The sequence below is a fragment of the Pseudoalteromonas sp. SG44-17 genome (assembly GCF_014164235.1).
GTDB classification, from domain to species: Bacteria; Pseudomonadota; Gammaproteobacteria; order Enterobacterales; family Alteromonadaceae; genus Pseudoalteromonas; species Pseudoalteromonas rhizosphaerae.
The window spans coordinates 1-53659 of record NZ_JACJEV010000022.1; the positions used below are offsets into that span (position 1 = coordinate 1).

46 protein-coding genes are annotated in these 53659 nt (G+C 40.3%); 18 read left to right on the forward strand and 28 right to left on the reverse strand.

The genetic code is table 11. The features are described from left to right. Nucleotides 1-403: 403 nt before the first annotated feature. From H5182_RS15050 to H5182_RS15065, 4 genes are read right to left on the reverse strand one after another with little or no spacing between them, the layout of a single operon-like run. Nucleotides 404-2806, reverse strand: a complete 2403-nt coding sequence (locus H5182_RS15050) for a GNAT family N-acetyltransferase (RefSeq protein ID WP_182760251.1) — start codon at nucleotides 2804-2806, stop codon at nucleotides 404-406. Beyond that, nucleotides 2806-4002 (reverse strand): MFS transporter, encoded by a 1197-nt coding sequence (locus tag H5182_RS15055; RefSeq protein ID WP_182760252.1) that lies wholly within the window; start codon nucleotides 4000-4002, stop codon nucleotides 2806-2808. Before H5182_RS15055 ends, H5182_RS15050 begins: the two co-directional genes overlap by 1 nt. Next, nucleotides 3999-5315 carry a lysine N(6)-hydroxylase/L-ornithine N(5)-oxygenase family protein gene (locus H5182_RS15060; RefSeq protein ID WP_182760253.1) on the reverse strand — a complete coding sequence of 439 codons (1317 nt, stop codon included), beginning with the start codon at nucleotides 5313-5315 and terminating at the stop codon, nucleotides 3999-4001. Before H5182_RS15060 ends, H5182_RS15055 begins: the two co-directional genes overlap by 4 nt. Then, nucleotides 5308-6894, reverse strand: coding sequence for an aspartate aminotransferase family protein (locus tag H5182_RS15065; RefSeq protein WP_259398316.1), 1587 nt, complete (start codon nucleotides 6892-6894; stop codon nucleotides 5308-5310). Before H5182_RS15065 ends, H5182_RS15060 begins: the two co-directional genes overlap by 8 nt. Before the next feature lie 129 nt (nucleotides 6895-7023). Between H5182_RS15065 and H5182_RS15070 the strand changes: the two genes are divergently transcribed. Both H5182_RS15070 and H5182_RS15075 read left to right on the forward strand, forming a co-directional pair. Further along, nucleotides 7024-9111 (forward strand): TonB-dependent siderophore receptor, encoded by a 2088-nt coding sequence (locus H5182_RS15070; RefSeq protein WP_182760265.1) that lies wholly within the window; start codon nucleotides 7024-7026, stop codon nucleotides 9109-9111. A gap of 15 nt (nucleotides 9112-9126) precedes the next feature. Beyond that, nucleotides 9127-9870 carry a siderophore ferric iron reductase gene (locus H5182_RS15075; protein ID WP_182760254.1) on the forward strand — a complete coding sequence of 248 codons (744 nt, stop codon included), beginning with the start codon at nucleotides 9127-9129 and terminating at the stop codon, nucleotides 9868-9870. A gap of 59 nt (nucleotides 9871-9929) precedes the next feature. Here H5182_RS15075 and glmU read toward each other — a convergent pair whose 3' ends face one another. The 21 genes from glmU to rpmH form a co-directional block, all read right to left on the reverse strand. Then, on the reverse strand, nucleotides 9930-11288 hold the full coding sequence (gene glmU / locus H5182_RS15080; RefSeq protein WP_182760255.1) for a bifunctional UDP-N-acetylglucosamine diphosphorylase/glucosamine-1-phosphate N-acetyltransferase GlmU: 1359 nt from the start codon (nucleotides 11286-11288) through the stop codon (nucleotides 9930-9932). Nucleotides 11289-11605: 317 nt separating this feature from the next. Continuing rightward, on the reverse strand, nucleotides 11606-12028 hold the full coding sequence (locus tag H5182_RS15085) for a F0F1 ATP synthase subunit epsilon (RefSeq protein ID WP_145241679.1): 423 nt from the start codon (nucleotides 12026-12028) through the stop codon (nucleotides 11606-11608). A 13-nt stretch (nucleotides 12029-12041) separates the two neighbouring features. Then, the gene (atpD, locus tag H5182_RS15090; protein WP_145241681.1) at nucleotides 12042-13427 is read right to left on the reverse strand and encodes a F0F1 ATP synthase subunit beta; all 1386 of its coding nucleotides are present in this window, start codon (nucleotides 13425-13427) and stop codon (nucleotides 12042-12044) included. Nucleotides 13428-13460: 33 nt separating this feature from the next. After that, the gene (atpG, locus tag H5182_RS15095) at nucleotides 13461-14321 is read right to left on the reverse strand and encodes a F0F1 ATP synthase subunit gamma (RefSeq protein ID WP_145241683.1); all 861 of its coding nucleotides are present in this window, start codon (nucleotides 14319-14321) and stop codon (nucleotides 13461-13463) included. A gap of 60 nt (nucleotides 14322-14381) precedes the next feature. Further along, the gene (atpA, locus tag H5182_RS15100) at nucleotides 14382-15923 is read right to left on the reverse strand and encodes a F0F1 ATP synthase subunit alpha (protein ID WP_145241685.1); all 1542 of its coding nucleotides are present in this window, start codon (nucleotides 15921-15923) and stop codon (nucleotides 14382-14384) included. A 14-nt stretch (nucleotides 15924-15937) separates the two neighbouring features. Continuing rightward, nucleotides 15938-16471, reverse strand: a complete 534-nt coding sequence (gene atpH, locus H5182_RS15105; RefSeq protein WP_145241687.1) for a F0F1 ATP synthase subunit delta — start codon at nucleotides 16469-16471, stop codon at nucleotides 15938-15940. Between the two features lie 15 nt (nucleotides 16472-16486). Then, entirely contained in the window at nucleotides 16487-16957 is a 471-nt protein-coding gene (gene atpF / locus H5182_RS15110; RefSeq protein ID WP_145241689.1) for a F0F1 ATP synthase subunit B, read from the reverse strand. Nucleotides 16958-17009: 52 nt separating this feature from the next. Beyond that, entirely contained in the window at nucleotides 17010-17243 is a 234-nt protein-coding gene (gene atpE / locus H5182_RS15115) for a F0F1 ATP synthase subunit C (protein ID WP_009838908.1), read from the reverse strand. A gap of 68 nt (nucleotides 17244-17311) precedes the next feature. Beyond that, nucleotides 17312-18154, reverse strand: a complete 843-nt coding sequence (gene atpB, locus H5182_RS15120; protein ID WP_145241691.1) for a F0F1 ATP synthase subunit A — start codon at nucleotides 18152-18154, stop codon at nucleotides 17312-17314. A 15-nt stretch (nucleotides 18155-18169) separates the two neighbouring features. Continuing rightward, entirely contained in the window at nucleotides 18170-18550 is a 381-nt protein-coding gene (locus H5182_RS15125) for an ATP synthase subunit I (protein WP_145241693.1), read from the reverse strand. A 142-nt stretch (nucleotides 18551-18692) separates the two neighbouring features. Then, nucleotides 18693-19610, reverse strand: a complete 918-nt coding sequence (locus H5182_RS15130; RefSeq protein WP_182731923.1) for a ParB/RepB/Spo0J family partition protein — start codon at nucleotides 19608-19610, stop codon at nucleotides 18693-18695. Between the two features lie 17 nt (nucleotides 19611-19627). Beyond that, nucleotides 19628-20413, reverse strand: a complete 786-nt coding sequence (locus H5182_RS15135) for a ParA family protein (protein WP_145241697.1) — start codon at nucleotides 20411-20413, stop codon at nucleotides 19628-19630. Nucleotides 20414-20427: 14 nt separating this feature from the next. Then, on the reverse strand, nucleotides 20428-21048 hold the full coding sequence (gene rsmG, locus H5182_RS15140; RefSeq protein WP_182718517.1) for a 16S rRNA (guanine(527)-N(7))-methyltransferase RsmG: 621 nt from the start codon (nucleotides 21046-21048) through the stop codon (nucleotides 20428-20430). Nucleotides 21049-21063: 15 nt separating this feature from the next. Continuing rightward, nucleotides 21064-22953, reverse strand: a complete 1890-nt coding sequence (gene mnmG, locus H5182_RS15145) for a tRNA uridine-5-carboxymethylaminomethyl(34) synthesis enzyme MnmG (RefSeq protein WP_145241701.1) — start codon at nucleotides 22951-22953, stop codon at nucleotides 21064-21066. 428 nt (nucleotides 22954-23381) lie between these two features. Further along, nucleotides 23382-23831 (reverse strand): flavodoxin domain-containing protein, encoded by a 450-nt coding sequence (locus tag H5182_RS15150; RefSeq protein WP_145241703.1) that lies wholly within the window; start codon nucleotides 23829-23831, stop codon nucleotides 23382-23384. Between the two features lie 637 nt (nucleotides 23832-24468). Further along, on the reverse strand, nucleotides 24469-25257 hold the full coding sequence (locus tag H5182_RS15155) for an isocitrate lyase/phosphoenolpyruvate mutase family protein (RefSeq protein ID WP_182759106.1): 789 nt from the start codon (nucleotides 25255-25257) through the stop codon (nucleotides 24469-24471). Between the two features lie 416 nt (nucleotides 25258-25673). Then, a complete protein-coding gene (mnmE, locus tag H5182_RS15160; RefSeq protein WP_182760256.1) occupies nucleotides 25674-27038 on the reverse strand; it encodes a tRNA uridine-5-carboxymethylaminomethyl(34) synthesis GTPase MnmE in 1365 nt (454 codons plus the stop codon). Nucleotides 27039-27164: 126 nt separating this feature from the next. Continuing rightward, entirely contained in the window at nucleotides 27165-28799 is a 1635-nt protein-coding gene (yidC, locus tag H5182_RS15165) for a membrane protein insertase YidC (protein WP_145241709.1), read from the reverse strand. Between the two features lie 8 nt (nucleotides 28800-28807). Continuing rightward, nucleotides 28808-29083, reverse strand: a complete 276-nt coding sequence (gene yidD / locus H5182_RS15170; RefSeq protein WP_064668255.1) for a membrane protein insertion efficiency factor YidD — start codon at nucleotides 29081-29083, stop codon at nucleotides 28808-28810. 126 nt (nucleotides 29084-29209) lie between these two features. Beyond that, nucleotides 29210-29635, reverse strand: coding sequence for a ribonuclease P protein component (gene rnpA / locus H5182_RS15175; protein WP_145241711.1), 426 nt, complete (start codon nucleotides 29633-29635; stop codon nucleotides 29210-29212). Between the two features lie 7 nt (nucleotides 29636-29642). Beyond that, nucleotides 29643-29777, reverse strand: coding sequence for a 50S ribosomal protein L34 (gene rpmH / locus H5182_RS15180; protein ID WP_004335215.1), 135 nt, complete (start codon nucleotides 29775-29777; stop codon nucleotides 29643-29645). 507 nt (nucleotides 29778-30284) lie between these two features. Here rpmH and dnaA point away from each other — a divergent pair. From dnaA to H5182_RS15225, 9 genes are all read left to right on the forward strand, one after another. Then, entirely contained in the window at nucleotides 30285-31676 is a 1392-nt protein-coding gene (dnaA, locus tag H5182_RS15185) for a chromosomal replication initiator protein DnaA (RefSeq protein ID WP_145241713.1), read from the forward strand. Between the two features lie 13 nt (nucleotides 31677-31689). Continuing rightward, nucleotides 31690-32793 (forward strand): DNA polymerase III subunit beta, encoded by a 1104-nt coding sequence (dnaN, locus tag H5182_RS15190; RefSeq protein WP_145241715.1) that lies wholly within the window; start codon nucleotides 31690-31692, stop codon nucleotides 32791-32793. 6 nt (nucleotides 32794-32799) lie between these two features. Beyond that, on the forward strand, nucleotides 32800-33894 hold the full coding sequence (gene recF / locus H5182_RS15195; protein ID WP_145241717.1) for a DNA replication/repair protein RecF: 1095 nt from the start codon (nucleotides 32800-32802) through the stop codon (nucleotides 33892-33894). A gap of 12 nt (nucleotides 33895-33906) precedes the next feature. Next, the gene (gyrB, locus tag H5182_RS15200; protein WP_145241719.1) at nucleotides 33907-36333 is read left to right on the forward strand and encodes a DNA topoisomerase (ATP-hydrolyzing) subunit B; all 2427 of its coding nucleotides are present in this window, start codon (nucleotides 33907-33909) and stop codon (nucleotides 36331-36333) included. Nucleotides 36334-36476: 143 nt separating this feature from the next. After that, nucleotides 36477-37379: a glycine--tRNA ligase subunit alpha gene (gene glyQ / locus H5182_RS15205; RefSeq protein WP_145241722.1), complete on the forward strand. Its 903-nt coding sequence runs from the start codon at nucleotides 36477-36479 to the stop codon at nucleotides 37377-37379. Between the two features lie 2 nt (nucleotides 37380-37381). Continuing rightward, on the forward strand, nucleotides 37382-39451 hold the full coding sequence (gene glyS, locus H5182_RS15210) for a glycine--tRNA ligase subunit beta (RefSeq protein WP_182760257.1): 2070 nt from the start codon (nucleotides 37382-37384) through the stop codon (nucleotides 39449-39451). A 61-nt stretch (nucleotides 39452-39512) separates the two neighbouring features. Continuing rightward, on the forward strand, nucleotides 39513-39962 hold the full coding sequence (locus H5182_RS15215; RefSeq protein ID WP_182735381.1) for a hypothetical protein: 450 nt from the start codon (nucleotides 39513-39515) through the stop codon (nucleotides 39960-39962). Nucleotides 39963-40175: 213 nt separating this feature from the next. Continuing rightward, the gene (locus tag H5182_RS15220; protein ID WP_182731929.1) at nucleotides 40176-40643 is read left to right on the forward strand and encodes a DUF3015 family protein; all 468 of its coding nucleotides are present in this window, start codon (nucleotides 40176-40178) and stop codon (nucleotides 40641-40643) included. Nucleotides 40644-40680: 37 nt separating this feature from the next. After that, nucleotides 40681-42492, forward strand: coding sequence for a DUF4105 domain-containing protein (locus H5182_RS15225; protein WP_182731930.1), 1812 nt, complete (start codon nucleotides 40681-40683; stop codon nucleotides 42490-42492). 30 nt (nucleotides 42493-42522) lie between these two features. Here H5182_RS15225 and tusA read toward each other — a convergent pair whose 3' ends face one another. The 3 genes from tusA to fadB form a co-directional block, all read right to left on the reverse strand. Next, nucleotides 42523-42762 carry a sulfurtransferase TusA gene (gene tusA / locus H5182_RS15230; RefSeq protein ID WP_182735380.1) on the reverse strand — a complete coding sequence of 80 codons (240 nt, stop codon included), beginning with the start codon at nucleotides 42760-42762 and terminating at the stop codon, nucleotides 42523-42525. A 200-nt stretch (nucleotides 42763-42962) separates the two neighbouring features. Continuing rightward, nucleotides 42963-44132 carry an acetyl-CoA C-acyltransferase FadA gene (gene fadA / locus H5182_RS15235; protein WP_145241734.1) on the reverse strand — a complete coding sequence of 390 codons (1170 nt, stop codon included), beginning with the start codon at nucleotides 44130-44132 and terminating at the stop codon, nucleotides 42963-42965. Nucleotides 44133-44136: 4 nt separating this feature from the next. Next, on the reverse strand, nucleotides 44137-46296 hold the full coding sequence (fadB, locus tag H5182_RS15240; RefSeq protein ID WP_145241736.1) for a fatty acid oxidation complex subunit alpha FadB: 2160 nt from the start codon (nucleotides 46294-46296) through the stop codon (nucleotides 44137-44139). A 194-nt stretch (nucleotides 46297-46490) separates the two neighbouring features. Here fadB and H5182_RS15245 point away from each other — a divergent pair, with 194 nt between their 5' ends. The 7 genes from H5182_RS15245 to H5182_RS15275 form a co-directional block, all read left to right on the forward strand. Beyond that, nucleotides 46491-48377, forward strand: coding sequence for a transglycosylase SLT domain-containing protein (locus H5182_RS15245; RefSeq protein WP_182760258.1), 1887 nt, complete (start codon nucleotides 46491-46493; stop codon nucleotides 48375-48377). Between the two features lie 88 nt (nucleotides 48378-48465). Next, the gene (gene pepQ / locus H5182_RS15250; protein WP_145241740.1) at nucleotides 48466-49788 is read left to right on the forward strand and encodes a Xaa-Pro dipeptidase; all 1323 of its coding nucleotides are present in this window, start codon (nucleotides 48466-48468) and stop codon (nucleotides 49786-49788) included. Between the two features lie 68 nt (nucleotides 49789-49856). Beyond that, nucleotides 49857-50471, forward strand: a complete 615-nt coding sequence (locus H5182_RS15255; protein WP_149983180.1) for a YigZ family protein — start codon at nucleotides 49857-49859, stop codon at nucleotides 50469-50471. 51 nt (nucleotides 50472-50522) lie between these two features. Beyond that, nucleotides 50523-51974, forward strand: coding sequence for a TrkH family potassium uptake protein (locus H5182_RS15260; RefSeq protein ID WP_145241744.1), 1452 nt, complete (start codon nucleotides 50523-50525; stop codon nucleotides 51972-51974). Between the two features lie 50 nt (nucleotides 51975-52024). Next, a complete protein-coding gene (locus H5182_RS15265; protein WP_149983181.1) occupies nucleotides 52025-52705 on the forward strand; it encodes a flagellar brake protein in 681 nt (226 codons plus the stop codon). A 452-nt stretch (nucleotides 52706-53157) separates the two neighbouring features. Beyond that, nucleotides 53158-53370 carry a calmodulin gene (locus H5182_RS15270; protein ID WP_145241748.1) on the forward strand — a complete coding sequence of 71 codons (213 nt, stop codon included), beginning with the start codon at nucleotides 53158-53160 and terminating at the stop codon, nucleotides 53368-53370. A gap of 77 nt (nucleotides 53371-53447) precedes the next feature. Then, nucleotides 53448-53659, forward strand: a 212-nt coding sequence (locus tag H5182_RS15275) for a calmodulin (protein ID WP_182760259.1), incomplete at its 3' end; no start/stop codon positions are given.

Consider the following 53659-nt stretch of genomic DNA (forward strand, 5'->3'; position numbering starts at 1 on the left):
CTGTACGAGTGCCCACACAGATGATTGCTTTATATTGTTAAAGAACGTTGCGGTTAAAGTTAAACTTTATCTCGCTAGGGCTGCGCATATTACGCTTTCCTATTTTTTTGTCAACACTTAATTTTTAGTTTCTTTTAAAAGATTTTAAAGCTAAGTTTTACTCGACTTACTTACCGTTTGTTCAGCGCTTTTCATTGCTGCCTGCCGGGTCAGTGGATGCGCATTATAGGGATATTCTTGAGGCCGTCAACGCTTTATTTCAGTTTTATTAAATTAATTAACTATTTGCTCAAAAGGCATACAAACAAGGCGTTACAGCGTTATTTTCGCTTAAATTTTCAGCTATGAGAGCAACCAAGCTGCGCATACAGACCTGATCCATCTCATAGCTAAATAGCAATTATTAAACTGTTGCACTGTTATCTTTTTTAATTGGATTAAATGCGGCTATCGGATTGATTAATTTTCCTTCAAATTTAAGGTTTTTTGCCGGATCTGCCAAATCTATCATTTGCTGATTATTACTTAACTGTAATCGGTTTAAACACGACAAGGTAAAATCAGCACTAAATAGATCGTACTTGATAAACTTATCTTTTAGTTCTGGGTGTGATTGTTGATAGCTAATTACACACTCTGCAACTTGTTGCCAAAAGTCTCGTTCTGAATAGTCGTTTTGCTGTTCAAGGATATCAGCCACGAACCTAAAGAAACAATCAAACACATCTGTAAAAATTGACAACACTTTTAACTCATCGGGCACATCCACAGTTAAGCGTTGAATATTATCCGCCAGTACTAAATCTTTATTAAGAATAGCTATCTCCTCGGCAATATCTTTCATTATTGCTTTGGCTGGAATGTTGTTCTCAAGTAACAGGATCAAGTTTTCACCATGAGGCATAAAGACTAAGTCATGGGAGTAGAAACAATGAAGGAGTGGATCTAAGTATGCTTTTAGATATTTAGCAATCCATATATGAGTACCTATCTTGGCTGATTTTATCAAAGCAGGTAATAACGCTTGTCCTTGATTATCTATATGCAGCAGCGACGCCATGGTCATTAAGCGCTGATTACTCTTTATCTTTGGCATTGGGCTTTCACGCCAAAGTCCAGAAAGCATTTTTCGATATGGACTGTATTGATCGGTTGCGGCTTCTAGAGCGTGATTATAATAACCAATTGCTGCAACCTCACGCAGAATTGTAAAACCGGATTCAGCTAAGTACGGATCCTGTGATACTACTTGTGCTACCCAATCGTTAATTGCGGGAGTTGCACTCATATAATAAGGCGATAAACCACGCATGAATCCCATATTCAAAATTGACAGTGCGGTCTTTACATAGCGTTTATGCGGATGTGTTTTATTGAAAAAAGTACGAATAGACTGCTGCGGCTGATATTCATCTTCACTGTATCCTAAGCAAACCAAATGCTGATCAGCAATATCGTTAGAGAATAACGACGCGAGTTTATTAAACCACTGCCAAGGATGAACGGGGAAAAAAAAGTAATCGTCACTATTTACTCCACGCGCTAATAGCTTTTGCTTAAATGACTCTATGGTGTGCGTTGATAGCTCTTGCGTTATGAGTGTTTGATAATCTAAATCATCGGTGGTCGAAAACACCACTCTATCTTTATGCGCACCTAGCCAAACCAGCTGTAAGTGCGCGCCAGTCTCTGGTGCGTATTGGCGATAATCATTGGTATCAAACCCTATTCGACCATTGTTTGCTATAAAGCAAGGATGACCTTCCGTCATCGCACTCTCTACCTGTTGAAAATCCGCAGTGGTGAGTTGCTCAGCAGTCAATGCTGGCAGCTGATGCTTATAAGCACTGCCATATAAAGTACTGGCTATTTCTTCTAAATAAGTAGGCAGCATAGCTTGGCTGATACCTAAACTATGTTTTAACTCACAAATAAAGGCGATTGAATCGAGCTCGGCTACTTGGTTATCTATTTGTTTTTCAATTGAGTCTGCTGCTATATGCCAGTGATTCAAATACCCCAGCTTGGCTTTAAAGCGATAAACAATGCTTTCTTTGTCTGTACTGAGCTCAAAATATTGCCAATCTGCATCTTCATTGGTCAATTGCGGTTTTATCAGCCGCTCATGAGCAAACTCACTCAAAGCTTTGCGAACATGTAACCTATTTACATGCCGCCATAGCTGTGGCGTTAAATGACTGACGGCTTGCTCTGGGCTCAGGGGAATGTGCTTCATAGTATTATCCTTATTTAATGCGTGATAAAAGTTATCACGCGTGCAAAATGCGAGATGTGCGGTTTTATGAGTTAACCTAACCGCAGATTGATAACGAAAGCCGGCTTTAGTATTCAAACAATGAATTTTGTTATTGCGAATATCGGGTTCAACAATAACGCGCTGATTTTTGTCATTAGCAAAAATGAAATTCATCACCAGTTGAAACACCGACCAAGTAAAGCCATGCACCTTGTTATTGCTTTGGGCAATCAGAATGTGCATGCCAATATCACCTGCTTTGACGGGGTAATGATTACCTATTTCATCTAATAGAGGGTCATATAACTCAACTAAAAAACACGCGCTATTGTTTGCGTAGCCGATATAAATATCACTATGTGCTAACAGGCTTAGATATTCTTGCTGTAACTGCTCAATGGTAAATTCCTGCATGCCCCAAAACTGCGCATGAGGCTGAGTAACCCACTGGTGAATTAACGCGAGATCTTGTGCTAGGCTAAATGGCCTTAAGCTAAGCTCTGCGATATTAGTAAACTGCTGACAAAAAACAGCTGCTGTAATGGACATTATTGAGCCCTCGTGGTCGATGCCAGATTGGCGCAAGGAGTATGGCGTCGACTTTGCTTGCTCAGTAGCCATAAACAACAAGCAGATATAGCGAGCCCACCAGCGGCGACCCAAAAAGGTATTACTAAACCAGAGCTTTTAACCAGCAAACCCGCGCAGTAAGAAGCTAAAAGTACACCTAAGCTTTGGCAAAAACTGACTTTACTAAAATCTTCAGCGTACTTGTCTGGCGTACTCACTTGGTAAAGCAGCAGATCAAGACGCACAATAATAATGAATAGCGATAGACCGAACAGGCAGCGTCCTGCGATCACTACTAAGTAAAGAGGGCTGGCTTGTAATGCAACGCCTGTAATGATCAACATAAAGACAACTAATAAGTTGATGGGGTTGCGATTTGTGTGCTGCCGCCAATGATTAAAGCACAGCGCAAGCAATGCCATAAAAGCAGGGATAGAAAACACAACACTCGCTAGGACGATACTGGAGGTGTCGCTAATACTTTGCCAATATGCCGCAAAAAAAGGCCGGATCAAAAAAGCACTAAAGTAAAAGCACAACATAACAATGCCAAGTTGATATACAGGCCAACGACTTGATGAAGTGATTGATGTTTTTGCTACTGGAGGCGACTGATTTTTACTAGGCGCTAATCTTATGAGATAGGCGCACACAAAAACCTGAGTAAAATCGCTTAGAGCCATTATTAAAAATGCGGCTTTGCCAGGAAGAGCCGATAACACAAAGCCACCAGCAAGTGCGCCAAGTATGGCGCCAAAGTGCACCACAACACTGAGCGTTGCAATCGTGGTAACGTGATTTGTTTTCGCTTCCAAGCTCATTAAGTATGGATAAACCAGTAAATAGCTGGCTTTAAAAGCAAACATAGCCATGGAGGAAAACCAAAACCAATTTAAGTCGCTAGCAAAAAAGCTACTGACACTAAATACACCCGCAGCAATTTGGCTATAAACCAATAAAGGTAGCACATTAATGTATTTACTAATGAAGGCCCAAATAGGAAAACATACCATGACAACAAAGCAGCTGGCAGCAATGTAAGTGCCAACATAGGCAGGGTCACTCATATTAAATACCGCACTAAAGAAAGTAGGATAAAACGGCAATAACATTGAATCACTGAGCACTGCAAATACCGTTATCGCGATCAACAAAACTTTAAACTGCTTACTCATGCGCGAAACTGCTCTACTTCGTCGCTTAACTCATAATTGGGCGCAGTAAACTCCTGAAAAGCTATTTTACGTTCTATTGGATAATGTTCATGTCCGGTGATCGCACGAATAATACAAGAGTTGCGATAACATGCCATGCCTAAATCAGGTGTCACAAAACCATGGGTGTGTTGCTCTGTATTTTGTACAAAAATACGTTGATGCTGCTTGTCTATTGAGTAATTACGAGCAACTTGATAAAGCCCCGCGTCGTCACTATCAATGCAATGACTGATCCCTGCTAAAAAGCTCGGTTGGTAAGACTGATAACCCGTTGCAAAAATAACGCTTTGGGTGTTTAGTGAATAACCTTGCTGCTGTTCAGTTTGCTCTAAGCTAAGTTCAAAACCCTGCTGGTGGCTCAGGTAGGTCATATCAATCAATGCCGAGTTTGTGTGCAAGCTTACTGGCAATTTAGCTGTTAGCCGTTTGCTATAAAGCAAATCAAAAATATTGTTGATCAATTCGCTATTAATACCTTTATAGAGATTATGCTGACGACGATTTAACTGCTGGCGTTTTTGTTCTGGTAATTGATAAAAATAATCAACGTATTCTGGTGAGGTCATTTCTAACGTTAATTTAGTGTATTCGAGCGGATAAAACCGTGAAGAACGAGTAAGCCAATTTAGTTGATAATTATGCTGATCAATCTCTTGTAATAAATCATAAAAAATCTCAGCGGCACTTTGCCCGCTACCAATAATGCTGATCGACTGTTTTTGCTGTAATTGACTTTTATTGGCTAAGTAGTTGCTAGAATGAATAACCCCCTCTTGTAACTTAAATGCTTGAGCACATTGAGGATGACGTGGCACTGGCCCGGTGCCTAACACTAAATGTTTAGCTAGATACACTTGCTCTGCTGTTTGTACTATATAAATATCTTCGTCTTGGCTGTACTCAACATGCTGAACCTCTGAATTAAAACGTATATTAGGCAGCTGCTTTGTTGCCCACTGGCAATACTGATTATATTCTTGGCGAAGTAAGAAAAAGTTTTCTCTAATATAAAAAGAATACAGTCGACCTTGCTGCTTTATATAGTTTAAAAAGCTATAAGGGCTAGTTGGGTCAGCAAGCGTTACCAAGTCAGACATAAAGGGGGTTTGTAAACTTACCTCAGGAAGCATCATGCCTGGATGCCAATTAAACTCAGCTTTTTTATCTAAAAAGAGACTGCTGACTCCATCAAGTGGCGCAGTTAAACATGCCAGACTTAAATTAAATGGCCCTAAACCAATACCAATAACATCATAAATGGACTTATCCATAGCTAACTTCCTCCAGTGCAAGACTTAAAGGAGCATGTTCGTTCGCTAAATCACTTGCTAAGTATTGATAACCATATTGCTTTATAAGCCTTACAACTTGCTGGATATCATTGATAGTGGTGGCACAGTTCAGTAAGGTGAACTTTAAATATTGTTTATCTGCTACCTTAGTTGCCGCGATCAACGCCTCACCTTGGCGAGATAACTGTTTACGAATATATTTATTTACGGCGTCCAATTCACTATCTGTAGCACCGCTATCGCCAACAAAACGAAATACCAGTGTACTTAACTGCGGCTGATGAATAATTTCAATATCTGCTTCAGAGGCTAATAACAAATAACCTTGTCGTGCTAAATGCATCACTTGTTCAAATGCTACACCTAAGTTTTGAGCTCCTACCGTACGCAGTGAAAACCACAACTTTAACGCATCAAAACGTCGTGTGGTTTGAATGCTCTTATTGCATAGATCTGGCGTTCCCGCTTGTTGCTGACTTAATGGGTTTAAATATTCGGCATGATAAGTAACAACTGATAGATGTTGCTTATCTTTTACAAAAAAAGCACTGCAGCTAACAGGCTGAAAAAATGACTTATGGTAATCAATAGTGACCGAATCTGCGCATTCAATACCCGCTAACTTGTGTTTATTATTGGGCGTTATTAATAAGCCCCCGCCATAAGCAGCATCAACATGAAGCCACGCACCACAGCGCTTAGCTATTTCAGCTATCTGCGTTAATGGGTCGATACTACCAAAATCAGTTGTTCCAGCTGTTGCAACGATGGCCATAACGATATCGCCTTGTTGCTGACAGTGTTCGATTGACTGATTTAAAGCGGTCATATCCATTCTAAAATATTCATCACACGGAACGCTTACAACAGCATCGTAACCAAGTCCTAAAATTGCGGCGGCTTTTTGAATACTAAAATGGCTAACTTTTGAGGTGAAAATTTTTAGTCGCCTAAAGTCGTATGGTAAACCTTGCTGTTTATTAGTATGCCCTGCATATAAATGGCACTGAAAATCACGAGCTAACAACATCGCCATCAAATTAGATTGCGTACCACCACTGGTAAATACGCCATCAGCCTGCTCACCAAGCGCCAGTTTTGAGAGTGTCCAATCTACGATACTTTGTTCAATAAAAGTGGCACCACCACTTTGATCCCAGGTCTCTACAGCAGTATTAATCGAAGTAGCGAGCAATTCAGCAAGGATACTTTGATAAACAATCGGACAATTTAAATGCGCGAGATAGCGTGGATTATTAAAATAAACAGCATCTTTAAGATAAAGCTGAGCAACTTCTTCTAGTGCGTCCGGTATATCAAACAGCGGTTGATTAAGGTCAATACCAATAAATTTTTTAGCTAGCTCCTGCGGTAATATTCCGCTAAATGGTTTTTGTTGTGTTGCGATTGTTTGCTCCAACAATTGCATAACCTGCTCAAGACCTATTTTAAAATTATCTATATTTTCCTTATTAAACATTGAATTAAGCATTGAACTTGCTTCATTAGTTGAAGCTTGCTGCTGTGAATCCGCCAGTAACACATTTAACTGAACCATGAGCACGATCACCTTTAATTGAAAACAATTGATAAATCTAAATGAGAATGTATACTAATCGCGTTTCCAATAAAGTGTCAATGGTTTAATTCTAGTAAAATTTAAGGAGTGATTGTGTTAAAAAAATCAATGTTTGGACTATCTGCAATATCATTATGTTTAATGAGTAACTATGGGTTTGCTGCAGAAAAGCCAGCCGCAGACGACATAGAAAGTATTGAAGTATATGGAAAAAGTTATCGTTCAACAGGGACCAAATCGAGTTTGACACCGATTGAATCGCCTATGAGTTTTGAGGTTTACGACAATAAATTACTAGAGTTACGCCAAGTAGATACCGTTAATGAAGCATTGCGCTATGTTTCTGGGATCACACCTGAAAATCGCAGTACAGTAACGATTTTTGACCAATATACGATTCGTGGTTTTGAAAGTTACCGTAATTTTTACGATGGTTTACCGCTGCAATACAACCTAGCTTATAACTTAGCTCCACAAGTAGATGCGTATGCAACACAAAGTGTCGAAATTTTAAAAGGCCCAGCATCGGTTTTATACGGATCGGCACCTCCAGGTGGCATGGTTAACCAAACAGCAAAAACGCCACAAACATCCTCTGAGCACAATATTAGAGCCCGAATTGGTAGCAATAGCTTGGCTGAATTAGCTTTAGATAGCACAGGCGCTATTACCGACGGCGTTAATTATCGCTTTATTGCACTTGCCCGTAGCCGCGACGGCCAACAGCAAACAACCGAAGAAGAAAGAATCACCATTGCGCCCTCAGTAACTTTTGAGATAAGTGAGCAAACAAGCTTAAACCTTAACTTATACTATCAAGACGATCCTAAAATGGTGCCATCAACGCCATTACCCGCGAAAGGCACACTTTACGAAGCCAGTTACGGTAAGTTAGATGCTGATGCGTATGCTGGCGATGAAAACTGGGCTGAGTTTGCTCGTGAAGTCACTATGATCGGGTATAAATTAAATCATGAATTTTCAGATTCAATTTCGTTTTTGCAAAACTTTCGTTATACCAATGCCGATGCCACGCAACAAAATAGCTATGACTTCGGCTTAGCGGATGCAGATAAAATTTTAACTCGTACTGCCTATAAAACCATTGAAGACGCTGAAGGCTTCGTAATTGATAACCAACTCGCTATGCAATTTGGTTTAGCGAAGACTAATCATCAGCTATTATTTGGCTTTGAATATCAAACCCTTGATTCTACATTTGACTATGCCGATACTTTTGGTGCAAATACGCCAACACTTGATTTATCAAATCCAGATCACAGCCAGTTTAATGCAGCTACTACAGCCGCTTTAGATAGCTATCGTCAATTTAGCCGTTTAGAGCAATCTCAACGTGGTTTTTATCTTCAAGATGAGATAAAGCTCGATGCGCTGACAGTGATTGCTGGCCTTCGTTATGATAATTACTACAGTGTTACAGATGATACGAAAAGCGGTATATCTAGTAGTCAAGAAATCGATCAAAGCGATACCACTTTTCGTATGGCAGCAATTTATACCTTTGATAATAACATTGCTCCTTATGCCAGTTACTCAGAATCATTCGAGCCCACTTCGGGGGTAGATACCTTAACTGGCAAAGCATTTAAACCAACGACCGCAGATCAAATTGAAGTCGGGATGAAATATCACAACAATGATGCAACAACTAAAATAACCGCGGCCTTTTTTGATTTGCGCAAACAAGATGTGGTGGTTAACACTCCAGACTTTATGAAATACACACAAAATGGTGAAGTACAATCGAAGGGTTTTGAGATCAGTGTTTATCAGCAACTCACTGACACTCTTGATGTTACTGTAAATCTAACAGATATGGATGTTGAGGTAATAGATAATCCACAAAACCCGGCATTGGAAGGTAAAACACCAATTTGGGTAGCAGAGCAACAAGCCTCAATGTGGTTAAATTACTTCTTTAACGATGCACTGGAATTTAATGGCGGTGTACGTTATGTCGGTGAAAGTCAGTTAGATGCCTTAAATTCCGATACAGTACCGGGTTATACCTTGCTTGATGCTGCCGCTAGCTATCGTTTTAACGACAGCTATAAAATCGGTTTAGCCGTGAGTAACTTAACAGACAAACGTTATGTGGGTGCTTGTTTTGATATAAATGGCTGTTGGATGGGCGCTGAGCGCAGTGTTGAGCTTAGTTTAAACGCCTCATTTTAAGTATCTAAACTCGTTATGAACGCTGAACACCTCGCCCTTAGTAAGCTGTTAAAGCTTGCTAAGGGCTACCACAGTGCTTTAAAAGTACCAGAACAATCAACAGATTGGCTCGATATACAATCGAGTTCATTGCTGGTTGCAAGGTTACACCAGTATTGGCAGCAGCAATACCCCGCTGCTGGGCGCAGTTATTGGGCAATCAAAAGCTGGGGCATGCTGTATTGGCAACCTGTCTATTTAGCGCTTATCAGCGTTCATGAACTTAATATGAGTTTTTCTTTGCAAAACTTTAAGCAACACTATCAGCAAGGTGTTATTGCAGGGCTGCAACTATCCACTATAAAAGCGCAGTACCATCAAAACCAGCAACAGGCAGTAACGGATATGGCTGCCCATTTGAAACGCTATGTTGTTAAGTTACTCACAGATTTAAACCTCGTTGCAAGGCTTAATGAGCGTTTGGCGATGTCCTTATTAGCTGACACGCTATTAGCAATACTACTACTTCATGCAAAGCGAAAGCCGCAGTTTAATATTCATGTAATGGCAGCGCACTGGTTGCATGCTCTCGATATATCAGAGGCGGGGGAGTTTATTATGCTTACAGCTTGCTCAGACTCATTAGCATTAACGCGAAAAACATGTTGTTTGCATTACCAAATAGGTAATGTTGCAAAGTGCGCTAATTGCCCAAAACAACCTCAGCAAATTAAAGTTCAACGGATGCAACAGGAGTTAATAGCAGTATGTTACAGCTAAATAAAAAGCAAAAAGCGAGTATAAACTCGCTTTTCTAGCTAAGGTAAACACTACTGCACTTACTTTTTAACTGGGCGTTTCCAACCGGTTAAGTTGCGCTGTTTTGAACGCGCGATTGCTAGCTGTTCATTTTCAACTGTGCTGGTGATCACAGAACCTGCACCAACTGTTGCTGTTGCGCCAATGTTTACCGGTGCAACAAGCGATGAGTTAGAGCCAATAAAGGCATTATCACCAATAATGGTTTTGGCTTTATTTACGCCATCATAGTTACAGGTAATAGTACCGGCACCAATATTTACTTTTTCGCCAATTTCAGCATCGCCTAAGTAAGAAAGATGGTTTGCTTTAGAGCCTTTGCCTAAACGGGTTTTTTTCATCTCAACAAAGTTACCAATATGCGAGTCTTCTTCCATAATGGCACCTGGGCGCAGGCGAGCATAAGGACCTAAAGTACACTTGTCGGCTACGCTAGCATCCTCAATTAAGGTATTAGCTTTAATAATCACGTTATCGCCAATCGTACAATTTTTAAGTACGCAGTTAGGGCCAATTTCAACGTTATTACCAAGGGTAACTTTACCTTCAAAAATAACGTTTACGTCAATTAATACATCTTCACCAGTTGTCACTTCGCCGCGTACATCAATGCGAGCAGGATCGGCAAGCGTTGCACCATTAAGCATTAACTGTTCGGCTTGCCACGACTGATATGCGCGTTCAAGGCCTGCAAGTTGTACGCGGTTATTTGCACCTTCAACTTCCATTGGATGATCTGGTTGTGCTGAGCTTATCTCTACACCTTCACTGTGCGCCATTGCGACTATATCTGTGAGGTAGTATTCACCTTGCGCGTTTTCGTTAGATAAGTTGCCTAACCAGCTTTTCAGCAGTTTACCGTTTACAGCCATAATGCCAGTGTTTACTTCGTTAATAAGTAATTGCTCTGCGCTTGCATCTTTTTGCTCAACAATACCCACTAGCTTGCCATCAACACGTAACATACGGCCATAACCATTAGGGTTAGCTAAATTAACAGTAAGCACGGCTAAGCCGTTTTTAGGTGTGGCAGCGAGTAAACGCTCAAGGGTTGATTGCTTTGTCAGTGGTACGTCACCGTATAAAACCAATACAGTGTCTTCATCATTAATATGTGGGTTTGCTTGTGCCACTGCATGGCCAGTACCAAGCTGCTCAGCTTGAAGTACCCAGTTTACATCGTTGTCAGCAAGTTGTTGTTGTAATAATTCGCCGCCATGACCAAAAACTAAGTTAGTAGATGTCGCACCGAGTGCTTTAGCATTATCGATAACGTGTTGCACCATAGGTTTACCGGCAACTTTGTGCAGCACCTTAGGTAGAGCAGAACGCATACGAGTACCTTTACCCGCAGCAAGAATTACAGTAGTAAGTGACATTAAAACAATTTCCTTCTTTCTTTGTTTTATTGAAATAAATAAGCGCGTGTAAATTCAAAAAGATTACGTAAGTCACATCATGTGCACTTACTCAATGGCAATCTAGCAGTAGCCACTGAATCTAAGCTGAAATCACAACTTGCTTTGTATTAGTTATATTGTAACGGGGATCGATGAAGGATATAAGTAAAAATAATGATAAAGAGCTGTAAAAGTAGAGTTTAGAAAAATGATAGCGTTCTAATAAGATAACAATGCAGTATATTTCAAGCACAAAAAAGCCCACATAAAGTGGGCTTTTTGAAAACCAGATAGGCTTACTTTTTACGTAATTGCTGAATAACGCGTAGCTGTGCAATTGCTTCTGCAAGTTGTACTGCTGCTTGTTGATAATCTAATTCAGCGGCTGAAGAATTCGCCATTTGCGCTTCAGCTTCACGTTTAGCTGCTTCTGTTGCTTGTTCGTCAAGGTCTTCACCACGAACCGCTACATCAGCCAAAATAGTCACTATGTTCGGTTGCACTTCTAGAGTACCACCAGCAACATACATTACTTCTTCGTGACCAAATTGCTTTACTAAACGTACCATACCAGGTTTAAGGGCAGTCAATAGTGGCGCATGTCCTGGGTTTACACCTAGTTCACCTTCACTACCGCTTACTTGAATCGATTCAACCAGACCAGAGAATAACTTCCGCTCTGCGCTTACTACGTCAAGATGTACAGTCATAGCTGCCATACTACCCTCCTAATTACATGTTTTTGGCTTTTTCTTGAGCTTCTTCGATAGAGCCAACCATGTAGAACGCTTGCTCTGGCATATCATCAAATTCACCGTTTAAGATGCCTTTGAAGCCAGCAATTGTGTCTTTAAGTGACACGTATTTACCCGGTGATCCTGTGAAAACCTCTGCCACGAAGAATGGCTGAGATAGGAAACGTTGGATTTTACGTGCACGAGATACAAGTTGCTTATCTTCGTCAGAAAGCTCGTCCATACCTAGGATTGCAATGATGTCTTTAAGTTCTTTATAACGCTGAAGAACTGTCTGAACGCCACGTGCTGTATCGTAGTGCTCTTGACCAATTACTAATGGATCAAGTTGACGTGAAGATGAATCAAGTGGGTCTACCGCTGGGTAGATACCAAGTGACGCGATATCACGCGAAAGTACTACTGTTGCATCTAAGTGAGCAAACGTTGTTGCTGGAGATGGATCCGTTAAATCATCCGCAGGTACGTATACCGCTTGGATTGAAGTGATTGAACCCGTCTTAGTAGATGCGATACGCTCTTGCAGTACACCCATTTCTTCAGCAAGTGTAGGCTGGTAACCTACCGCTGATGGCATACGACCAAGAAGTGCAGATACTTCAGTACCAGCAAGTGTGTAACGGTAGATGTTATCTACGAAGAAAAGTACGTCGCGACCTTCGTCACGGAACTTTTCAGCCATAGTAAGACCTGTTAACGCTACGCGTAAACGGTTACCTGGAGGCTCATTCATCTGACCGTATACAAGCGATACTTTATCAAGTACGTTTGAATCGTTCATTTCATGGTAGAAATCGTTACCCTCACGAGTACGCTCACCAACACCGGCGAATACTGAGTAGCCGCTGTGCTCGATTGCGATGTTACGAATAAGTTCCATCATGTTTACGGTTTTACCAACACCGGCACCACCGAATAAACCAACTTTACCACCTTTAGCGAATGGACATACAAGGTCGATTACCTTGATACCAGTTTCTAAAAGTTCTACTGAACTTGATTGCTCTTCGTATGAAGGCGCTGCACGGTGAATAGACATACGGTCTTCTTCGCCGATTGGACCAGCTTCATCGATTGGCTCACCAAGTACGTTCATGATACGACCAAGCGTTGCTTTACCAACTGGAACTTGAATCGCTTCACCTGTGTTTGATACTAATGCACCACGGCGTAAACCGTCAGTAGTACCTAGTGCGATAGTACGTACCACACCGCCACCTAGCTGTTGTTGAACTTCTAGAGTCAAACCAGCTAAATCGCCATCTGTTATTTTTAACGCGTCATATACGGCTGGCACGCTGTCTTGTGAAAATTCAATATCCACAACGGCGCCGATAATTTGGACGACCTTACCTAAACTCATGTCTATTCCTCTCGTTAATCTTTGCCCGAAGCATTAAACTGCTGCTGAACCAGAACAAATCTCACTAATTTCTTGTGTGATTGCCGCTTGGCGAGCCTTGTTATAAACAAGCTGTAACTCATCCATAAGGTCGCCTGCGTTATCAGTTGCAGCTTTCATTGCAACCATACGGGCGGCCTGTTCAGAGGCAGCATTTTCAACTACACCTTGGTATACTTGAGATTCCACAAAACGAACCATTAATGTATCCAAAATTGCTTTTGGATCTGGTTCGTAAATGTAATCCCAACGGTGTGCAAGTTCTTTGCTTTCGTCTTTTGGCAAAGGCAACAACTGATCGATTGTTGGCTCTTGCTTCATGGTATTTACAAACTTGTTGTAAACCACATACAAGCGGTCTAATTTGCCTTCATTGAATGCTTCAAGCATTACTTTTACCGGACCAATTACGTCGGTAATAGAAGGCGCATCGCCTAACCCTGATTTTTTGGCAAGTACTGTTCCACCAAAACGGTTAAAGAAAGTGCCGGCTTTTGAGCCCATAACTGCGAAATCAGCAGAAACACCTTTTTCTTTCCACGCTTTGATATCTAAAGATACTTTCTTAAACTCATTAGAGTTTAAGCCACCACATAAACCACGGTCGGTAGAAATGACGATATAACCAACGCGCTTGACCTCACGCTCTTCCATATATGGATGGCGATATTCAAGGTTAGCATTAGCAACATGACCGATCACTTTGCGTAAATTTTCAGCGTACGGACGGCTTGAAGCCACTCGTTCCTGTGCCTTTTTCATTTTAGACGCAGCAACCATTTCCATAGCGCTAGTGATCTTTTGAGTATTTTTAATACTACCGATCTTGCTTTTAATCTCTTTTCCGCTGGCCATGACTCTTTCTCCGAATCAAGGTGTGCTTTAGCGAACTAAAGCGCACCATTTATAACTAAATTACCAAGTTTGCGTAGATTTAAACTTCTCTAGAAGTTCTTTAAGCTGCGCTTCGATCTCGGCATTGTAGTTACCAGTTTCATTGATTTGAGCCATAAGCTCTGCGTATGTGCTGTTTGCATAAGAAAGTAACCCAGCTTCGAAATCCATGATTTTAACGATTTCGATATCTTGAAGGTAACCTTTCTCTGCTGCAAATAACGACAAAGACATTTCAGCAACAGACATTGGCGCGTACTGTTTCTGCTTCATTAGCTCTGTTACACGCTCACCATGCTCAAGTTGAGCACGAGTTGCATCATCAAGGTCAGACGCGAACTGCGAGAACGCAGCTAATTCACGATACTGAGCTAGGGCTAGACGAATACCGCCACCTAGTTTCTTAACGATTTTAGTTTGTGCAGCACCACCAACACGCGATACCGAGATACCAGCATTTACTGCCGGACGGATACCTGAGTTGAATAAGTCAGTTTCTAAGAAGATCTGACCATCGGTGATAGAGATAACGTTAGTCGGTACGAACGCAGAAACGTCGCCGCCTTGAGTTTCAATGATTGGCAATGCCGTCAATGAACCTGTTTTACCTTTCACTTCACCATTGGTGAACTTTTCAACGTACTCAGCGTTTACACGCGATGCACGCTCAAGAAGACGAGAGTGAAGATAGAATACGTCACCTGGGTATGCTTCACGACCTGGTGGACGCTTAAGTAGCAATGAGATTTGACGGTAAGCAACTGCTTGCTTAGATAAATCATCATATACGATTAATGCGTTTTCACCACGGTCACGGAAGTATTCACCCATAGTACAGCCCGCGAACGGTGCTAAGTACTGAAGTGCCGCAGACTCAGAAGCAGATGCAACAACTACGATAGTATTTGCTAATGCACCGTGCTCTTCTAATTTACGTACTACGTTAGCAATAGTAGATGCTTTTTGACCAATCGCTACGTACACACACTTAACGCCTGTGTCTTTTTGATTGATGATTGCATCGATTGCTAGTGCAGTTTTACCTGTTTGGCGGTCACCGATCACAAGTTCACGTTGACCACGACCCACTGGGATCATCGCATCGATAGATTTATAACCAGTTTGTACTGGCTCATCTACTGATTTACGTTCGATTACACCCGGTGCAATTTTTTCTACAGGTTCAAAACCGTCGTTATCTAAAGCGCCTTTACCGTCGATAGGTGCACCTAGTGTGTTTACAACACGACCAAGTAAACCAGCACCAACAGGAACTTCTAAAATACGACCAGTTGTGTATACTTTTACGCCTTCTGTAAGGTCAGCGTATGGACCCATTACTACTGCACCAATTGAGTCACGCTCAAGGTTTAGTGCGATAGCATAACGGTTGCCTGGAAGCTCAATCATTTCACCTTGCATACAGTCAGCAAGACCGTGAATGCGAATGATACCGTCAGTAACAGATACAATTGTACCTTCGTTACGAGCTTCACTTACAACTTCGAACTTCTCAATACGTTGTTTGATCAGATCAGAAATTTCAGTGGAATTAAGTTGCATGCTCTTCTTCCCAATTACGATTGTAGTGTAGTGGCTAAACGGTTTAATTTACCGCGAACAGTGCCGTCGATTACTGTGTCTCCAGCCTTAATCATAAGGCCACCAACAAGTGATTCGTCAACACTACAATTCAGCTTAACTTTGCGTGCGAAACGTTTTTCAAGTGCCGCTACCAGTGTTTCTTGCTGCGTTGCAGCAAGGGTTGTTGCAGAGGTGATGTCAACATCAATCTCTTTATCGTAATCTGCTTTAAAAGCAGAGAACAATTGTGCAACAGCTGGTAGGGCGGTCAAACGTCCATTTTCAGCCATCACCTTTACAAGGTTCTGACCGTATTCGTTGAGTTGCTCTGCACAAACAGAAATAACAATTTCTGATTGCTTATCAGCAGAGGCGCTTCCAGTTAGGAATTGAGCGACTTGTTCATTTTTCGCCACTTCTGAAGCAAAAAATAACATATCATTCCAACTCTCAACTACGCCTTTTTCAACGGCAAATTCAAAGGCCGCTTTAGCGTATGGGCGAGCGATTGTAGTCAATTCAGACATGCTCAGACCCTCCTATTAAAGCTCAGCTACAAGTTTTTCAACAATGTCGCTGTGCGCGGCTTCATTGATTTCGCGCTCTAGAATCTTCTGTGCGCCGATAACCGCTAAAGTAGCAACTTGCTTACGCAGTTCTTCTTTAACACGGTTACGCTCGGCTTCAATTTCAGAATGACCTTGAGCAATGATGTTTTCGCGCTCGTCGTGACCACGAGATGTCTCTTCGTCTACGATTTGCGTTGCACGCTTCTTAGCTTGCTCGATGATTTCAGCAGCTTGTGATTTAGCTTCTTTAAGTTCTGCAGTTGCTTTTTTACGAGCAAGTTCAAGATCTTTTTCAGCTTTATCAGAGGCCGCTAAACCATCTTCAATTTTTTTCTGGCGAGCTTCAATAGCACCGTTAAGTGGTGGCCACACAAACTTCATGCAGAACCAAACAAAAACGATAAATGCTATTAATTCGCCGAGTAGAGTAAGGTTTAAACTCACAACCACTCCTCCTTAGTCAATAGTTGATCGCGGATAAAGTATTTTTTCAATATTAAAGTGCGAACAACATGTATAGACCAATACCTACACCGATCATCGCGATAGCATCGATAAGACCCGCTACGATGAACATTTTAACTTGTAGTTGTGGTGCAAGCTCAGGTTGACGAGCAGCAGACTCAAGGAATTTACCACCTAAGTTACCAAAACCGATAGCAGTACCTAAAGCACCAAAACCGATAAGTAACGCTACAGCGATATATTTAAGACCTAGTACGATTTCCATTGTTTTCTCCGATTAATTTTCAAAGTTTAAAGTTTAAGTAAAAAAATCTTTATTGAACTGACGTCTGATTAATGATCAGTTGACGCCATGCTCAGGTATACAATTGTTAGCATCATGAAGATGAATGCTTGCAATACGATTACGAGAATGTGGAACACAGCCCATACGAAGTGCAGTGGTAATTGGAATAAGCCAATCGCTGCAATCAGAATGAAGATCAATTCACCTGCGTATAAGTTACCAAATAAACGTAGTGCCAATGAGATTGGCTTAGCAAACAAGGTTACTAGCTCTAGTAACAAGTTTACTGGAATAAATAGTGCTTGAACCACTGGGTTCTTAACGTTAAACGGTTGTAATGTAAGTTCTTTAACAAAACCCATAACGCCTTTAACGCGAATCGAATAAAAGATGATAAGTGCGAATACACCTAAACCCATTGCTAACGTTAAGTTAAGATCGGTTGTAGGTACCACTTTCATATAAGTATGCGATTGACCGCTTGAAATAACATCCCAAGACTCACCACTAATCAATGCCGCAGCAGTTGGTAGGAAGTCAACAGGTATTAAATCCATTAAGTTCATCAAGAATACCCAGACAAAAATTGTCAGAGCAAGAGGGGCAATTAGTTTACTTTTACCGTGAAAGGTATCTTTCACGTTAGAGTCAACGAATTCTACGACCATCTCGATAAAGCACTGAAATTTACCAGGAACACCAAGCGTTGCTTTATTCGCAGCGCGCTTGAAGATCCATAGAAAGATCAATCCTAAACCGATAGACCATGCTAGGGTATCGACATTAAGTACCATCCACCAATTGTTAGGGTCGTCGGATAGACGCACCTGACCGTTGGTTAGGTGGTGCTTGATGTAACCCGTTAGAGTTAGCTCTTCACCTGCAGCCATGTTATATCCCAAAAGTTAATGATTAAAAAAAACTGGCGCGAACAATCCAACGAACATCACTAATATAAAACTACAAAAAAATGGCAAAAAGATTACCGGATACAGTTTAAATATCAGCGCAAACAAAAAGATTGTTAGCAAAAATTTTAATCCGTTGCCGCGTTTAAACGAGGCAAACACTTGTTTTGCTTTACTAGCACCCATATAACGGAATGCGTAGATAACAAATACAAAATTAGGGAGCACCGCTACAGTGCCTCCAGCGATAGCTGAAAGGCCGGCATCTACTCCCCAACCAACAAAAATGATTACAGCAGCAACTAATGCTACAACACCCTGAAGACATATTAATTTTAATGCGGCAAGCCGATATGGCCTCGCTAACTTATTTGTCACGTTTAGTTAACCTTAGTGGCAATCTAATTGTCAGGGCATGAAAACTGGCGAAATTATACTGATTCCTACCAGTTTTGCAACTTGAGTCGGTGTATTGTGGTGCAAATTTGCGACGAATGTCTCTTTTTGGACATGATATTTATTAATGCTCGGAATTCTCTGCATTTATACGGCTTAAAATTCCATCTAACTCTTCTAAGTTAGTATACGAAATAACTAAGTTTCCTTTGCCTTTTTTGTTGTAGTTAATCTCAACTTTTGCACCCAAGTTTTCGGCTAATTGTTGTTCTAACTGCTTGACATCTGGATCTTTTTCGAAAGTTTCTTTTTTAGGGGCAGGTTCAATAATTGAACGAACTAATTTTTCTGTTTCGCGTACAGTTAAAGCCTTTGCTACAGCCAGTCGAGCAGCATCAGATTGTGCTTCACCTTCAAGGGCTAATAAACAACGCGCATGACCCATTTCAATATCGCCATGTTCCAACAATATTTTAACATCATCATTAAGGTTATTTAGTCGTAATAAATTAGTTACCGTCGTGCGTGATTTGCCTACGGCATCTGCCACTTGTTGGTGAGTTAATTCAAACTCAGTTAACAAACGGTGCAATGCAACCGCTTCTTCCATGGCATTTAGATCTTCGCGTTGAATATTTTCAATCAATGCGATGGCCACCGCAGCTTCATCAGGCACATCTTTAATGATACATGGTACTACGTCTAGCTTAGCTATTTGTGCAGCACGCCAGCGACGTTCACCAGCAATAATCTCATAACTGTTTTCTGCTACTGGACGAACTACAATTGGCTGAATAATCCCTTGCGATCGAATTGAGCTTGCTAGCTCTTCAAGCGCTTCTTCGGACATGTCTTTACGTGGCTGATATTTACCTGAGTGTAAAAACTCAATCGGTAGCTTTTGCAATTCACTACTGGTTGGCTGAATAATTACATCCTGCTCACTCACGTTGGGTTGTTCAGTGCGGGCACTCGGTGCTGGTTTTGACGAGCTTAATAAAGCATCGAGTCCTCGGCCTAAACCGCGTTTTTTAGCAGACATGTTCTTTTTACCTCAAGTTAGGCGACGATTGGGGATATTTTTTCTTTTCTGCGTAACATTTCACCGGCAAGTGCTAAATACGCTTTAGCGCCACTTGATGCCCGGTCATAATACATTGCGGGTGCACCAAAACTCGGCGCTTCAGCTAAACGTACATTACGTGGGATCACGGTGCGGTATACTTTATCGCCAAAATGTTGTTTAAGCTGCTCAGATACATCATTGGCCAAACGATTACGCGGATCGTACATAGTACGTAAAATCCCTTCAATCTGTAGTTTTGGATTAACTAACTTGGCTAATTGCGTAATTGTGTCCATTAATGCGGTTAAGCCTTCAAGCGCATAATATTCACATTGCATAGGCACTAAAATTGAATCCGCGGCCGCCATTGCATTCACCGTAAGCATGTTCAGTGATGGTGGGCAGTCGATAAAAATAAATTCATATTGATCAGATATTTTTTCAAGGGCATTGCGTAGTCGTACTTCTCGAGCATAAAGCTCCATCAGTTTAACTTCGGCGGCGGTAACATCACCATTGGCAGCAATTAAATGATATTCACCAGAGGTTTCTTTAGTAACAACTTCTTCAATTGGTTTATCTTCGATTAATAAATCATAAATTGTTGCCACATCGCCGTATTTGTCTACGCCGCTCCCCATGGTTGCATTGCCTTGCGGATCGAGATCAATAAGCAACACTTTACGTTTAGTTGCAGCCATTGATGCCGCGAGATTAACTGCTGTGGTGGTTTTACCCACACCACCTTTTTGGTTTGCTATTGCGATGACTTTTGCCACAGTATCTCTGATCCCTAGTCTTTAGAAAGAATAATTAAATGTCTTTGCGCATCTAATTTTGGTACTTCCAAGGTGATTTTTTGCTCGAACTTAACACCTGCTGGTAAAGATTCTAGCTCTTCACTTGGAAATACGCCTTTTAAGGCAATAAACTTACCTGAATGATCAATCAAGTGCGAACACCAGTCAACCATATCTTGTAAAGATGCAAAAGCACGACTCAATACACCATCTAATTTAACACTTGGTTGATAATCTTCAACTCTAGACTGCACTGGGGTTACATTTTTCAGACCTAGCTCATGTTTTACCTGCATTAAAAAACGCACGCGTTTACCTAAACTATCTAATAAAATAAATTGTGTATCAGGTAATGCAATAGCTAATACGATACCCGGAAGGCCAGGACCCGTACCAACATCAATATAATGATGACCGGGTAGGTGAGGTGCAACAACTAAGCTATCCATAATATGCTTAATCATCATATCCTCAGGTAAACGCACTGAGGTTAAATTATAAGCTTTGTTCCATTTGTTGAGTAACTCAACATATTGAACCAATTGTTGCTGTTGTTTTTCAGTTAGCGCAATATCAGTTTGCGCTAACAAAGTAGTTAATTGTTGCTGTAACACAGTATTCCTTAATGACTACGCAATTTTACGTAGTAAGCCTTGCTTCTTCAGATAAACTAATAATAGCGAAATAGCAGCAGGCGTGATACCTGAAATACGTGATGCTTGACCGATTGTATCAGGACGCGCCTCAGTTAATTTAGCAACCACTTCATTTGATAGACCCGATACGATCGAGTAATCATAATCTTTAGGCAAAATAGTTAACTCATGACGAAGTTGCTTATTGATCTCTTCTTGCTGACGAGCAATATAACCTGCGTACTTAGTGTGGATCTCAACTTGCTCTAACGCTGTTGCATGATCAAACTCAGATCCTAATCCTTCGATCGCCATTAGATCGTTATAACGGATCTCAGGGCGACGTAATAATTCTTCTAAACTTGCCTCTCGGGTTAATGGTGTTTTAAGTAAGCCATTAACTTGATCAATTACAGCGTGATCTTTATGGATCCAAGTTTCTTTGATCCGTTGAGATTCTTTTGCAATGATATCCATTTTTTCATTAAATGCTTGCCAGCGTTCATCGTTAACTAAACCAAGTTCACGACCTTTTGCTGTTAAACGAATATCAGCATTGTCTTCACGTAGTAACAAACGGTATTCAGCACGACTAGTAAACATACGGTACGGTTCTTTGGTACCTAGTGTAGTTAAATCGTCGATTAATACACCGACATAAGCTTCATCACGGCGTGGTGTCCAAGGCTCTTTACCTTGCACTTGCAATGCTGCATTCATACCGGCAATTAAGCCTTGTGCACCGGCTTCTTCATAGCCTGTAGTGCCATTGATCTGTCCAGCAAAGAACAAACCATCAATAAATTTGGTCTCTAATGATTTCTTTAAATCGCGTGGATCAAAAAAGTCGTACTCGATAGCATAGCCTGGACGGCAAATATGTGCATTTTCAAAGCCAGTGATTGATTGCACAATCTCTAATTGCACATCAAATGGCAAACTAGTTGAAATACCATTTGGATAAAGCTCATAAGATGTTAGGCCTTCAGGCTCAACAAAAATTTGATGTTTGTCTTTATCTGCAAAACGAACAATTTTATCTTCAATAGAAGGACAGTAACGTGGACCAATCCCTTCAATAACACCTGAGTACATAGGTGAACGATGTAAATTATTGCGGATCACATCATGAGTTTTTTCATTGGTGTATGTGATGAAGCAAGAAATTTGTTGTGGATGATCTAATTGCTTACCCATAAATGAAAACACCGGTGTTATAGCATCACCAGGTTGTTGTTCCATTTTACTAAAATCAACTGTACGGGCATCAATACGTGGTGGCGTTCCAGTTTTTAAGCGATCAACACGAAATGGTAATTCACGTAAACGATTTGCTAATGCAATTGAAGGTGGATCACCAGCGCGACCACCTTTGAAGTTTTCTAAGCCAATGTGAATTTGGCCACCAAGGAAAGTGCCTACGGTTAATACCACTGAAGGTGCGCTAAAACGCAGTCCCATTTGAGTAACAACACCGGTTACTTTATTATTTTCAACAATCAGATCATCACATGATTGCTGAAAGATCTTCAGGTTATCTTGGTGTTGTAAAATATCTTGAATAGCAGCTTTATATAAAGCGCGATCTGCTTGTGCACGAGTAGCTCTTACTGCAGGTCCCTTTGAAGAATTTAAAGTACGGAATTGAATACCGCCTTTATCAATTGCTTGGGCCATTGCACCACCTAGTGCATCAATTTCTTTAACCAAATGACCTTTGCCAATACCACCAATTGCTGGGTTACATGACATCTGACCAAGGGTATCCATATTGTGAGTCAGCAGTAGGGTATTCATACCCATACGTGCAGCAGCTAACGCAGCTTCTGTACCTGCATGTCCACCACCAACAACAATAACATCAAAATTTTCGTGAAAAATCATTTCGGGATCCTACTTAATCAACCAGCAAACTTTCAAGGGGGAGCGTATTCTACCTATAAATTTACAGAAGATAAATGATTAAACTGTGGCCAAGATCTAAGTAAATGATCTCTAATAATATAAAGGATCTTTTAAAGAGATCTTTTATTACTGTTACTACTACTGAGCATGATTTCTGTTGATAAGGTTTAGTTTACTTATTAAAACATAAAGTTAGATCGGATCTAAAGGTGTTAATATGATCGGATCTAACTGATTATAAGCTCTGATCAAAAAGGCTCTTTATGCACAGGGGGTATTGGATCAGATCTTATCCAATGGATAACATAGTCTTAAAACGCAGTTAGATCATAGCTTATCCACAATCTGATCTAAATACTCAGTAAATTGTGGGTAACTTTAAATTTGGATCTAAACTGTGATCTTAATTAAATACGGTTTATTTGCTCGATCCAGCTTGGTAACCAAGCTAATGCGGTGTCTTCTGGTAGTTCTTCATCAAGAATATTCAACTCTAAGCGCTCTGCTATACAGTGCGCGCCTTTACTTACTAAAAGTTGTTCCAGATTACGGCCAGCGAGGTTATAGGTATCATAACTGGTGTCACCTAAACCAATAACACTAAACTTTAATCCTTTTAAATCATTAACTTGATTAATATCTTCAACAAAGGATAAAAGGTTCTCAGGGTAATCACCAGCACCATAAGTAGAAGTACACAATAACCAGATAGTATTTTCTTGGTTTATCTGTGAAAAGTTAGGTTGATCATGAACTTCTGTAGTGATCCCTTGAGTAACTAACTGCTCTGCTAGTTGCTCACCTACATACTCAGCAGATCCCATTTGGCTGCCTATAATGATATTAACGGAGTTCATAATTCTATTTGATCACACAACTGCTTACTTATAGGCTTATGATAACTGAGTTTACTCAGCAGTAAAGCCTTGAATGAAAGTTTGTATAAGTATTTAAGGTACAATTTTTGATTGTTTTTATTTTTAATTCGTAATTGTTTGATATATATAAATAAAATAAAGTATTCCAATATGTAATCTTCTGATCAAGCTGTTGATAAAAAGTGGGAAAGCTGGGTAGTAAAAACATAAGATCTTATTTTTATTTTACTAAGCTATTGATTTTACGTTTTATGAGTGGTGAATTTTCGTTTCATTAAGAGTTTTAAAACGAGTGATCAGAATGTGGATAGATCGCCTGTTGATAACGATCGTTTTGGCTATAAATTAATTTATGAAATGCCAAAAAATATTTCAAGTAGGGTGCTAAATAAGTAATTAATGGCAATTAAAGTTGATTTAGTGGGTTTATTGCTCGATTTATACTGTTTGAGCTAATAAATTGAGTACTTTTTATATGCCTCTAAGTTAAAAATGATCAAAAAAGCCCAAATTGTGGATAACAATTTGAGCTTGTGCTGATCAATTTCTAAATTAGTTGCTATTTTTATCACTAATTATGATTTTAATTTTGTATAAATAGCTTTTAAAACTCCGATTAGAATAAATGATCGCTACTTTTTGTGCTATTAAAAGTACTGCTAGCGGTAAAAATATAGGCTTTTGTGGCATCAAATAGTGCATTACCAAGCGTATATCTTTGCACGCCATGTGCAAATAATGAGCTGCTATTACTACTATTATCGCAAAGGAAATCACTTTTTAATGGCTGTGCCATCACGTTAAGTGGCACCTTAAGTGTCGTTGTTATTTGCTTTATTGCTGTTAAATCGGATAATCCAGGGATAAAAATACCATCAACGCCAGCGTCTTGATAAGCCAAAGATCGAGTTATTACATGTTCAAGAGAAGCCATATTTTGGCTGTAGCAATCAGTTCTAGCATTGATAAATAGCTGTGAAAAACCATACTTTTTAAGTGTATTTTTAATCGCTTTAAGGATTTCTACTTGGTGTTCTAGGGAGCGTAACTGAGCTGTTTTTTTATCTGAATCCTCAATATTAATACCGACAGCACCTAATTTGGCTACGGCCAAAACATGCTGACAAATAGTGTTTACGTCATTACTGTAACCTGATTCAATATCCACAGAAACAGCAATATTAACAGCATCGATTATTGGTTTTAGCTGACTTATAAACTCCTCAAATGAGCATTGTTCGCCATCTTCTTGACCTCGAGATTGTGCCATCCCCCAACTTGTTGTGGCGATAGCAGCAAAACCAGTATCAGCTAATATGCGAGCGCTTAATGGATCCCACGCATTTGGTAATAAAAATAATTGATCTTGTTTATGTAATTGATGAAAGGTTTGGTATTTATTCATAATGATCTCAAAAGTGAATTTCATTATGACTATAAAAAGATTACGGTGACTACGCTGGCCAAATTCGGCACTGAACGTAAATTTTAAGCTCGTTGTAAAAACCTAAAAGGCAGTGATAGCGACGGATAATTTAGAGCGGTTGGTCAAGTCTGGTTATTAAATAACGACTTTTATTTTTTATTGAATACAGCTAATACCAATCGTGTAAAGTTACTGACAATTTATAGCGACAGATAAATACAGTGATAACAAGGCGTAAATTTTGACATGTAGTTGTTCTAATTGAAAAAATTATAACGCAGTTAGCGCTTTATGTAGTTCGCTAGAATGGTTAAATATTTAAGTCGATTGGTATAATAATATACTGGTTTTTGAAGGGGACTAAGAGTGCTTATATAAGCACCCTTAGTTTTTAATTATTTACCGATACAAAACGAGCTGAAAATTTTGCCAAGTAGATCGTCAGAGGTAAATTCACCGGTGATCTCGTTTAAGTAGTTTTGTGTTAAACGTAGTTCTTCAGCTAGGATCTCACCGGCAATATGCATCTCTAATTGGTCTTTGCCAGTTTGTAAATGATGAGCTGCGCTATCGAGTGCATCCAAGTGACGACGACGGGCCATAAAGCCGCCTTCGGTAGCTCCCTGAAAACCTATACATGCCTTTAAGTGAGTACGAACTAACTCTATACCATCAGCATTTTTAGCACTTAAGCTGATCACTGGATATTGCTGGTTTTCGCTCATACCGACTTCGTCACCCGATAAATCGGCTTTATTTCGGATCACGGTTACGCCCATACCGGCAGGTAGTTTTGCCATAAACTCTGGCCAAATAGCATGTGGGTCAGTGTCTTTGGTATCAGTGCCATCAAGCATAAACAACACGCGGTCGGCTTGTTTTATTTCATCCCATGCGCGTTCAATGCCTATTTGCTCAACGCGGTCTGGGCTTTCGCGCAGGCCTGCAGTATCTATAATATGTAGCGGCATGCCATCAATGTGAATGTGTTCTCGTAGTACGTCACGGGTGGTGCCGGCAATTTCAGTAACAATAGCGGCTTCACGCCCTGCAAGTGCATTTAGTAAACTAGATTTGCCTGCGTTAGGGCGCCCAGCAATCACCACGCGCATACCTTCACGCATAATGCTGCCTTGTTTTGCTTGATTGGTCACATTGCTTAGCTGAGTGATAATGGCATTTAGATCACTAGAGACTTTACCGTCAGATAAAAAGTCTATTTCCTCATCGGGAAAATCAATGGCCGCTTCAACGTACATACGCAAGTGAATGACTTTTTCAACTAAGGTATCAATGTGCTTAGAGAACTCGCCCTGGAGTGATTGTAAGGCGCTTTTGGCTGCTTGTTCTGAAGTGGCATTAATTAAGTCAGCAATTGCTTCTGCTTGGGTTAAGTCCATTTTGTCGTTCATAAAGGCGCGCTCAGAAAACTCGCCTGGCTTTGCTAATCGCACACCTTCAATTTGGCTAATTTCTTTAAGTAGCATATCCAGTACTACAGGACCTCCATGGCCTTGTAGTTCAAGTACATCTTCGCCAGTGAAAGAGTTTGGCCCGGCAAAATAAATAGCAATACCTTGATCAAGTTGCTCGCCAGCAAGACTGTTAAATGGCACGTAATCGGCGTAACGCACCTTAGGGCAACGACCAATAATCTGTTCGGCGACGGTTTTTACTAAACTGCCAGAAACGCGAATAATACCAACGCCACCACGACCAGGTGCGGTTGCTTGTGCTGCAATTGTGTCTTGATTGATCATGCTAATAGTTTGCCAACTTAAAGAGTAATGGTATGGGCGTATTGTAACCTATGCAGTTATGACTGGCGAATAGCGGGCAATAAAAAAGGCGACCAATGGTCGCCTTAATTTAAGTAACTGAGCAAATTAGCCCCTGACTTTTATTCCTTGCTTTTCCATACCGCGATAGATGATCAGCATCTGTGCGATAGAGATAAGGTTTGATACTAACCAGTAAAGTACTAGACCAGATGGGAACCAAAGGAAGAACACTGAGAAGATAACCGGCATAAAGGTCATCATCTTTTGTTGCATCGGATCAGTTACCGTCATTGGTTGTAGCTTCTGAGTAATAAACATACTGGCACCAAATAAGATTGGTAGTACGTAGTATGGGTCTTTCGCAGATAAGTCAGTTAACCAAAAAATAAATTCAGCATGACGCAGTTCTGTTGATTCTAAGAATACATAAAATAGCGCTAAGAAAATTGGCATTTGCAGCAAAATAGGGAAACAGCCACCCATAGGGTTTACTTTCTCTTTGCGGTACATTTCCATGGTTGCTTGGCCGAATTTTTGACGGTCATCACCAAACTTTTCTTTTAATGCAGCCATTTTAGGCTGTAGGGCACGCATCTTCGCCATTGACGTATATTGCGCTTTGGTAAGTGGGTACATTGCTGATTTAACAATCACAGTAATGGCGATAATTGCCACACCCCAGTTACCTAGTATGCTATGTAGCCATTTTAATAGTATAAATAACGGCTGTGAGATAAACCATAACCAACCGTAATCGACAGTTAAATCTAAGTTCGGATGAATAGCTTCAAGTATATCCGACTCTTTAGGGCCCATATAGTAAGTTGCACCAAGAGTTGCTTGTTGGTTCGCTTGTACATTTATCGGCTCACCTTTAGCACCAATAATTGCTGCGTTGCCTTTAGCAATTAAGCTGTAAAGGGTATTTTGCTGTTCTTGCGAAGGAACCCACGCACTTACAAAGTAGTGCTGAATAAAAGCAATATAACCACCTTGCGTATTAATGCTAAGGTTTTTGTCGGCCATATCAGAAAAGCTATATTTCTCGTACTTTTCCTCAGCAGAACCATAGGCAGCACCTAAGTAGTTTTGGTCAACTAAGCTGCCTTTATCTTGTACTGTGCGTTTTACTTGCGTATACAGCTGTACTTGAATTGGCTCTGCGGTGGTGTTATTTACTGAGTATTCTAAAGCAACATCGTATTGACCTTTTTTGAATACATACGTTTTAGTAAAACTAACACCTTTGCTATCAGTAAATGTAAGTGGTACGCGAAGTTCGTCACCTGTTAAAGCAAATGTTTTTTGCTCAGAGTGATAAACCGGGCGACCTTCTGCAGATGCATCTGGGCCATTTAAGCCTATTAAACCACTTTGAGAGAAATATTGTTTACCATCAAACTCACCAAGTAACATATAAGGCGTTTCGCTGCCTTTTGTTTCTTCGTATTGCAGTAAGTCAGCTTCAACAATATCACCACCACGGGTGTCAATTTTAACTTTGAATACGTCAGTCGTAATTTCAATAACTGAACGTTTCGCGGTTGTTGCTGCAGTAGGTAATTCACCATCGGTTGATGATGGAACATAATCATCAGAGTCAGGGGAATTAGTTTGTAGTGTTTGTGTGTTGGCACTAGGATCGACTTTTGGTGCGTTGTAGTCTTTATTCCACTCTTGGAACAATAAAAACGATACAAGCATCAGGCCGATGAATAAAAACGTGCGTTGCGATTCCATAACAGCTCTTATTTCTCGTGTTGGTGGTTAATATGGGTTAATTTTTCAGGTACGGGATCATCCCCACCTGAATGTAAAGGATGACATTTTAATATGCGTTTAACCGCTAACCAACTCCCTTTTACAGATCCATGCAAATTAATTGCTTGAATAGCATAACTAGAGCAGGTTGGATTAAAGCGACAATGCGGACCTAACAGCGGACTAATCCACTTTTGATAACCACGAATTAATAACACTAAACAGCGCTTAGGAAAAGCAACAAGTGGTTTTAGTAACCTCATGATGTTCAAGCCTCTGCGTAATATTTAGTGAATGGATACCATGAATTTAAACGCCCAAAATGGAATTTTAAATGCATGATTAAAAGGTGAGCTAAAGATACCTTAATTAACCATGTAATTCTATTGCTATTGGCTCTGTTTATTGGATTTAGCCGATTTGTTGGGGCGTTTTTTAAACGGCGGTGGTTTTGGTGCACCAGGTTTACAGCGTTCGTTAATCTTGCGCCATAATTTAGTGAGTTGTTTAGTTAGCTCTTCATTTGACTGTTCATCAATACCACTTTTAACCATCAGCACAATATCGACATTATCAATAGTGTGTTGGTTTAAACGAAAACTTTCGCGAGCAAGACGTTTAATACGGTTTCGTTGGCAAGCTTTTTTAACCCGTTTTTTAGCGACAGTGAGTCCTAAGCGAGGTTTTGCTTGGTCATTGGGTTTTGCTAATAAGGTAAAGAAAGGAGTTGCGGCCCGAGCGGGTTCATTAAAGATGCGAGAGTAATGCGAGGGAGTTAACAGACGTAACTCCCTGCCAAAGTTAAAGTCTTCCACTTATATATTAAGCAGAAAGAACTTTGCGGCCTTTAGCGCGGCGACGAGCTAATACTTTACGGCCATTTACAGTTGCCATGCGAGCACGGAAACCGTGTGCACGTTTGCGTTTTAAAACGCTAGGTTGAAAAGTTCTTTTCATAACAATTCCATCCGATCGGTTAAAGGTTAAAACATCCTATGCAGGTCGCGATCCTGGCACAGGTGCCATTGCGAGCGCGAGATATTATCGATGAAGTGCCTTAAAGTCAACCATAATCGCATTTATAATAGAGGGGCGATAATAGATCTGTTGGCAGGATCTGCTAGGATCCTTATATTAAAGAAGTTTTCCACAGGCTCTGTATAAAAAGTGCATAAAAGCTTGGGGTAAGTAAAATAGATCACATAATTTGATCGCGATCCAAGCCCTTTTTTGCTATGATCATACTTTGAAGTTAAAAATAATTGCTATTAAAAATCAACGTCTTGCTTGTTTTTTTTAGCCAGATCATATTTTTCAAAAAAATCAATCTTGTACTTGTGGATAAAGTGCATTCATAATACTCGGTCTTGGGTTAATAAATTGCCTAAATAATAGTAATAAATGTATGATTTCCGGACACTAAAGATGACCGGGAATAAATACTAAGTCTTTGGGAGTTTAACTGTGTATCTGTCGGTTTGGCAAAGTTGTTTATATGTATTGCAAGATGAACTGCCTTCGCAGCAGTTCAGTATGTGGGTAAGACCACTACAAGCAGAAAGTACCGAAGATACCCTGACGATTTATGCACCTAATCGCTTTGTGCTTGATTGGGTAAGAGAAAAGTACTTAAACCGAATTAATGAATTACTTGTTGAGATTTGTAAGGATGAGGCGCCAGAGTTACGCTTTGATGTAGGTAGCAAGCCAATCCACAATGCGCAAGTGATCGCGCCTGCAACAACTGGCTCTGCGACCCCGATGAATCAGCCTGCAGCAAAGCAGCAACCAAAAGCAGCTAAAGCTGTGGTTGAGCCTGCACCTAAGTCTGGTTATAAATCAAACATAAAAGAAAACTACACCTTTGATAGTTTTGTTGAAGGTAAATCTAACCAGTTAGCAAAAGCTGCTGCGACGCAAGTTGCGGATAATCCTGGTGCTGCCTTTAACCCGGTATTTATATATGGTGGAACGGGTTTAGGTAAAACGCATTTATTACATGCGGTTGGCAATGGTATTATGGCAAATAAGCCAGATGCAAAAATTGTTTATATGCACTCAGAACGCTTTGTGCAAGATATGGTTAAAGCCCTGCAAAATAATGCTATTGAAGAATTTAAGCGTTATTACCGCAGTGTTGATGCTTTAATGATCGATGATATTCAATTTTTTGCTAACAAAGAACGCTCTCAAGAAGAATTCTTTCATACTTTCAATGCATTACTTGAAGGTAACCAACAAATTATTTTAACCTCAGATCGTTATCCAAAAGAGATTGAAGGGGTTGAAGATCGCCTTAAATCACGTTTTGGTTGGGGTTTAACCATCGCGATTGAGCCGCCAGAGCTTGAAACGCGAGTGGCTATTTTGATGAAAAAAGCCCAGCAGAGTAAAATAAATTTACCTCACGAAGTGGCCTTTTTTATCGCTAAAAAATTACGTTCAAATGTGCGTGAGTTAGAGGGCGCGCTTAATCGTGTGATTGCTAATGCAAACTTTACTGGTCGACCAATTTCGATCGACTTTGTAAAAGAAGCATTACGTGACTTGCTCGCTTTGCAGGACAAACTGGTCACGATAGACAATATTCAACGTACGGTTGCTGAATATTATCGTATTCGTGTCTCAGACCTGCTATCTAAGCGCCGCAGCCGCTCTATCGCAAGACCTCGTCAAGTTGCTATGGCACTGTCTAAAGAACTTACCAATCACAGCTTACCTGAGATTGGTGATGCCTTTGGTGGCCGCGACCATACTACAGTATTGCATGCGTGCAGAAAGATTAAATCACTACGTGATGAAAGCCACGAAGTGAAAGAAGATTACCAAAACCTAATAAGAACATTGTCATCTTAGGGCTGACTTTATTATGCAAATAACTATATCAAGAGAACAATTTTTAAAACCTTTGGTGCAAGTATCCGGCGCAATTGAACGCAAGCATACCTTGCCAATTTTATCTAACGTTTTGTTAGAGGTTGAAAATGGCGAGCTTTCAATGACAGGTACAGACCTTGAGATTGAACTTGTTGCAAAGGTTTTTGTTGGCGATGATACCGCTGATACTAAATTGACTTTGCCAGCTAAAAAATTACTCGATATTTGTAAAAGTCTGCCAGACGGTTCAGATTTAACGTTGAGCAGTCAAGATCACCAACTATTACTGACCAGTGGAAAAAGTCGCTTTTCATTAACTACACTCGCTGCGGAAGACTTTCCTAATCTTGAGCAGTGGGACGGTGAAGTTGAATTTCAACTAACGCGCTTAGAACTGCGAAAGTTACTTGAAAGCACTCACTTTTCGATGGCCAATCAAGACGTACGCTATTACTTAAATGGTATGTCGTTTGAAGTAGATAATACTGATATAAAAACAGTGGCTACTGATGGTCACCGTTTAGCAATTGCGCAAAAACAATTAACGCAATCGTTAAACACTCAACGTCAGCTAATAATTCCGCGTAAAGGCGTACAAGAAATTATGCGGCTAATGGTTGCTGATGATGAGTTGGTGACAATTCAATTTGGTGCAAATCATATTCGTATTTTAGATACAGAGTTTACTTTTACTAGTAAATTAGTTGATGGGCGTTTTCCTGATTACCGCCGAGTATTGCCACGTGGTGGTGATAAAGTGATTACCGCAAATCGTGAATGGTTACGCAGTGCGTTTCAACGGGTATCTATTTTATCGAACGAGAAGTTTAGAGGTGTACGGTTAAACTTATCGAACGGACTATTAAAAATTACCGCCAACAACCCAGAGCAAGAGCAAGCTGAGGAAGTGGTTGAAGTGAGCTATCAAGGTGATGACTTAGAAATTGGCTTTAACGTATCGTATGTTTTAGATGTATTAAATACATTAAAAACAGAAGACGTTTTATTTACGCTTGCTGATTCAAATAGTAGTGCATTGATAGAAGGTGCTGGCGATGAAGAAGCCATGTACGTTGTTATGCCAATGCGCTTATAAGGCACTATGAGTTTAAGTCATTTGAGCCTCAATAATTTTCGGAATATTGAGGCACTCACTGTAGAGCCAGTGAATGGTATTAACATAATTTATGGTGAAAATGGCAGTGGCAAAACCAGCCTTCTTGAGGCTATTTATTACCTTTCTCATGGCAAGTCTTTCCGCACCCCAAAACACAAAAGTATCATTACGCACCATAAAGAAAAATTCACCATTCATGGTCGTAAATCACTTTATAACTTATCAATTCCAATCGGTATTAGTAAGACTTTAAGTGGTGAGACCGAATTAAAAATACAGGGTAAGTCTAGTCGTCGAGTGTCTGAACTTGCCCAGTTAATGCCAGTACAAGTGATCACCCCTGAAAGCTATTCGTTGTTTTTTGGAGGTCCAAAAGAACGCCGAAAATTTTTAGATTTAGGATTGTTCCACGTGGAACAAGACTTTTTTTATTTGTGGCAATCTTTCAATAAAGTATTAAAGCAACGTAATGCATTATTGAAAAGTAAGCCTAAGAATTATTTTGATCAAATCAAGTTTTGGGATAAAGAATTTGTTAGACTGGCAGACCAAATAAATAATTTACGAATTGCGTATATAAGTAGGTTTAAGCAGCAATTTTTTGATAAAATGTGTGCAGAATTAACGCTTATACGCGATTTAGAAATAAGTTTTTATGCTGGTTGGAAAGAAAATGAATCTCTAGCCGACGCTCTCGAACAAAGCTTTGAGCGTGATAGTCGCCAAGGTTTTACAAATAAAGGGCCGCATAAAGCTGATTTCAGTTTTAGTGTCGCTGGCAATAGTGTGGAAAACACCTTTTCACGCGGTCAATTGAAACTATTGCTTTATGCGTTAAAAGTAACGCAAAATAGTTTGATTGAGTCAGAGACAGAAAAGCAATCAATATTGCTAATAGATGATCTACCTTCAGAGTTAGGGGAAGATACGAAAGAGAAAGTAGGACAGTTATTGTCGCACTGTAGCTCTCAAATATTTATCTCTACAATTCAATCTGAAAGTATTTCTGCTGTGGTGGAACCCATGCAACGAGAACTACAAATGTTCCACGTGAAACATGGCAACCTAATAACAAGATAAGTGGGATTAACCATGTCTGAGAATTACGATTCGTCGAGTATTAAAGTACTAAAAGGATTAGACGCAGTAAGAAAGCGTCCTGGAATGTATATAGGGGACACCGATGATGGCACAGGCTTACACCACATGGTGTTTGAAGTCGTTGATAACTCTATCGATGAAGCCTTAGCAGGTCATTGTGATGACATCTTTGTCTCAATTCATTTAGATGGTTCAGTCTCTGTTCGAGATAACGGCCGTGGTATTCCAACTTCAATTCATGAAGAAGAAGGCGTGTCAGCTGCTGAAGTAATTATGACAGTACTACATGCTGGTGGTAAGTTTGATGATAACTCATATAAAGTATCAGGCGGCTTACACGGTGTTGGTGTTTCAGTAGTAAATGCGCTTTCAGAAAAATTAAAGCTAACAGTTCGTCGTGAAGGCAAGTTACATGAGCAATTTTACACTATGGGTGTTCCTGATGCGCCACTAGCTGTAATTGGCGAATCAGAAACCACAGGTACTGAACTTCGTTTTTGGCCAAGTGGTGAGACTTTCACAAATTTAGATTTCCATTACGATATTTTAGCTAAGCGCTTACGCGAGTTATCATTCCTGAATTCAGGTGTGAGTATTATTTTAAATGATGAACGCGAAGAAAATAAAACAGACCACTTTAAATATGAAGGGGGTATTCGTGCCTTCGTTGAGTATTTAAACCGTAACAAGACACCTATTCATAAAGGTGTATTCCACTTTACTCATGAACGTGAAGAAGATGGTATTAGCGTTGAAGTATCAATGCAGTGGAATGATGCTTACCAAGAAAACATTTACTGTTTTACAAACAACATTCCACAACGTGATGGTGGTACTCACTTAGCCGGTTTTAGATCTGCGCTAACTCGTACACTTAACAACTATATGGAAAAAGAAGGCTTTAACAAAAAAGCTAAAACAACCAGTAATGCAACAGGCGATGATGCCCGTGAAGGCTTAACTGCAGTTGTTAGTGTTAAAGTTCCTGATCCTAAGTTCTCATCACAAACCAAAGATAAGCTAGTTTCAAGCGAAGTTAAATCAGCTGTAGAACAGGCAATGGCTGAGAAATTCACTGAATTCTTATTAGAAAATCCAGTAGACGCAAAAATAGTTGTTGGTAAAATCATTGATGCTTCTCGTGCTCGTGAAGCGGCGCGTAAAGCCCGTGAAATGACTCGTCGTAAAGGCGCAATGGACTTAGCAGGTTTACCTGGTAAGTTAGCGGATTGCCAAGAAAAAGATCCAGCCCTGTCTGAACTATATATAGTGGAAGGGGACTCTGCTGGCGGATCAGCCAAGCAGGGTCGTAACCGTAAGAATCAAGCGATTCTTCCGCTTAAAGGTAAAATACTAAACGTAGAGAAAGCGCGTTTTGATAAGATGTTATCTTCACAAGAAGTTGCCACGTTAATTACAGCCCTTGGTTGTGGTATTGGCCGCGATGAGTATAACCCTGAAAAATTACGCTATCACCGCATCATTATCATGACCGATGCTGACGTCGATGGTTCGCACATTCGTACGTTACTGTTGACCTTTTTCTACCGTCAAATGCCAGAAATCGTTGAACGTGGTTATATCTATATTGCTCAACCACCACTTTATAAAGTGAAAAAAGGTAAACAAGAGCGCTATATTAAAGATGATCCAGCACTTGTCGAATACCTAACTTCATTAGCATTAAATGGTGCCGCACTTTATACCGGTGCTGATGCATCTGCACTTGAAGGTGAAGCTTTAGAGGCTATCGTTCATGATTATCAAAACACCGTTAAAGTTATTGAGCGCTTAAAACGTAAATACCCGAATACGGTTATGGAACGTTTGATCTATCAAACAGAGCTAAACGAAACTGATTTAGCCGATGAAGCTAAAGTCATCGAGTGGACCAAAACGTTAGTCGATGACTTAGTCGCACGTGATGAAGATGCAACTATCTTCGCTGCTGCAACAGAGCATGATACTGAGCGTAACTTATATTACCCAGTTATCAATATTCGCCAACACGGTGTTGATAAGGCACACGTACTGAGCCATGATTTTATCTCTTCACGTGATTATAAACGCATCGCAGTAACTGGTACTAACATTGCCAATATCTTAAGTGAAGGTGCTTATATTCAACGTGGAGAGAAAACACTAGCTGTTGATAACTTTGTGGATGCATTGGAATGGTTGATCGCAGAATCTAAGCGTGGGCTATATATCCAGCGCTATAAAGGACTAGGTGAGATGAATCCAAGTCAGCTGTGGGAAACTACCATGGATCCTTCAGCGCGTCGCATGTTACAAGTAACCATTGAAGATGCTGTTGGTGCAGACCAATTATTCGCTACCTTGATGGGTGACCAAGTTGAGCCGCGTCGTGAGTTCATAGAAACGAATGCACTACGTGTAGTTAACTTAGACGTATAATTAAATTATAGTAATTACAAAAAAGGAGCCTTAGGCTCCTTTTTTATTTTCTCAATTGCACAAACTGCTTAAAACATGACTACGCACAAGGTATACTGAAGGTAATTTTCACGCTACATCACAGCAGATACTAAAAGCCAAATATGCAAAAATATGACGTTAAAACCTTTCAAGGTTTGATCCTGGCTTTACAGGATTACTGGGCACAGCAAGGCTGTGTCATTATTCAGCCACTTGATATGGAAGTTGGTGCAGGCACATTTCATCCGCAAACATTTTTAAAGTCTATTGGTCCTGAACCAATGTCGAGCGCGTATGTGCAACCATGTCGTCGTCCTACCGATGGCCGTTATGGTGAGAATCCAAATCGCCTGCAACATTACTACCAGTTCCAAGTCGTATTAAAACCATCACCAGATAACATCCAGGAGCTATATTTAGGCTCATTAGCGGCTGTTGGCATTGATACCCTTACTGACGAAGTACGCTTCGTTGAAGACAACTGGGAATCACCTACGCTAGGCGCATGGGGTCTTGGTTGGGAGATCTGGTTAAACGGTATGGAAGTAACCCAGTTTACCTACTTCCAACAAGTAGGGGGCTTAGAGTGCTCTCCTGTTACTGGTGAGATCACTTATGGTCTTGAGCGTTTAGCTATGTACATTCAAGGCGTAGATAGCATCTACGATCTAGTATGGGCTGATGGCCCAATGGGCCGTGTTACTTACGGTGATGTATTCCATCAGAACGAAGTTGAGCAATCAACTTATAACTTTGAGCATGCAAATGTTGACGATTTATTTGCCCAGTTTGATAAATGCGAAGCTGAGAGCCAAAAGCTAATTGAAGCAAGCTTACCATTACCTGCTTATGAGCAAGTAATGAAAGCATCACACGCATTTAACTTATTGGATGCACGTCACGCTATTTCGGTAACAGAGCGCCAGCGTTATATCTTGCGCGTTCGTGCATTATCTAAAGCGTGTGCACAAAGTTATTATGACAAACGCGAAGCGCTTGGTTTCCCGTTGTGTAAGGATAAGTAAGCATGTCAGTACAAAATTTATTAGTAGAAATTGGCACCGAAGAGTTGCCACCAAAATCATTGCGTAAACTTGCCGAAGCATTTGCTGCAAATCTGACTGCAGAGCTTGAGAGTCTAGAGCTTAATCACCAAGGCGTAAGCTGGTATGCATCTCCTCGTCGCTTAGGTTTACAAGTAACAGCACTTGAAGCTCAGCAACAAGACAAAGAAGTAGAAAAACGTGGTCCAGCAACGAAGGCTGCATTTGATGCCGATGGCAAGCCGACCAAAGCTGCAATGGGTTGGGCTCGTGGTTGTGGTATTGAAGTAAGTGAAGCGCAAACACTCGAGACCGATAAAGGTGCATGGTTGTTACACATTGCTAAAGTAGCAGGCAAAGAAACCACAGCCTTGATGGCTGATGCGGTAACTAAAGCGTTAGCTAAACTTCCTATTCCTAAACCAATGCGTTGGGGGGCGAATAAAACACAATTTATTCGTCCTGTTCATACCGCAACTATTTTGTTTGGCGATCAGCTAATTGAAGGCGAAGTCCTTGGTAAAGCAGTGGGTAACCAACTGCAAGGCCATCGTTTTCATCATCCAGAAAAAATCACAATCAAACACGCTGATGATGTTTTTGAGGTGCTTAAGTCTGCACATGTTGTTGCTGATTACCAGCAGCGTAAAGCACAAATTCGTAGCCAAATCGAAGCTGCAGCAACAGCCGTTAATGCAGTAGTAGCTATGGATGAAGATTTACTTGAAGAAGTAACTTCATTGGTTGAATGGCCAGTAACTCTTACTGCAACATTTGAAGAAGCGTTTTTAGATGTACCAGCCGAAGCGCTGATCTACACTATGAAAGACGATCAAAAATACTTCCCATTACTTGATCAAGACGGCAAGCTACTTAATAAGTTTTTGTTTGTTTCAAACATCGAAAGTAAAAACCCAAGCGTAGTTATTGCTGGTAACGAGAAAGTAGTGCGCCCGCGTTTAGCTGATGCGCAGTTCTTCTTTGAAACAGATAAAAAGAAAACTCTTGAAAGCCGTTTAGAATCACTTAATAGCGTATTGTTCCAACAGCAATTGGGTACGCTTAAAGATAAGTCAGAGCGTATTAGTGAACTTGCTGGTTACATTGCTGAGCAATTAGGTGCCGATAAAACACTTGCTAAGCGTGCTGGTTTATTAAGTAAAACCGATCTAATGACCGAAATGGTGATGGAGTTTACTGACGTACAAGGTGTGATGGGGATGCACTATGCACGCCATGACGGTGAAGCCGAAGATGTTGCCATTGCCCAAAACGAGCAATACATGCCGCGTTTTGCCGGTGATAATTTACCTACAAACTTAATTAGCTGCGCGGTAGCGATTGCCGATAAGTTCGATACACTGGTAGGTATTTTTGGTATTGGCCAAGCACCAAAAGGTGATAAAGATCCGTTTGCGCTTCGTCGTGCAGCCATTGGTGCGCTGCGTATCATGGTAGAAAAAGAACTACCACTTGATCTTTTAGATCTAGTCGCAAAATCACAAACCCTGTTTGGCGACAAGCTAACTAACTTAAATGTATCAGCCGATGTGTTTGAATTTATGCTAGGGCGTTTTCGTGCATGGTATCAAGATGAAGGTATTGAAGTAGACGTTATTCAAGCTGTACTAGTACGTCGCCCAACTAAGCCTGTTGATTTTGACCGTCGTGTTAAAGCGGTAAGTCACTTCCGTACATTAGACGCCGCAGAAGCGCTTGCAGCAGCTAATAAACGGGTAAGTAATATTCTGGCTAAAAATGACATTACAACGCAAGGCACTGTTGATGAGAGCTTATTAAGCGATGATGCCGAAAAGGCATTAGCGGCACAAGTTGCTAAGTTTGCCACTGAATTAGCGCCGTTATACGCGGCTGGCGACTATCAAGAAGCGCTTGCCCAACTTGCGGGTATTCGTGAAAGTGTTGATAACTTCTTCGACAACGTGATGGTAATGGCAGACGATGAAGCCGTTAAGCAAAACCGTTTAGCATTACTAAGTCAACTGAGTGGTCTATTTTTAGATATTGCTGATATTTCTGTATTACAGAAATAAATTCAGCTTCGCTTAAAAAGCCAGCAGCTATGCTGGCTTTTTAGTATTAGAGGGAATACCTATGAAACGTATATTAACAGTGGCTCTAGTTGCTTTACTGAGTGCTTGTTCGAGCCAAATACAAATGCCAGATCTTAGCGATGTACTGCCAGGCCAAGAACTTGACCGTACAATGTACCTACGCGGCGACTTCAATTTATGGGATGCAGAAACGCAATATGAATTTACTCAAGTCGCGCCTGCGCTTTATCAAGCACAAGTAAAGTTTTCAACACCGGGTAAAGTGTATGAGTTTAAAATAGCTGATATGGAGTGGAGCGCAGGTTATAACTGTGGGTTCAGTGAACAAGATCCAACCGGTCAATCTCTGACGTTAGGGCAAAGCGTTGTTGCCGATTGTGACACTACTTATAATTATTTTAGCTTCACTCCTGCAATTAAAGGCAGCTACATCGTTAGCATCGATTATCATAATAACGATCAGCCAAAAGTAACAATAACTAAAAAATAGAGCTACAGGGTAAATATTGCCATTATAATGTCTGATTATATTTACAGAAGTAATAACACCCTGTTAAAATTGGTACAGATTTTTTGTAATAATCGAAGTCAATTATTTTTGAGTACTATATCAAAAATAATTTAAAACCTCTAAAGCGCCAAATATAATCATAATATACTTGGATCGTTAATATGAATAAAAAAAATTAAAATAGGATTACAGATGTTAAAAACTACAGTAACAGCAGTTGTTTTAGCGGGGGCTTTTATAGCCGCTCCATTACAGGCTAAAGAGGGTCTTAACCCTTGGCAGGATTGTGGTATCGGCGCAATGGTATTTCCAGAGAATGGAACCGCAGCAGCAATTTCAAATATTATTTGGGATTTAGGTACTACAGCAGTATCTTCAAATATATCATCTGTTGGTAGCTGTGAAGGCGCAGGTGCAAAAACAGCTCTATTTATTCAACAAACATTCCCTGTACTTGAGCAAGAAATTGCTGAAGGTGAAGGTGAGTATGTTACTGCAATGCTAAATGTACGTGGTTGTGACGCTAGTTCTCATGGTCAAATTGTAAATGCTATCCGTAACGATTTTGCGACTAAACCTGCTCAAAATCCTCAAGCATTATATGCAATTGTTGAAAGCAAAGTGACTACACAGTTTGCAGCTACTTGCCCAGTTATTTAACTGTTAATAGAGTAGGTGTCAGCACCTACTCATACTTATGACTACAATCAAATATTTACCAGCACTAGCACTGTTTGCTACGTTTTCATCTTATTCATCTAGCTCACTTTCCGAGCATCCAACCTGGTTGAAATTAGGGCATTATAAAAACGCATCATCTCCTCAAAGTTATATTGAGAGTGATTCATTTTTTATCTCAAAAAATGGCAAAAATAACCCTTCATCCGAGTTAAAAGCAACGATTGATGCATTTAATAAAGACGCACAAATGCAATGCAAGTATCCTGCTAGATATCAGTGGTTACTATCACAAGGGCTTGAATTCTCAGAGCCAAAGGTTGAATGCACCGAACTTATAGAGTGGAGAGATAAACAACCGATTCACTCTGTAAGTTTAGTCTTTGCTTCAGGGTATATGAGTAATCCGGCTTCGCTTTATGGCCATATGCTTTTAAAGCTAAATAGATCAACGCCAGAGCACAATAAGTTACTAGATTACAGCTTAAATTATGGGGCACTAGTTCCTGATAATGAAAACGGTTTGGTCTATATTACGAAAGGGTTATTTGGCGGTTACGAGGCTGGTTTTTCTGATCAACTATTTTACCGTCATCAACATAACTATGGTGAAATAGAGCTGAGAGATATATGGGAATATAAGCTTAACTTTAGCCAAGAAGACGTCCTCTTTTTAACTAATCATTTATGGGAAATTATGGGGGCTAAGTATTCTTACTATTTTGCGGATGAAAACTGTGCATTTCATATCGCAAGGGTTGTTGAATTAATTATAGGGGAGCAGTTAACGAATGAGCTTTCGCCTTGGGTTATTCCTGCGACTATTTTTTCTCGCTTAAATAGTGCTCAATATAATAACGAAAAGCTAGTAAAGCAGATTGAGTTTACTCCTTCAAGAAGTAGTGTTTTTCATCAATATGAAAACAATCTTTCAGTAAAAGACTCTAAGCTGGCTTTAGCTATTTATCATTCGCAAAATATACTTTTTGAGCCGACATTTACAAATCTAGATGTGGTAACTAAAAAACGAATTATTGAAACTCTTTTTGAGTTTGTTCAGTTGCAGCAAATAAAAAAATATGATGTTGAACACATTGAAAAGTTAAAAAAAGCTCTTATTAAAGCTCGTTTAGTCCTACCTCCAGGTAAAGAAACCTCTTTTATTAATTATGATAAATATGCACCGCATTCAGCTCAGAAACCCTCAAATATATCTATTTCTTCGACTGTGTATAAAAATGAACAAAGCCTAAATTTAGGTTTCAGATTGAGTTATTTTGATTCATTAGCTTCTGATATTGCCAGAGTTCCTTACTCTAATTTAGAGATGTTGGATGTTGAGGTTGCTTTATTTGATTCGCAGTTATATCTAGAAAAATTACATCTTTTAGATCTAGAATCATTTAACCCAGCCTATAGTCAGTGGCCAAATGAAGGCGGTTGGGCATGGCAGATAAATGTAGGTTATGAAAGAAATCGCAGTCAGTGCTTTAGTTGCTCAAGTACATTTGCCATGGCAGGAGTTGGAAAGTCATGGTTATTAAATGCTAATCAGTCGCTAGTGTACGGTATGATTAATGGTTATGCTGGTGAATTACAAAGCACCCAACAATGGCTGGATACTTCAATAGAGCTAGGATTTTTAACGACTGTAACTTCTAATTTAAAACTAAGAACATCAATTGAGAAGTTTTATCACCAACAGTTAAGCGGTATTGCAACGAACATCGAGCTATCAGTGCCTATCAATCAAGATTTCGACATACGATTTGGTTATAAACATGCAACAGAGTTTCAGTGGCAGTTGAAATTAAACTTTTACTGGGATTAATGAATGTTTTAATTAGGGTTAATTATTGATTTATAGCCCTTTTTTAACTAAATATCGATACGGTATGGCATCTACTTCTTTTTTTAACAGTGTATGATCCATAAACATACAAAAGCTGGGGATATCACGGGTGGTTGATGGATCGTCGGCAATAATTAATAAAGTTTCGCCATTTTCCATTTTACGTACCGCGCTTCTGATCATCATTACAGGCTCCGGACAGCGTAGGCCAATGGCATCTAATTGGTGATCGGGATTCTCAAAACTCATTGCATAACCTTTACTGTTTATTTAGCGCTTAACGATTAATTTAAGGCTGCTAGTTTAACGACCTCAGCCTGATAAATAAAGTCACTTCACTTGTGCTTATAAAGCGACATAACTTAGCTGCAAAAAATTAATTATAAAAAAGCCGCGTTGATTTAATCAACGCGGCTTTTTATCACCAAGGTATTACTTAATACATTTTATTAATCTTGCACACGTTCAAATACAGTTGCGATGCCTTGGCCTAAACCAATGCACATAGTTGCTAAACCATATTTTGCGTTTTTATCTTCCATTAAGTGAATAAGTGAGGTGCTGATACGTGAACCAGAACAACCTAAAGGATGACCCAGAGCAATAGCACCGCCGTTTAAATTCACTTTTTCATCAACTACATCAGCAAGACCTAGGTCTTTTAATACTGGTAGTGACTGTGCTGCGAATGCTTCGTTAAGCTCAGCAACATCGATATCATCAATAGTGATACCGGCTTGTGCTAATGCTTTTTTACTTGCTGGTACTGGGCCGTAACCCATGATTGATGGATCGCAACCTGCAACCGCCATGGCTTTAACACGTGCACGAATTGGTAAGCCTAAAGCTTTGGCTTTTTCTTCGCTCATTACTAACATAGCAGATGCGCCGTCAGAAAGAGCTGAAGACGTACCGGCAGTGACTGAGCCTGATGCAGGGTTAAATACTGGGCGAAGCTGTGATAAGCCTTCTACCGTTGTTTCTGGACGAATTACTTCGTCATCTTCAACTAAAATCAGTGAACCATCTGCGTCATGACCTTCCATTGCGAGGATTTCGCGGCGGAAACGTCCTTCAACCGTTGCTGCATGAGCTCGTTGATGTGAGCGGTATGCAAATTGGTCTTGCTGCTCACGGGTAATACCGTGAATAGTTGCAAGGTACTCTGCGGTTAAGCCCATTGAGCCAGATGCTTGTGCAATTGAAGTTGCTAAGCCTGGGTGAAAGTCGTTACCGTGGGTCATTGGCACATGACCCATGTGCTCAACACCACCAATGATGTAGGTATCACCAGCGCCAGTCATGATTGCGCGAGCAGCATCGTGTAATGCTTGCATTGATGATCCACATAAGCGGTTTACTGTTACCGCTGGCACTGTGTGAGGAATGCCGGCAAGTAATGCGGCATTACGAGCAACGTTAAAACCTTGCTCTAAAGTTTGTTGTACACAACCCCAATAGATATCGTCAATCGATGCTGGATCAACGGCTGGGTTGCGATCAAGTAAGCCCTTCATTAGGTGGGCGCTTAAATCTTCGGCACGCTTATGTTTAAATACACCGTTTTTTGAACGGCCCATTGGCGTGCGGATACAATCTACAATTACTGGAGTATTCATGGTCTTATCCTTCCACCTTATAGAAAATACGGCCTTCTTCAGCCCATTTGCGAGTTTGTTCAGATACTTGGTAAATCGCACCTAGATGAGCGTATTTGTCAGCTGTTGCAACAAAGTTAGCTAGTCCAGTTTGATCTAAGTAACGGAACGCGCCGCCTCTAAATGGAGGGAAACCAATACCGTAAATAAGTGCCATATCAGCTTCTTGTGGAGAAGCAACAATGTTTTCTTGTAAACACAGTAGCACTTCGTTGATCATAGGTATCATACAACGGTCGATAATTTCTTGTTTATCAAACTCTTTCGGTGCATCAGTGATTGCACTAAGTAGCTCAACTGCTTGTGGATCTTGAGCTTTTTTCAAGCGACCGCGACGATCCGGAGCATACTGGTAGAAACCCGCTTTGTTCTTTTGACCAAAACGCTTTTCGTTAGCGAATATTGTTACCGGATCTTTTTCGGCACGTGACATGCGCTCAGGGAAACCATCTGCCATCACGCCAGTACAGTGGTAAGCCGTATCAATACCGACAACATCAAGTAAGTATGCAGGACCCATAGGCCAGCCAAATACGTTTTCCATTACTTTATCTACTTTGGCAAAATCAGCGCCTTCAACAACTAACTTACTAAAGCCGGCAAAGTATGGGAATAATACACGGTTTACAAAGAATCCTGGGCAATCGTTAACAACGATAGGTGATTTACCTAACTTTAAGGCGTAATCAACAACGGCGTTAATCGTTTGCTCTGAAGTTTTCTCACCGCGAATAATTTCTACCAGTGGCATTTTTGGCACTGGGTTAAAGAAGTGCATACCACAGAAATTTTCAGGTTTTTCAAGAGCTGTGGCTAATTCATCAATACGAATAGTTGATGTGTTAGACGTTAAGATAGTGCCTGCAGGCATGTCTTTTTCAAGACCTGCTAAAACGGCTTGTTTAACTTTAGGGTTTTCAACAACTGCTTCAACAATGATATCAGCGCTTTGTAAATCGCTATCATTAAGAGTTGGTTTGATTTTACCTAACGTTGCTACCATTTTGTCCATCGCCATATGGCCGCGTTGAACTTTTTGACCTAATAGCTTAGATGCTTCACCCATACCTAAATCAAGCGCATCCTGTTGGATGTCTTTCATTATAATAGGTGTTCCTTTATAAGCTGACTGGTAAGCGATACCGCCACCCATAATACCAGCACCAAGTACTGCAGCTTGTTTAATTACTACATCACTGGTTTTAGCTTGTTTGCGCGCTTTCCCCTTGATGTATTGATCTGCTAAGAAAATACCCGTTTGGGCTGCGGCTTCTGGAGTGCGTGCTAATTTAGCAAAGTTGGCATTTTCAATCGCCATTGCTTCATCACGAGTACAGTTTGCTGCTGCTTTAATAGTACGAACTGCCATAATAGGAGCAGGATAGTGGCCTTTGGTTTTACCCATTACCATACCTTCTGCCATTGCAAAGCTCATACCTTGCTCAACACGGTTCAATTTAAGTGGTTGTAATTTTACTTGTCGCTTAGCTTGCCAATCTAGTTTTCCAGAGATTGCTAATTCAAGCGTTGAAATTCCTGACTCTATAAGTTTGTCAGTACTAACTACCGCATCAACTGCACCTACTTTTAAAGCATCAGCTGCGCGGTTTTCGGCACCAGAGGTGATCCAAAGCATCGCATTATCAGCACCAACAATGCGTGGTAAGCGAACTGTGCCGCCAAATCCAGGCATGATGCCAAGTTTTACTTCTGGTAGGCCAATTTTAGCATCAGTGCTAGCAACACGATAATCGGTAGCAAGTACCCACTCACAACCACCACCAAGTGCTAAGCCATTGATAGCGCTTAAAGTTGGGAATGGTAAATCTTCTAGCGCGTCAAAAACATCAGTGGCATCTTTGATCCACGTTACTAATTCAGCTTCTGGTTTAGTAAAGGTAGGTAAAAATTCGAAAATATCGGCGCCAATAATAAAGTGTTCTTTATCACTGGTAAAAATCATGCCTTTGATATCACTGTTTGCGGCTAATTCTTTTAATGCAGAGGCGCAATCTTTCAAGGTTTGCTGAGACAAAGTGTTTACAGAACCTGCAACACAAAATTTGAACTCGGCGATATTATCCTTGATGAAAGCAACTTCAAAGGAATCGCTTTTATATAACATTATTATTCTCCCTAGTTAGTGAACTAAGACTGGTACGATGAGTTTGCATTTCAATCAGTGTGCTTGCTTTAAATTAAAAATGCAACGAAAAATTTACTGTGGTGCCTTACTACTGGTTAAAATATAGCTTGTTTGGTGCTAAGGTGTAGGCGAAGTGTTTGTCTTTTATTTACCTTTGAATATTTAAGGTCATCATGAAAAAACAATTTTTAAGTGTAACGGCAGCAGCATTATTATTTCCTTTATTTTCTGCCTACGCTAATACTGAACATGACGCATTTTTAGATGCTGAAAGAAAAGTTAAATATGCTAGTTATCAGGAGTTTAAAGAAATAACAGCACAGCTAGACCATCCATTAAAGCCTTATGTGGAACAAGTCTATTGGCAGCGCCATCCCGATATTGAGCACCAATCTGAAATAGAGCGTTATTTAACTATTTACCAAAGTACGCCTTTAGAGTGGCCAGTGCGCAAAGCATGGCTGCAGAATTTGCAAAAGCAAAACCGCAAAGCCGCTTTTATTAATAATTATCGTGAGACTACAAATACTGAACTGACTTGCACTTACCTGCAGTATCAGCTTGATTTAGGGGCACCAGAACAAGCGATAATGAGACAAGTAACAAATTTATGGACTGTTGGGAAATCACAGCCTGAAGAATGTGACCTATTATTTAGTACTTGGCGTAAAAAAGGTTATATGAGCCAAGAGCAAATATGGCAACGTATTACGTTATCAGCACAAGGTGGTTCGCAAAGTTTATTGCCATACTTAAAAACTTTATTACCAAAAAATGAGCAATACTTGGCTGACTTTTATCGAAAAGTTCGCAGCGATCCCAGTGCAGTTGCAGGAATGTATCGTTACAAGCATAAAACAGTTAAGGAAAGCGAAATTGCACACTATGGAATTAAACGCTTAATTTGGCGAGATAAAACCTTAGCGCTCAAGGCGTGGGAAAAGTTAGACAAAATGTTTAACTATTCTGACGAGCAAAAGGCTGATGTGTATTATAGTTTTGCTTTAGCGTTGGCATCAAGAGGTCATCCTGAGGCACGTTTCTGGTTGAGTAAAGTGCCCAAAGATCGTCAAGATCGTAAATTAATGCAATGGCAGTTAGGCAATATGCTGAAAACTCAGGATTGGTCGGGCATCGTTGCGTTTTTTACAGGTAAAGAAAATCTCAGTCTGGGTCAGCAATATTGGTTAGCCTACAGTTTAGCTCAACGAGGTGATACACAGCTTGCTAAAGCTATTTGGCAAATAGTCGCAAAAGAGCGTGACTATTATGGCTTTTTGGCTGCCGCGCGGTTGGGGTTACCTATTGAACTCAATAATCAACCATTGTTAGTGAGCGATAAATTAATGCATGAGGTCGCTAATGCCCCAGGTTTTAAACGTGCTAAAGCGATGTATGAACTTGAGCGGTTTACTTCGGCTCGTCGCGAATGGAATTATTTAACAAGCACTTCTAGCGATGGAGAAAAGCTCGCGGCTTCAAAACTCGCAGCAGAATTAGATTGGTACGACAGTACTATTTATACTTTAGCGCAAATTAAGGCATGGGATTATGTAGAGTTACGTTTCCCATTTGCTTTTCAAGATTTATTTGAGCGTTATAGTAAACGTAATCATATAGATGTTACTTGGAGCATTGCTATTTCGCGCCGTGAAAGCTCTTTTGCACCTGATGCGCGTTCTCACGCCAATGCGCGTGGTTTAATGCAGTTATTACCAAGTACAGCGAAGTATGTCAATAAAAGTACTGTTTCAGGAAGTCGCTTAAATCAGCCGAAAACAAATATACGTTTAGGCACAGAGTATTTAGAATATTTAAAAAACAAAAACCATGGCAACGAAATACTAGCAACTGCCTCGTATAACGCTGGTTACCATAGAATCAAAAAGTGGTTACCAAATGAAGCTATGCCTGCTGAATTATGGATTGAGCTTATCCCGTACCGTGAAACTCGGGAGTACGTAAAAAATGTGTTTGCTTATCGTCAGGTTTATCACACGCGTTTAGGGCGCGAAGGAAACATACTGGCACCAATATTGGATATGAAGATGGGTGGCTAAGGCACAAGTGCTTTAGCGCATCTGCATTGGGGTTAAACAGGGTCTATGTTAGACTTAAAATAAGTTAAATTTAACAGATGGGTTTTCTATGGATAAATTAGCCGTTTTATACGCCGAACATATTGCAACACTGCAGCAGCGTACTCGTACTATTATTGAGCGTGAAGGATTAGAAGGTTTAGTGATCCATTCAGGACAAGCTAAACGTCAGTTTTTAGACGATATGTATTATCCGTTTAAAGTCAACCCGCATTTCAAAGCTTGGTTACCGGTCATCGATAATCCACACTGTTGGATTGTTGTGAATGGCAGTGATAAACCAAAACTGATTTTTTATCGCCCTGTCGATTTTTGGCACAAAGTACCAGATGAGCCACGAGATTTTTGGGCTGATTACTTTGATATCGAGCTATTATTACAGCCTGATCAAGTTGAAAAACTATTACCATACGATAAGGCGAAGTACGCTTATATCGGTGAATACCTAGAAGTAGCTCAAGCGCTAGGCTTTAGCATTATGAACCCAGAGCCGGTGCTCAATTACTTTAATTACCACCGTGCTTATAAAACTCAATACGAACTTGAATGCTTACGCCAAGCTAATCGTATTGCGGTTGATGGCCACAAAGCTGCGCGTGATACCTTTTTTAACGGTGGCTCTGAATTTGATATTCAGCAAGCGTATTTAATGGCCACTCGCCAAAGCGAAAACGAAATGCCGTATGGCAATATTGTTGCGCTTAACGAAAATTGCGCTATTTTGCACTACACTCATTTTGAGCCTCAAGCCCCAAAAGCACATCATTCGTTCTTAATTGATGCTGGCGCTAATTTTAATGGCTATGCTGCAGATATAACTCGTACTTATGATTTTAAAAAGTCGGGCGAGTTTGCCGAATTAATTGCCGCTATGACACAGCATCAAATTGCATTGGGTAAAGCACTGAAACCAGGTTTGTTATACGGTGAACTGCACTTAGATTGCCATCAACGTATTGCTCAGGTGCTTAGTGATTTTAATATTGTTAAGTTACCAGCCACTGAGATCGTTGAGCGCGGTATTACGTCGACTTTCTTTCCGCATGGGCTTGGCCATCATCTTGGTTTACAAGTGCACGATATGGGTGGTTTTATGGCTGATGAAAAGGGTACACATCAAGCGCCACCAGAAGGTCATCCATTCTTGCGTTGTACGCGCTTGATTGAGAAAAACCAAGTATTCACGATTGAACCTGGTTTGTACTTTATCGATTCATTACTTGGTGATTTAACGCAAACAGACAACAAGCAGTTTATTAACTGGGAAAAGGTTGAAGCGTTTAAACCATTTGGCGGTATTCGCATCGAGGACAACATTATTGTTCATGAAGATAGCTTAGAAAATATGACCCGTGATTTAGCATTAGATTAATCATCCGGTGTTAAAAGTTGGGGCCATATGGCCCCATTTTTTGCTTCATTATTTGGGTTTATCAAAGAATGTCAGAATATAAGTACCCAGCAGCAACCGTTTTTCATCAAGAAGAAATAAAAAAAAGCACCTTTATTGTGCATATTGCTCATACGCCAGATTTAGCCTCGGCAAAAGCGTTTATCCGTGAGATTGAAAGTAAATATAGCGATGCTCGTCATAACTGTTGGGCGCATGTTGCAGGTAATCCTGGTGGTAGTCATGTTTATGGTTTCTCTGATGATGGTGAACCAAATGGTACTGCAGGCAAACCTATGCTTAATGTATTAATGGGATCTGGGCTTGGAGAAGTCACCGCGGTAGTTACTCGTTATTTTGGCGGTATAAAGCTGGGTACTGGCGGGTTAGTCAGAGCATATGGCGGCTCGCTAAATAATGCCTTGGCACATTTAACAACTACATTAAAAGTTCCTAGTGTTGAGCTGGTGGGCTGTAGTGATTACAGCGCGCAAGGAGCGATAGAGCAGTTACTAAAAACGCAATTTCAAGTACTTAACATAGAAAAGCAATTTACTGCTAATATAGAATGGGTTATTACTATAGATAGCCGCCAAGCCACACAAGCCATAAAAGATATTTATGATTTGAGCCATGGCGCGGTTGAGTTAAGTATTAAAGAGTAAGACAATAGCATTCACGCACTAATCATTACTTAATAAAAAAGCGATAGCTCAATGCAATTTCGTACCATCATAAAAATTCTCGGCCAACTGGTTGTACTGTTCAGTATCACTATGGTGCCGCCGGCAATTGTATCGCTCATTTATAAAGATGGTGGTGGCGTGCCATTTGTTCTCGCATTTATATTCAGTGTCATTATTGGTTTACTTGCATACTATCCAAATAGACGCGAGCAGGGAGATTTAAAAGCTCGCGAAGGTTTTTTAATTGTGGTGCTATTTTGGTTAGTTCTAGGGGCATTCGCATCTTTACCGCTGATTTTTTTACAAGAACCTAATTTATCATTAGCGGATGCGGTATTCGAAGCGTTTTCAGGGCTAACTACAACCGGTGCTACAGTGTTAACAGGCATTGAATATCTCCCTAAATCGGTATTGTTTTATCGCCAACAACTGCAATGGTTAGGCGGTATGGGGATAATCGTATTAGCGGTTGCAGTGCTACCCATGCTTGGCGTTGGTGGTATGCAGTTGTATCGAGCTGAAACTCCAGGGCCTGTAAAAGATTCCAAAATGACGCCACGTATTGCCGATACCGCAAAACATCTTTGGTATATTTATGTGTCGTTAACTATCGCGTGTACTTTAGCGTACTGGGCTGCCGGAATGAATTGGTTTGATGCTATTTGTCATTCATTTTCTACTGTTGCAATAGGCGGATTCTCTACTTACGATGCTTCTATGGGACATTTTGACAGTCCATTAATCAACTTTATTTGCGTGATATTTCTAATCATCGCTGCCGTTAATTTCACCTTGCATTACGCAGCTGTTTCGAGTCGAAATCTCAGAGTGTATATCCGCGACCCTGAGTTTAAAGTGTTTTTGTTTATTCAACTAGCGCTGGTGATAGTGTGTTTTACGGTACTGTCGTCCAATAACATATATGCAAACGGTGACGAAACGCTCGATCAGGCATTATTTCAAGCGGTATCAATTAGTACTACTGCGGGTTTTGCCACCGATAATTTTTCAGCATGGCCCTTATTCTTGCCTATTTTACTGATATTTTCGAGTTTTATTGGTGGTTGTGCAGGTTCCACTGGCGGCGGTATGAAAGTAGTCCGAGTGTTTTTACTTTATCTGCAAGGAATACGTGAGCTTAATCGGTTAGTGCACCCTCGTGCTATTTACTCTATTAAACTTGGTCGTAAGGCATTACCAGATAAAGTAGTTGAAGCCGTATGGGGATTTTTCTCTGCTTATGCGTTGGTATTTGTCATTATTATGTTAGCGTTAATGGGGACCGGTATGGATAACATAACGGCGTTCTCAGCCACCGCAGCTTGCTTAAATAACCTCGGCCCTGGTTTGGGGGATGTTGCGTCGCATTATGGCGCTATTAGTGATGGCGCTAAATGGCTATTAACCATTGCGATGGTGTTCGGGCGATTAGAGATATTCACCTTATTAGTGTTGTTTACACCGACCTTCTGGCGTGGTTAGTTTGTATAAAAGCGAGCACTTGTACAAGGTTATTTATAGTTGGAAAGGAAATGGCAAAAACAAGACAACAATTAAACTTAGAAAACCTTGCCTACATTAGTGCTGGTAGCATTGTTGATGTCGAAATATTAACACCCACAGCCAGTAAGCGAATTAAAACTGAATTTGTTGGTTTATTGCATGAGCGTTTTGTGATTTTAAATTATCCATCAGCCAAGCGCTTAAGTAACGCGGGTGAATATTTAAAAGATGGTGTTGTGGTGATCGTCAGAGCGGTGCTTGAAACCGGTGGCGGGCAAGTTATAGCATTTCGTCAGCAGGTTATGTCAGTGTCGTCGCACCCGGCACGGCTTATTTATTTAAATTTCCCAACTGAAGTGCAATTATTTAGTTTGCGATCACAAACTCGTATTCCCACATTATTAGCTGCAAAAATAAAGTTTAATGACGAACGCGAGATGCAAGGAGTTATTAAAGATATCTCAGTAACTGGGGTAATGTTTGATGTAAAAAGTAAAGCTGATCTCAGTGAATTAAAGAATACTCAGTGTCATATTATGCTCGATAAAAACAATAAAGGTGTTACTGAGTTTAGCGGACAAATATGCAGTGTTAAAAGCCATGCCACTAGCGCCCAGTTTGGTATTCAACTAACGGCAAGTGAAGACGAGATGAAAACTTTCATGAAAGACCACTTTATTGACCTTTCAGTGCTTGAGCCACTGGTGTAAATTTGTGCATATTCGCTGTTTTGCGACAAAATAGCGGATATACCGTAACCCACCTTAAAGAACTCTAAATTTATTTTTATTGTTATTAATTATCAGCAACATAGATTTTTTATTTATTTCAGTTGCTAATTTTCAGCTGGTTAATTTCAGCGCCTGTCACTCTTCTTGCCTATAAAAATATAAATACGAACACTGTAAGTACGGATCTGTGTCTTTTCTATTAAACCTAATTAATTGATTTTTATAAACTATATTTTATAGGTGGTTTACGTGTTGCTAAAAAGCAACAAAAAACACCGTAAATAGCCAGTCAAAAGTAAATTTTATTTTTAATAATTTGATTTTAAACGTTTTTTTAAATGTGGCACCGAAGTTGTAATAGTCTAGTTGTACAGAACGAAAATGTGATTAGCACATCGTTCGAAACCATAAACATTGAAGGAATATTTATTATGAACACATTAAATAAAACGTTGGCACTTATTGCTCTAGCATCTTCTTCAGCCGCATTTGCTGCAACAGACTTTGACACATTAGATGTTGATGGTAATGGCGCAATTAGCCAAAGTGAAGCTTCAGTTGATGCTGAGCTTATGAGCCAATTTGCAGAGCTTGATACCGACGGTAACGGCGAACTTTCAAAAGCAGAGTTTTCAAAAGCTTAATGTCGCTTTTTGACAGGGAAAAATGAAAAGGACTTCGTAACACACTATTCATCATCTCAGGTGAAAGGAGATAACCAATGAACATACTAAATAAAGCGATAGTACTTATTGCATTAACCTCTTCATCAGCAGCATTTGCTTTTGAGGCGTTAGACTTCGATACCCTTGATGTTGATGAAAATGGTGTGATCAGTCAAGTTGAAGCCGCAGAAGATGCTGAGCTTTTAAATAGATTTGCAGAGCGTGATACTGACCAAAACGGTGAGTTATCAAAAGAAGAGTTTTCAAA

Bases quoted from the DNA above. Each gene is read 5' to 3' on its own strand.
- rpmH (WP_004335215.1), bottom strand. From the start codon at position 29,777: ATGAAAAGAACTTTTCAACCTAGCGTTTTAAAACGCAAACGTGCACAC.
- mnmG (WP_145241701.1), bottom strand. From the start codon at position 22,953: ATGATTTTTCACGAAAATTTTGATGTTATTGTTGTTGGTGGTGGACAT.
- H5182_RS15150 (WP_145241703.1), bottom strand. From the start codon at position 23,831: ATGAACTCCGTTAATATCATTATAGGCAGCCAAATGGGATCTGCTGAG.
- yidD (WP_064668255.1), bottom strand. From the start codon at position 29,083: ATGAGGTTACTAAAACCACTTGTTGCTTTTCCTAAGCGCTGTTTAGTG.
- H5182_RS15085 (WP_145241679.1), bottom strand. From the start codon at position 12,028: ATGGCAGCTATGACTGTACATCTTGACGTAGTAAGCGCAGAGCGGAAG.
- H5182_RS15050 (WP_182760251.1), bottom strand. From the start codon at position 2,806: ATGTCCATTACAGCAGCTGTTTTTTGTCAGCAGTTTACTAATATCGCA.
- atpE (WP_009838908.1), bottom strand. From the start codon at position 17,243: ATGGAAATCGTACTAGGTCTTAAATATATCGCTGTAGCGTTACTTATC.
- fadB (WP_145241736.1), bottom strand. From the start codon at position 46,296: ATGTTATATAAAAGCGATTCCTTTGAAGTTGCTTTCATCAAGGATAAT.
- H5182_RS15270 (WP_145241748.1), top strand. From the start codon at position 53,158: ATGAACACATTAAATAAAACGTTGGCACTTATTGCTCTAGCATCTTCT.
- H5182_RS15255 (WP_149983180.1), top strand. From the start codon at position 49,857: ATGTCAGAATATAAGTACCCAGCAGCAACCGTTTTTCATCAAGAAGAA.
- H5182_RS15245 (WP_182760258.1), top strand. From the start codon at position 46,491: ATGAAAAAACAATTTTTAAGTGTAACGGCAGCAGCATTATTATTTCCT.
- H5182_RS15215 (WP_182735381.1), top strand. From the start codon at position 39,513: ATGAAACGTATATTAACAGTGGCTCTAGTTGCTTTACTGAGTGCTTGT.
- mnmE (WP_182760256.1), bottom strand. From the start codon at position 27,038: ATGATCAATCAAGACACAATTGCAGCACAAGCAACCGCACCTGGTCGT.
- yidC (WP_145241709.1), bottom strand. From the start codon at position 28,799: ATGGAATCGCAACGCACGTTTTTATTCATCGGCCTGATGCTTGTATCG.
- H5182_RS15075 (WP_182760254.1), top strand. From the start codon at position 9,127: ATGAACGCTGAACACCTCGCCCTTAGTAAGCTGTTAAAGCTTGCTAAG.
- fadA (WP_145241734.1), bottom strand. From the start codon at position 44,132: ATGAATACTCCAGTAATTGTAGATTGTATCCGCACGCCAATGGGCCGT.
- gyrB (WP_145241719.1), top strand. From the start codon at position 33,907: ATGTCTGAGAATTACGATTCGTCGAGTATTAAAGTACTAAAAGGATTA.
- H5182_RS15265 (WP_149983181.1), top strand. From the start codon at position 52,025: ATGGCAAAAACAAGACAACAATTAAACTTAGAAAACCTTGCCTACATT.
- pepQ (WP_145241740.1), top strand. From the start codon at position 48,466: ATGGATAAATTAGCCGTTTTATACGCCGAACATATTGCAACACTGCAG.
- glyS (WP_182760257.1), top strand. From the start codon at position 37,382: ATGTCAGTACAAAATTTATTAGTAGAAATTGGCACCGAAGAGTTGCCA.
- atpG (WP_145241683.1), bottom strand. From the start codon at position 14,321: ATGGCCAGCGGAAAAGAGATTAAAAGCAAGATCGGTAGTATTAAAAAT.
- H5182_RS15065 (WP_259398316.1), bottom strand. From the start codon at position 6,894: ATGGTTCAGTTAAATGTGTTACTGGCGGATTCACAGCAGCAAGCTTCA.
- H5182_RS15155 (WP_182759106.1), bottom strand. From the start codon at position 25,257: ATGAATAAATACCAAACCTTTCATCAATTACATAAACAAGATCAATTA.
- dnaN (WP_145241715.1), top strand. From the start codon at position 31,690: ATGCAAATAACTATATCAAGAGAACAATTTTTAAAACCTTTGGTGCAA.
- atpA (WP_145241685.1), bottom strand. From the start codon at position 15,923: ATGCAACTTAATTCCACTGAAATTTCTGATCTGATCAAACAACGTATT.
- H5182_RS15130 (WP_182731923.1), bottom strand. From the start codon at position 19,610: ATGTCTGCTAAAAAACGCGGTTTAGGCCGAGGACTCGATGCTTTATTA.
- H5182_RS15060 (WP_182760253.1), bottom strand. From the start codon at position 5,315: ATGGATAAGTCCATTTATGATGTTATTGGTATTGGTTTAGGGCCATTT.
- H5182_RS15220 (WP_182731929.1), top strand. From the start codon at position 40,176: ATGTTAAAAACTACAGTAACAGCAGTTGTTTTAGCGGGGGCTTTTATA.
- atpB (WP_145241691.1), bottom strand. From the start codon at position 18,154: ATGGCTGCAGGTGAAGAGCTAACTCTAACGGGTTACATCAAGCACCAC.
- H5182_RS15070 (WP_182760265.1), top strand. From the start codon at position 7,024: ATGTTTGGACTATCTGCAATATCATTATGTTTAATGAGTAACTATGGG.
- tusA (WP_182735380.1), bottom strand. From the start codon at position 42,762: ATGAGTTTTGAGAATCCCGATCACCAATTAGATGCCATTGGCCTACGC.
- glyQ (WP_145241722.1), top strand. From the start codon at position 36,477: ATGCAAAAATATGACGTTAAAACCTTTCAAGGTTTGATCCTGGCTTTA.
- recF (WP_145241717.1), top strand. From the start codon at position 32,800: ATGAGTTTAAGTCATTTGAGCCTCAATAATTTTCGGAATATTGAGGCA.
- H5182_RS15055 (WP_182760252.1), bottom strand. From the start codon at position 4,002: ATGAGTAAGCAGTTTAAAGTTTTGTTGATCGCGATAACGGTATTTGCA.
- H5182_RS15225 (WP_182731930.1), top strand. From the start codon at position 40,681: ATGACTACAATCAAATATTTACCAGCACTAGCACTGTTTGCTACGTTT.
- glmU (WP_182760255.1), bottom strand. From the start codon at position 11,288: ATGTCACTTACTACTGTAATTCTTGCTGCGGGTAAAGGTACTCGTATG.
- atpD (WP_145241681.1), bottom strand. From the start codon at position 13,427: ATGAGTTTAGGTAAGGTCGTCCAAATTATCGGCGCCGTTGTGGATATT.
- atpH (WP_145241687.1), bottom strand. From the start codon at position 16,471: ATGTCTGAATTGACTACAATCGCTCGCCCATACGCTAAAGCGGCCTTT.
- H5182_RS15260 (WP_145241744.1), top strand. From the start codon at position 50,523: ATGCAATTTCGTACCATCATAAAAATTCTCGGCCAACTGGTTGTACTG.